General features: G+C 63.1%; 47 protein-coding genes, 1 tRNA gene and 3 pseudogenes (1 of these 51 running past the window's edge). 33 read left to right on the forward strand and 18 right to left on the reverse strand.

Annotated features, from left to right (window positions below; translation table 11 throughout):
• From ACFT1A_RS28955 to thyX, 4 genes are all read right to left on the reverse strand, one after another.
• Nucleotides 1-228, reverse strand: a 228-nt coding sequence (locus tag ACFT1A_RS28955) for a maleylpyruvate isomerase N-terminal domain-containing protein (protein ID WP_378449808.1), incomplete at its 3' end; no start/stop codon positions are given.
• A 58-nt stretch (nt 229-286) separates the two neighbouring features.
• On the reverse strand, nt 287-2,311 hold the full coding sequence (locus tag ACFT1A_RS28960) for a ribonuclease J (RefSeq protein WP_378449809.1): 2,025 nt from the start codon (nt 2,309-2,311) through the stop codon (nt 287-289).
• Nucleotides 2,312-3,217: a 4-hydroxy-tetrahydrodipicolinate synthase gene (dapA, locus tag ACFT1A_RS28965; RefSeq protein ID WP_003942142.1), complete on the reverse strand. Its 906-nt coding sequence runs from the start codon at nt 3,215-3,217 to the stop codon at nt 2,312-2,314.
• 43 nt (nt 3,218-3,260) lie between these two features.
• Nucleotides 3,261-4,013 (reverse strand): FAD-dependent thymidylate synthase, encoded by a 753-nt coding sequence (thyX, locus tag ACFT1A_RS28970; protein WP_095970584.1) that lies wholly within the window; start codon nt 4,011-4,013, stop codon nt 3,261-3,263.
• 155 nt (nt 4,014-4,168) lie between these two features.
• On the opposite strand from thyX, the gene ACFT1A_RS28975 reads away from it, so the two are divergent.
• From ACFT1A_RS28975 to ACFT1A_RS29085, 23 genes are all read left to right on the forward strand, one after another.
• Nucleotides 4,169-4,651: a toxin-antitoxin system HicB family antitoxin gene (locus ACFT1A_RS28975; RefSeq protein WP_378449810.1), complete on the forward strand. Its 483-nt coding sequence runs from the start codon at nt 4,169-4,171 to the stop codon at nt 4,649-4,651.
• An 87-nt stretch (nt 4,652-4,738) separates the two neighbouring features.
• A complete protein-coding gene (locus ACFT1A_RS28980) occupies nt 4,739-5,173 on the forward strand; it encodes an SRPBCC family protein (RefSeq protein WP_378449811.1) in 435 nt (144 codons plus the stop codon).
• 180 nt (nt 5,174-5,353) lie between these two features.
• Nucleotides 5,354-5,746 (forward strand): hypothetical protein, encoded by a 393-nt coding sequence (locus ACFT1A_RS28985; RefSeq protein WP_378449866.1) that lies wholly within the window; start codon nt 5,354-5,356, stop codon nt 5,744-5,746.
• A gap of 228 nt (nt 5,747-5,974) precedes the next feature.
• A complete protein-coding gene (locus tag ACFT1A_RS28990) occupies nt 5,975-6,334 on the forward strand; it encodes an NADH-quinone oxidoreductase subunit A (RefSeq protein WP_378449812.1) in 360 nt (119 codons plus the stop codon).
• A gap of 80 nt (nt 6,335-6,414) precedes the next feature.
• Complete coding sequence (locus ACFT1A_RS28995; RefSeq protein WP_095970587.1) at nt 6,415-6,969, forward strand: NADH-quinone oxidoreductase subunit B family protein; 555 nt, start codon at nt 6,415-6,417, stop codon at nt 6,967-6,969.
• Nucleotides 6,966-7,628, forward strand: coding sequence for an NADH-quinone oxidoreductase subunit C (locus tag ACFT1A_RS29000; RefSeq protein WP_378449813.1), 663 nt, complete (start codon nt 6,966-6,968; stop codon nt 7,626-7,628). The genes ACFT1A_RS28995 and ACFT1A_RS29000 overlap by 4 nt, the downstream gene beginning before the upstream one ends.
• A complete protein-coding gene (nuoD, locus tag ACFT1A_RS29005; protein WP_378449814.1) occupies nt 7,628-8,959 on the forward strand; it encodes an NADH dehydrogenase (quinone) subunit D in 1,332 nt (443 codons plus the stop codon). Before ACFT1A_RS29000 ends, nuoD begins: the two co-directional genes overlap by 1 nt.
• Complete coding sequence (nuoE, locus tag ACFT1A_RS29010) at nt 8,956-9,780, forward strand: NADH-quinone oxidoreductase subunit NuoE (RefSeq protein ID WP_378449815.1); 825 nt, start codon at nt 8,956-8,958, stop codon at nt 9,778-9,780. Before nuoD ends, nuoE begins: the two co-directional genes overlap by 4 nt.
• Nucleotide 9,781: 1 nt before the next feature.
• The gene (gene nuoF / locus ACFT1A_RS29015; protein WP_378449816.1) at nt 9,782-11,101 is read left to right on the forward strand and encodes an NADH-quinone oxidoreductase subunit NuoF; all 1,320 of its coding nucleotides are present in this window, start codon (nt 9,782-9,784) and stop codon (nt 11,099-11,101) included.
• The gene (locus tag ACFT1A_RS29020) at nt 11,098-13,512 is read left to right on the forward strand and encodes an NADH-quinone oxidoreductase subunit G (protein WP_378449817.1); all 2,415 of its coding nucleotides are present in this window, start codon (nt 11,098-11,100) and stop codon (nt 13,510-13,512) included. The genes nuoF and ACFT1A_RS29020 overlap by 4 nt, the downstream gene beginning before the upstream one ends.
• On the forward strand, nt 13,509-14,861 hold the full coding sequence (gene nuoH, locus ACFT1A_RS29025; RefSeq protein WP_378449818.1) for an NADH-quinone oxidoreductase subunit NuoH: 1,353 nt from the start codon (nt 13,509-13,511) through the stop codon (nt 14,859-14,861). Before ACFT1A_RS29020 ends, nuoH begins: the two co-directional genes overlap by 4 nt.
• On the forward strand, nt 14,854-15,426 hold the full coding sequence (gene nuoI / locus ACFT1A_RS29030; protein ID WP_378449819.1) for an NADH-quinone oxidoreductase subunit NuoI: 573 nt from the start codon (nt 14,854-14,856) through the stop codon (nt 15,424-15,426). Before nuoH ends, nuoI begins: the two co-directional genes overlap by 8 nt.
• On the forward strand, nt 15,423-16,220 hold the full coding sequence (locus ACFT1A_RS29035; protein WP_378449820.1) for an NADH-quinone oxidoreductase subunit J: 798 nt from the start codon (nt 15,423-15,425) through the stop codon (nt 16,218-16,220). The genes nuoI and ACFT1A_RS29035 overlap by 4 nt, the downstream gene beginning before the upstream one ends.
• Complete coding sequence (gene nuoK, locus ACFT1A_RS29040; RefSeq protein WP_378449821.1) at nt 16,217-16,516, forward strand: NADH-quinone oxidoreductase subunit NuoK; 300 nt, start codon at nt 16,217-16,219, stop codon at nt 16,514-16,516. The genes ACFT1A_RS29035 and nuoK overlap by 4 nt, the downstream gene beginning before the upstream one ends.
• 1 nt (nt 16,517) lies before the next feature.
• Nucleotides 16,518-18,410: an NADH-quinone oxidoreductase subunit L gene (gene nuoL / locus ACFT1A_RS29045; RefSeq protein ID WP_378449822.1), complete on the forward strand. Its 1,893-nt coding sequence runs from the start codon at nt 16,518-16,520 to the stop codon at nt 18,408-18,410.
• The gene (locus tag ACFT1A_RS29050; RefSeq protein WP_378449823.1) at nt 18,404-20,008 is read left to right on the forward strand and encodes an NADH-quinone oxidoreductase subunit M; all 1,605 of its coding nucleotides are present in this window, start codon (nt 18,404-18,406) and stop codon (nt 20,006-20,008) included. Before nuoL ends, ACFT1A_RS29050 begins: the two co-directional genes overlap by 7 nt.
• Entirely contained in the window at nt 20,005-21,600 is a 1,596-nt protein-coding gene (nuoN, locus tag ACFT1A_RS29055) for an NADH-quinone oxidoreductase subunit NuoN (protein WP_378449824.1), read from the forward strand. Before ACFT1A_RS29050 ends, nuoN begins: the two co-directional genes overlap by 4 nt.
• 4 nt (nt 21,601-21,604) lie before the next feature.
• A complete protein-coding gene (locus tag ACFT1A_RS29060) occupies nt 21,605-22,288 on the forward strand; it encodes a lysoplasmalogenase family protein (protein ID WP_378449825.1) in 684 nt (227 codons plus the stop codon).
• 30 nt (nt 22,289-22,318) lie between these two features.
• Nucleotides 22,319-22,903, forward strand: a complete 585-nt coding sequence (locus tag ACFT1A_RS29065) for an RNA polymerase sigma factor (protein ID WP_378449826.1) — start codon at nt 22,319-22,321, stop codon at nt 22,901-22,903.
• Nucleotides 22,900-23,640 carry a hypothetical protein gene (locus tag ACFT1A_RS29070; RefSeq protein ID WP_378449827.1) on the forward strand — a complete coding sequence of 247 codons (741 nt, stop codon included), beginning with the start codon at nt 22,900-22,902 and terminating at the stop codon, nt 23,638-23,640. Before ACFT1A_RS29065 ends, ACFT1A_RS29070 begins: the two co-directional genes overlap by 4 nt.
• 20 nt (nt 23,641-23,660) lie before the next feature.
• Nucleotides 23,661-24,287: a class I SAM-dependent methyltransferase gene (locus ACFT1A_RS29075; RefSeq protein WP_378449828.1), complete on the forward strand. Its 627-nt coding sequence runs from the start codon at nt 23,661-23,663 to the stop codon at nt 24,285-24,287.
• Nucleotides 24,288-24,389: 102 nt separating this feature from the next.
• Nucleotides 24,390-24,460 (forward strand) — tRNA-Cys (locus ACFT1A_RS29080).
• A gap of 929 nt (nt 24,461-25,389) precedes the next feature.
• Nucleotides 25,390-26,655: an MFS transporter gene (locus tag ACFT1A_RS29085; protein ID WP_378449829.1), complete on the forward strand. Its 1,266-nt coding sequence runs from the start codon at nt 25,390-25,392 to the stop codon at nt 26,653-26,655.
• A 136-nt stretch (nt 26,656-26,791) separates the two neighbouring features.
• Here the strand turns inward: ACFT1A_RS29085 and ACFT1A_RS29090 are convergent, their stop codons facing one another.
• The 5 genes and pseudogenes from ACFT1A_RS29090 to ACFT1A_RS29110 all read right to left on the reverse strand — a co-directional run.
• Entirely contained in the window at nt 26,792-27,634 is an 843-nt protein-coding gene (locus tag ACFT1A_RS29090) for a siderophore-interacting protein (RefSeq protein ID WP_378449830.1), read from the reverse strand.
• Complete coding sequence (gene entS, locus ACFT1A_RS29095) at nt 27,631-28,932, reverse strand: enterobactin transporter EntS (RefSeq protein ID WP_378449831.1); 1,302 nt, start codon at nt 28,930-28,932, stop codon at nt 27,631-27,633. The genes ACFT1A_RS29090 and entS overlap by 4 nt, the downstream gene beginning before the upstream one ends.
• Nucleotides 28,929-29,942 carry a Fe2+-enterobactin ABC transporter substrate-binding protein gene (locus ACFT1A_RS29100; RefSeq protein ID WP_378449832.1) on the reverse strand — a complete coding sequence of 338 codons (1,014 nt, stop codon included), beginning with the start codon at nt 29,940-29,942 and terminating at the stop codon, nt 28,929-28,931. The genes entS and ACFT1A_RS29100 overlap by 4 nt, the downstream gene beginning before the upstream one ends.
• Nucleotides 29,942-42,451, reverse strand: a complete 12,510-nt coding sequence (locus ACFT1A_RS29105; protein WP_378449833.1) for an amino acid adenylation domain-containing protein — start codon at nt 42,449-42,451, stop codon at nt 29,942-29,944. Before ACFT1A_RS29105 ends, ACFT1A_RS29100 begins: the two co-directional genes overlap by 1 nt.
• A gap of 217 nt (nt 42,452-42,668) precedes the next feature.
• Nucleotides 42,669-42,881, reverse strand: a pseudogene (locus ACFT1A_RS29110) (flavodoxin); the annotation flags it as partial.
• Between the two features lie 191 nt (nt 42,882-43,072).
• Here ACFT1A_RS29110 and ACFT1A_RS29115 point away from each other — a divergent pair.
• From ACFT1A_RS29115 to ACFT1A_RS29145, 7 genes and pseudogenes are all read left to right on the forward strand, one after another.
• A pseudogene (locus ACFT1A_RS29115) lies at nt 43,073-43,525 on the forward strand (recombinase family protein); the annotation flags it as partial.
• A 104-nt stretch (nt 43,526-43,629) separates the two neighbouring features.
• Complete coding sequence (locus ACFT1A_RS29120) at nt 43,630-43,764, forward strand: recombinase family protein (protein ID WP_372454394.1); 135 nt, start codon at nt 43,630-43,632, stop codon at nt 43,762-43,764.
• A gap of 52 nt (nt 43,765-43,816) precedes the next feature.
• Complete coding sequence (locus ACFT1A_RS29125; RefSeq protein ID WP_219467541.1) at nt 43,817-44,980, forward strand: hypothetical protein; 1,164 nt, start codon at nt 43,817-43,819, stop codon at nt 44,978-44,980.
• Nucleotides 44,977-45,483: an endo-1,4-beta-xylanase gene (locus ACFT1A_RS29130; RefSeq protein WP_378449834.1), complete on the forward strand. Its 507-nt coding sequence runs from the start codon at nt 44,977-44,979 to the stop codon at nt 45,481-45,483. Before ACFT1A_RS29125 ends, ACFT1A_RS29130 begins: the two co-directional genes overlap by 4 nt.
• Before the next feature lie 230 nt (nt 45,484-45,713).
• Entirely contained in the window at nt 45,714-45,959 is a 246-nt protein-coding gene (locus ACFT1A_RS29135) for a hypothetical protein (RefSeq protein ID WP_219467547.1), read from the forward strand.
• Between the two features lie 11 nt (nt 45,960-45,970).
• Entirely contained in the window at nt 45,971-47,242 is a 1,272-nt protein-coding gene (locus tag ACFT1A_RS29140) for a hypothetical protein (protein WP_378449835.1), read from the forward strand.
• A gap of 222 nt (nt 47,243-47,464) precedes the next feature.
• Nucleotides 47,465-48,184: a hypothetical protein gene (locus ACFT1A_RS29145; protein ID WP_378449836.1), complete on the forward strand. Its 720-nt coding sequence runs from the start codon at nt 47,465-47,467 to the stop codon at nt 48,182-48,184.
• Between the two features lie 13 nt (nt 48,185-48,197).
• On the opposite strand, the gene ACFT1A_RS29150 is transcribed toward ACFT1A_RS29145, so the two are convergent.
• The 6 genes and pseudogenes from ACFT1A_RS29150 to ACFT1A_RS29175 all read right to left on the reverse strand — a co-directional run bounded on the left by ACFT1A_RS29150 (nt 48,198) and on the right by ACFT1A_RS29175 (nt 53,208).
• The gene (locus ACFT1A_RS29150) at nt 48,198-48,653 is read right to left on the reverse strand and encodes a flavodoxin family protein (protein WP_378449837.1); all 456 of its coding nucleotides are present in this window, start codon (nt 48,651-48,653) and stop codon (nt 48,198-48,200) included.
• 883 nt (nt 48,654-49,536) lie between these two features.
• Nucleotides 49,537-49,752, reverse strand: a pseudogene (locus ACFT1A_RS29155) (flavodoxin family protein); the annotation flags it as partial.
• 47 nt (nt 49,753-49,799) lie between these two features.
• Nucleotides 49,800-50,447 (reverse strand): isochorismatase family protein, encoded by a 648-nt coding sequence (locus ACFT1A_RS29160; protein WP_378449838.1) that lies wholly within the window; start codon nt 50,445-50,447, stop codon nt 49,800-49,802.
• A gap of 36 nt (nt 50,448-50,483) precedes the next feature.
• Nucleotides 50,484-52,148 (reverse strand): (2,3-dihydroxybenzoyl)adenylate synthase, encoded by a 1,665-nt coding sequence (locus ACFT1A_RS29165; RefSeq protein ID WP_378449839.1) that lies wholly within the window; start codon nt 52,146-52,148, stop codon nt 50,484-50,486.
• Between the two features lie 41 nt (nt 52,149-52,189).
• Nucleotides 52,190-52,990, reverse strand: a complete 801-nt coding sequence (locus ACFT1A_RS29170) for a 2,3-dihydro-2,3-dihydroxybenzoate dehydrogenase (RefSeq protein WP_378449840.1) — start codon at nt 52,988-52,990, stop codon at nt 52,190-52,192.
• Entirely contained in the window at nt 52,978-53,208 is a 231-nt protein-coding gene (locus ACFT1A_RS29175; RefSeq protein ID WP_003942230.1) for a phosphopantetheine-binding protein, read from the reverse strand. Before ACFT1A_RS29175 ends, ACFT1A_RS29170 begins: the two co-directional genes overlap by 13 nt.
• Nucleotides 53,209-53,408: 200 nt before the next feature.
• On the opposite strand from ACFT1A_RS29175, the gene ACFT1A_RS29180 reads away from it, so the two are divergent.
• On the forward strand, nt 53,409-54,566 hold the full coding sequence (locus ACFT1A_RS29180; RefSeq protein ID WP_378449841.1) for an isochorismate synthase MenF: 1,158 nt from the start codon (nt 53,409-53,411) through the stop codon (nt 54,564-54,566).
• A gap of 7 nt (nt 54,567-54,573) precedes the next feature.
• Here the strand turns inward: ACFT1A_RS29180 and ACFT1A_RS29185 are convergent, their stop codons facing one another.
• Entirely contained in the window at nt 54,574-54,990 is a 417-nt protein-coding gene (locus ACFT1A_RS29185; protein WP_378449842.1) for a DUF1801 domain-containing protein, read from the reverse strand.
• 206 nt (nt 54,991-55,196) lie between these two features.
• Between ACFT1A_RS29185 and ACFT1A_RS29190 the strand changes: the two genes are divergently transcribed.
• On the forward strand, nt 55,197-56,156 hold the full coding sequence (locus ACFT1A_RS29190) for a hypothetical protein (RefSeq protein WP_378449843.1): 960 nt from the start codon (nt 55,197-55,199) through the stop codon (nt 56,154-56,156).
• 48 nt (nt 56,157-56,204) lie between these two features.
• Nucleotides 56,205-56,861: a DUF3105 domain-containing protein gene (locus ACFT1A_RS29195; protein WP_378449844.1), complete on the forward strand. Its 657-nt coding sequence runs from the start codon at nt 56,205-56,207 to the stop codon at nt 56,859-56,861.
• Between the two features lie 34 nt (nt 56,862-56,895).
• On the opposite strand, the gene ACFT1A_RS29200 is transcribed toward ACFT1A_RS29195, so the two are convergent.
• Together ACFT1A_RS29200 and dapB are read right to left on the reverse strand one after the other, a co-directional pair.
• Nucleotides 56,896-57,360 (reverse strand): hypothetical protein, encoded by a 465-nt coding sequence (locus tag ACFT1A_RS29200; RefSeq protein ID WP_283303888.1) that lies wholly within the window; start codon nt 57,358-57,360, stop codon nt 56,896-56,898.
• Nucleotides 57,357-57,671, reverse strand: partial view of a 4-hydroxy-tetrahydrodipicolinate reductase gene (gene dapB / locus ACFT1A_RS29205; protein WP_378449845.1) — the end only. Its footprint extends 450 nt past the window's final position; only the last 315 of its 765 coding nucleotides appear in the window; its start codon lies off the right edge, out of view — the gene reads right to left on this strand; the stop codon is at nt 57,357-57,359. Before dapB ends, ACFT1A_RS29200 begins: the two co-directional genes overlap by 4 nt.

The raw sequence follows: 57,671 nt of genomic DNA on the forward strand, positions 1-57,671 counted from the left end.
GAGGATGTCCTCCCACGGACGCGCCGCTGCGGCCTTTCGCACGCTCTCGGTGTGACCGGCCAGAGGGCTGAACATGATTCCGGGAGCGGCGTCGAGACGCCGCTCCCGGACGATCAGATGTGCTGCCAGGTCACGATTGGTCCACTCCCCACACAGCGTCGGAGCATCGGGGCCGAATTCGACCATGCTGTCCACCAGGGCGAGTCGTTCGTCATGAGCGAAGGTCACCTTCGCCAAAGTACTCGAACCGGACCGGGTTCGAGCGCAAGCGACCTGCTGTGCCGATCTACGGAACCGCGATGACCGTCGGAATGATCATCGGACGGCGGCGGTACTTGTCCGCGACCCAGCGTCCGACGACGCGGCGCACGGACTGCGCGATGCGATGAGCGTCGATGACGCCTTCGCTCGCCAACCGTGCCAGGTCCGATTCCACGAGATCCGCGGCGGCCTTGAGGGCTGTCGGATCGTCGGAGAAACCGCGGCCGGACACCTCGGGAGTGCTGACCGCGCGACCCGTCGACTCGTTGATGACGATGGTGATGGCGATGAAGCCGCCCTCACCGAGCACCAGGCGATCGGAAAGCGTCGGCTCACCGACGTCACCGACGGACAGACCGTCGACGTAGACGTGTCCGACCGGTACCCGTCCGACGATCTCGGCGAGTCCGTCGACCATGTCGACCACGACGCCGTCCTCGGCCAATACGATGCGCTCTTCCGGAACGCCGGTGGCCTTGGCAAGTGCGGCGTTGGCACGCAGGTGGCGCCATTCACCGTGAACAGGCATGGCATTGGTGGGCCGAACCGCGTTGTAGAGGTAGAGCAACTCACCGGCGGACGCGTGGCCCGAGACGTGAACCTTGGCGCTCTGCTGCGTCACGACGGTGGCACCGCGCTTGGCCAAACCGTTGACCACGGCGAAAACGGAGTTCTCGTTGCCCGGGATCAGCGAGGACGCGAGAACGACCAAGTCGTTGGCGCGAATGTTGATCTGGCGGTGTTCGCCTCGTGCCATCCGCGAGAGCGCTGCCAACGGCTCGCCCTGCGAACCCGTGGAGATCAGAACCAGACGATCGTCGGGAAGTGTCGCGGCGGTGTCGATGTCGACGACCAGGCCGTCGGGCACCGTGAGGTAGCCGAGATCCTGTGCGATCTGCATGTTGCGGACCATCGAGCGGCCGACGAAGACGATGCGGCGGTTGTACCGAGCGGCAACGTCGACGACTTGCTGGATGCGGTGCACGTGGCTGGCGAACGATGCGACGATGACGCGCTGCTTCGCCTTGCCGATGACGTTGTCGAGCACTCCCCCGATTTCACGCTCGGGCGTGACGAATCCCGGGACCTCGGCGTTGGTCGAGTCCACGAGGAACAAGTCGACACCCTCGTCGCCCAGGCGGGAGAAACCGGCGAGGTCGGTCAGGCGGCCGTCGAGAGGCAGCTGATCGAGCTTGATGTCACCGGTGTGCAGTACGACGCCGGCGTCGGTGCGAATCGCGATCGCGAGGGCGTCGGGAATCGAGTGGTTGACGGCGAAGTACTCGCAGTCGAACGGGCCGTGGGTGGTGGTGTTTCCTTCGACGACCTCGACGAGGTTCGGTCGCAGGCGATGCTCGCGGCACTTGGCGGCAACGAGGGCGAGAGTGAACTTCGCGCCGATGACCGGAATGTCCGCGCGCAGGCGCAGCAAGAACGGCAGAGCACCGATGTGGTCCTCGTGTCCGTGAGTCAAGATGACGGCTTCGACGTCGTCCATACGGTCTTCGATGTAGCGGAAGTCCGGGAGGATCAGGTCGACGCCAGGCTGCTGGTCCTCGGGAAACAGCACACCGCAGTCGACGATCAGCAGCTTGCCGCGGTGCTCGAACACAGTCATGTTGCGACCGATTTCACCGATGCCGCCGAGAGCGACGATGCGCAGACCTGATGCCGGCGCCTTCGGGGGTGTTCCGAGTCGACCCGTGGGATCGACGGCCGGACGGTTCTCGGGGCGCTTGTTTCCGCGCCCGTTGCCCGCCTTCGACGCTGCCGGACGGTTGCCGCCGGAAGACTTGCGCGGCGACCTGTCTTCGGTCGACTTCTTGGGTGCAGCAGATTTGGTGGCAGCGGACTTGGTCGCTGCAGACTTCGTCGCTGCGGATTTGGTTGCTGCGGCCTTCTTGGGCGGGGCGGCTGCGGCGGGGGCCGCTTCTGCCGCCGGCGCAGCTGGTGCCTCTACCGGTGCGGCCTTCGCGGCCGTTTCGGGAGCCGGAGGCGAAGGCGGACCGGCTTGACGACTGGCACTACGACGTCGGGGGGGACGGGTCATTTACAAAACTCCTGCCGCATGCAGATCGGCGGCAAGACCGTCGATCTGCTCTTTAGTGGGTGCAACCTGCGGAAGGCGTGGTTCTCCGACATCGATTCCGATGAGTCGCAGACCCGCCTTCGAAGCGCTGACACCGCCGAGGCGGGCAACGGAACGAATCACAGGGATCAAACTGAGGTTTATCTCGCGGGCGCGGGCGATGTCGCCGGACACGAACGCGGTGTGAAGGTCGCGGAGGCGACCCGGAACAAGATGGCCGATGACGCTGACGAAGCCGGTAGCACCGACAGCGAGCCACGGCAGGTTCAGCGGGTCGTCACCGGAGAAGAACTGAAGTTCGGTGGTGCCGATCAACTCTGCGCCGGCGTTGAGGTCGCCCTTGGCGTCCTTGACAGCCTTGATCCGCGGGTGCTCGGCGAGTCGACGGATCGTCTCGGTCTCGATGGGGACGACGGAGCGGGGCGGAATGTCGTACAACATGACGGGCAGGTCGGTCGCGTTGGCGACGGCGGTGAAGTGTGCAAAAAGTCCGGCCTGGGGCGGACGCGAGTAGTACGGGGTGACGACGAGCAGACCGTGCGCTCCGGCGCGAGCCGCGTCACGGGCGAGTTCGACACTGTGGGCGGTGTCGTTGCTGCCGGCGCCTGCGACGATCTTCGCGCGGTTGCCGACGGCGTCGATCACCGCGCGGAGCAGGTCGAGCTTCTCGGACTCGGTGGTGGTGGGAGATTCACCGGTGGTACCGGCAAGGACAAGGCCGTCGCAGCCGTTGTCGACGAGATGGGCTGCGAGGCGCACTCCCGCGTCGACGTCCAACTTCCCGTCGGCAGTGAACGGGGTCACCATCGCAACGGAAATGGTGCCGAACGGACGCTCGACAAGAGAAGCGGAATCACCGTAGGTCATGGTCAGAAGGTTACCCGGTTCAGCTCTTACTTCTGCACACGAGTCACGACTCGGCCGCAAATGCACTGACGGCGATTTCCGATCCGTCGCTTCCGCGGAGAATCTCGTAGTCCCCGAACACATTTGGCGCGACGTCGCGAAGCTGACGCAGGCACTCGACCGCGACTCGCCGGATCTCGACATCCGCATGTTCGGTGGCACGCATCTCGACGAAGTGCCGCCAGGCCCGATAGTTCCCGGTCACGACCAAGCGAGTCTCGGTGGCGTTGGGCAGCACCGAGCGCGCAGCTTGCCTGGCTTGCTTCCCTCGCATCGGGGCGCCGGGCACCGATTGCAGTTTCCCTTCGAGGGCGGTGAGCAGTTCACCGTAAGCGCGACGGCTTTCGTCGGTGGCCGACAGAAACAGTGCTTCGAGTTCGGGATCGCCTTCGACAGCCGGAGGTACGACGACGTTCGCATCGTTCTCGCGGACGAATCGCTGCGAGAGTTGCGAGTACGAGAAGTGCCGGTGACGAATCAATTCATGAGTGCACGAGCGCGAGATACCGGTGATGTAGAAGCTCACGGTTGCATGCTCGAGCACTGAAACGTGTCCGACCTCGAGCAGGTGCCTCAGGTAGCCGGCGTTGGTTGCCGTGCGCGGGTTCGGCTTGGACCAACTCTGATAGCAGGCTCGACCGGAGAACTCGACAAGTGCTTCGCCGCCGTCGGCGTCCGTCTCCCACGGAATGTCCTCGGGCGGGAAGAACTCGGACTTCGCCACCAACTGCACCTTCAGCGACACCGTGTTCGGCACAACCCACTCCTCGACAAGCACGAAACAACCAGCACGAAACCCGGACGCTGTTCGCCTCAGGTGCGGGGCAACTCTATAGCGGTCGACCGCCCTCCAGATCGAGTGACGTCACAAGTATCCTTGACTGACGTCACTTTTGACGCCACTCTGGTGTCATGGACATTTCGGAGTACACCGCAAAGCTGCAGAACGACCTCGTCACCGCAGCCGAACTCGGCGACGATCACACGCGCCGGATTGCGGCGTCGCTGTCCGCCGCCATCGAACCCTCGGTCCGCCTGGTCTTGCTGGCCGCGGCAACTGAGCTGGCCAAGGAGATCGGGGCGAAACTCGGCGATCGAGAGGTCAAGGTCAATCTCGACGGCAGCGAGTTGCTGGTCGATGTCGTTCGCCCGCCCGGTTCGACTGGCGGCGAGGCCGCAGACAACGAGAAGGCAGACGACGAGAAGAAGGACTCCACCTACTCGTTCGACGACGTCAGCGGGGATATCAGCCGAGTGACGTTGAGGATGATGGAGCAGATCAAAGCCCGCGCCGAGGAGGCAGCCAATCAGAACGGAGTCTCCCTCAACTCGTGGGTTTCACAGGCCGTACAGGGCGCACTACGGGACCAGATGCGCAAGAACGGCATGGACTAGTTCGACGCCACCCCGATCGCCGAATGATCTAATTGCGCAACTGCAGTAATCACGAACCGTTGCCGCAAGGCGAGAAGGAGCACGTTCATGGCCGTTTCGGGCGTCAAGGAATTCGAGATCAAGGCTGATCCGGCAACGGTGATGCAGGCCGTCGCCGCGGTCGATCGACTGCCGGAGTGGTCGTCTGCGCACAAGAAGATCACCATCGAGAGCACCCACGACGACGGTCGCCCCCATCGCGTTCGCATGGCCGTGTCCATTCTCGGAATCAACGACGAGCAGGTAGTCGACTACACCTTCGAGGGCGACGAGAAGGTGACCTGGACCCTCGTCGAGAGCGGCCAGCAGAACCAGCAGGACGGCTCGTACATCTTGACGCCCACCGACGGTGGAACCAAAGTCACCTTCGAATTGACCATCGATCCCAAGATCCCGCTGCCGGGTTTCCTGGTGAAGAAGGCACAGAAGACGGCCCTGGAAACGGCAAGTAAGGGCCTGACGAAGTTCGTCGAAAACTTCTGAGCGCACACGCAATTCAGGCGGCCCTTACTTCGGCGTTCATCGCCGGGTAGGGGCCGTTTGCTGTGAAGCCGAGCTGCGATTTCGCGGAAGTTCTTGCCGATGTTGAAGATTCGCCGGTAGCCGGGGACTGCCCGGAGTAACGTCGGCCGCGTGTCCGCCGAGACCGCAGAGCCCAACTCCATGGCACCCGTGCGCATCCTCGTCTACAGCGACGACGCGCACACGCGCGAGCAAGTCCGGCTCGCTCTCGGCGAGCGTCCACATCCCTCGATGCCCACCATCGATTACATCGAGGTCGCGACGGCGCCGATCGTCGTCGACAAGCTCGATGCCGGCGGAATCGATCTCGCCATCCTCGACGGCGAGGCCAGTCCGGCCGGCGGCATGGGCGTGGCGAAACAACTCAAGGACGAGATCGCCGACTGTCCACCGATCCTCGTACTGACCGGTCGACCCGACGATGCATGGCTGGCGTCGTGGTCGAGAGCGGAAGCCTCAGTGCCGCAGCCGATAGATCCGATCGAACTCGCTTCCACCGTCATCGCGCTTCTCCGTCGGCAACTGAGCCGGTGAGCACCCGTTGCAGCGGTGATTCGTTGCGGCGCCGACTACTTCGGACTTTCGAGAGCGAAACTCGGCACCCCGAAAATCAACCCAATGTCGGAGGCCTCCCCTAGTGTGGGTGTCGCAGGTCACATAAGTATCGAATTGCTGGCAGTATCGAAATCGAACGGCACCTTCGGGTTAACGGCACCTTCGGGCTAGGCGGACATCCGCACAGCAGAGAGGAGTTCGGGTGACATGAACGCTTACATCCCCATTCTCGTTCTCGGGGTCATCGCGATGGCCTTCGCCGTGGTGTCGGTTGTTCTCGCGTCCGTGGTCGGCCCGAAGCGGTACAACAGGGCAAAGCTCGAAGCTTACGAATGCGGAATCGAACCGGCACCCCGCGCCTCTGGTGGCGGCCGGTTTCCCGTCAAGTTCTATCTGACGGCGATGCTGTTCATCATCTTCGACATCGAGATCGTCTTCCTCTATCCGTGGGCCGTGCACTTCGATTCGCTCGGCTTGTTCGGTCTCGCGGCCATGGGCCTTTTCATAGTCAACGTCTCGGTGGCATACGCATACGAATGGCGACGAGGCGGTCTCGGTTGGGACTAGCTGGACGAAGACACGATCAACACAAAGAAATCAGACAAAACCGGTCATACCGAAGCTGTTACGACTGAAAAGAGTCGGATATGGGTCTCGAAGAAAAGCTCCCCAGCGGATTTCTACTGACAACGGTCGAAGGCCTTGCCGGGTACGTCCGCAAAGGATCACTGTGGCCTGCCACCTTCGGGCTCGCGTGCTGCGCCATCGAGATGATGGCAACCACCTCCGGCCGCTTCGATCTGGCACGGTTCGGCATGGAGGCCTTCCGTGCGTCGCCGCGCCAGGCAGACCTTCTGATCGTGGCCGGGAGGGTCAGTCAAAAGATGGGCCCGGTGCTTCGTCAGGTCTACGACCAGATGGCCGAGCCGAAATGGGTTCTGGCCATGGGTGTGTGCGCGTCTTCCGGCGGAATGTTCAACAACTACGCAGTGGTACAGGGCGTCGACCACATCGTTCCGGTCGACATCTACTTGCCCGGCTGTCCGCCGCGGCCGGAGATGCTCCTCAATGCGATCATCGAGCTGCACCGGAAGATTCAGGAGATGCCCCTCGGCGTCAACCGCGAAGAGGCTCGCGCGGCAGCCGAGCGCGCCGCACTGGCATCCACCCCCACCATCGACATGAAGGGGTTGCTGCGATGACCTCGGGCAACACCGGCGCGAGAGGGATGTTCGGGGTCCGCGGCAGTGGCGACACCTCGGGCTACAGTCGTCTTGCCCCTCCGATCTCTGTAGAAGACAAGGCTTCTCGACCGTTCGGTGGATACTTCGACGAGGTTGCAGACTCCTTGGACGCCACATTGCGCAGCGCGGGCGACACTTTCACTGACGCAATCGAGCGAGTAACGGTTTTTCGAGACGAGATGACGCTGCACGTCGAACGGTCTCACCTCCCGCAGGTTGCGCGCAGACTGCGCGACGAACCGGATCTTCGCTTCGAACTCTGCCTGGGTGTCGACGGAGTGCACTACCCGCAGGACACCGGTCGCGAACTCCACGCCGTGTATCCACTCGCCTCCATTACGCACAATCGCCGGATCAGGCTGGAAGTGTCTGTGCCGGATTCCGATCCGCACATTCCGTCGATCGTCGGGATCTACCCGACCAACGACTGGCACGAACGTGAGACCTACGACTTCTTCGGAATCGTCTTCGACGGTCACCCGGCACTGACCCGCATCGAGATGCCCGACGACTGGAAAGGCCACCCGCAGCGGAAGGACTATCCGCTCGGCGGTATTCCGGTCGAGTACAAGGGCGCCCAGACTCCGCCACCCGACGAGCGTAGGTCGTACAACTGATGAACAACACGACAGGAAGCAGCGCCGGCGCTACGAAGGAAACCATCGTGACGGCGTCCGGTCAGGACTGGGACGACATCGTCACCGCGGCCGCCCGGCAGCGAACCGGCGAGGCCGAACGGATCGTGGTCAACATGGGCCCGCAGCATCCGTCCACGCACGGCGTCTTGCGCCTCATTCTCGAAATCGAGGGTGAGACCGTCGTGGAAGCACGATGTGGAATCGGCTACCTGCACACCGGAATCGAAAAGAATCTCGAATACCGGAACTGGACGCAGGGCGTCACTTTCGTTACTCGGATGGACTACCTGTCACCGTTCTTCAACGAGACCGCCTACTGCCTCGGGGTCGAGAAACTTCTCGACATCACCGACGACATTCCCGAGCGAGCCACCGTCATTCGCGTGATGATGATGGAGCTCAATCGGATCTCTTCACATCTTGTCGCCCTGGCGACCGGCGGAATGGAACTGGGCGCCGTGACGGCGATGCTGTTCGGATTCCGCGAACGCGAACTGATTCTGGACGTGTTCGAGACGATCACCGGACTGCGGATGAATCACGCGTACATCAGGCCCGGCGGTCTCGCGCAAGATCTACCCGACGGCTCGGTGGCGAAGGTACGACAACTGTTGAAAGTCCTTCCGAAGCGGTTGCGCGACGTCGAACTGATGCTCAGCGACAACTCCATCTGGAAGGCCCGCACCCAGGGAATCGGATACCTCGATCTCACCGGTTGCATGGCGCTCGGAGTGACGGGACCGGTCCTGCGCGCCACAGGTCTCCCCCACGATCAGCGTCGAGCGCAGCCCTACTGCGGCTACGAGAATTACGAATTCGATGTCGTCACGCACGACGGATCCGATTGCTACGGAAGGTACGTCATCCGCGTCGAGGAGATGAAGGAGTCCCTCAAGATCGTCGAGCAGTGTCTCGACAAGCTGCAACCGGGGCCGGTCATGGTGGACGACAAGAAGATCGCCTGGCCTGCCGATCTCGCCGTCGGACCTGATGGCCTCGGCAACTCGCAGAAGCACATCGCCAAGATCATGGAGTCGTCCATGGAGGGTCTGATTCACCATTTCAAACTGGTCACCGAAGGCATCCGCGTGCCGCCCGGTCAGGTGTACGTCGCCGTGGAATCTCCGCGTGGCGAACTGGGGGTGCACATGGTCAGCGACGGGGGAACCCGGCCGTACCGCGTCCATTTCCGGGATCCGTCGTTCACAAACCTTCAAGCGGTAGCGGCGATGTGTGAGGGAGGCATGGTGTCCGACGTGATCGCTTCGGTCGCCAGTATCGATCCCGTCATGGGCGGAGTGGACCGATGACCGGCCCGAAGGGTTCGTCACGGGTGTTCGTCGAACTCGGACCGCGACCGGAGGAACCCACTCAATTGGTACGCCCAGGCGCACGGTCGAGCTATCCCCCCGACGTACTCGCCCGACTCGACGCCGATGCCGACACCGTCATCGCTCGTTATCGCGAGCCTGACGCCGCTGCGATAACCAGTCGATCGGCCCTCCTGCCGCTCCTTCATCTCGTGCAATCGGAGGACGGGTACATCACGCCGGCCGGGATCGATTTCTGCAGTGCCAAGCTAGGTTTGACGGGCGCTGAGGTCGCCGCCGTTTCCACTTTCTACTCCATGTATCGCCGTGGTCCGACGGGAGAGTATCTGGTCGGAGTCTGCACCAACACGCTGTGCGCGATCATGGGCGGTGACGACATCCTCGCGGCACTCGAAGAGCACCTGGGCTCGGCAGGCTCCAGGGACGAAGGCGGACACACCATCTCGACGTCCGACGGCAAGATCACCCTCGAACACATCGAGTGCAATGCGGCGTGCGACTACGCGCCCGTCGTGATGATCAACTGGGAGTTCTTCGACAATCAGACTCCGGAATCGGCGCGCTCACTTGTCGATGCGTTACGCGCCGGAGAGCGCGTGACGCCCAGTCGCGGTGCGACGCTGTGTTCGTTCCGACAGACCGCGCGCACCCTGGCCGGTTTCCCGGATACGCGAATCGAAGCGGCCGAAGCGCAGACCGTCGGCGGGGCAACTCTTGCCGGACTGCGTGTCAGCCGATCTCTCGACGACAACCGACCAGGCCCGGCTTCCGCGGTCGACGCTCCCGGCGAAGGGAAGTGACATGACACTCGCCCCCGTTCTGAGTCGTCACTGGGATCAACCGAACTCGTGGACCCTCGACAGCTACCTTCGTCACGACGGCTACCAGGCCCTACGCACAGCACTCGACGGCTCCCCCGATGCCGTGATCGAGACGGTCAAGGACGCGGGCCTTCGTGGGCGCGGTGGCGCCGGCTTCCCGACGGGCCTCAAGTGGAGCTTCATCCCGCAGGTCTCCGAAGACACGCCCGGAGACGGCAAACCTCATTACCTCGTCGTCAATGCCGACGAGTCCGAGCCTGGCACATGCAAGGACATGCCGTTGATGATGGCGACTCCCCACACGTTGGTGGAGGGAGTGATCATCGCGGCGTACGCAATTCGAGCAGCCAAGGCGTTCATCTACGTCAGGGGCGAGGTAGTCCCTGTCCTGCGACGCCTACAGACTGCTGTGGCCGAGGCCTACGCGGCCGGATATCTGGGCCGAAACATCCTCGGTTCGGGATTCGATCTGGATCTCGTCGTTCACGCCGGAGCCGGCGCGTATATCTGTGGGGAGGAGACAGCCCTTCTCGATTCCCTGGAGGGGCGGCGCGGTCAGCCTCGATTGCGGCCGCCGTTCCCCGCTGTCGCAGGCCTCTACGCCTGCCCGACCGTCGTCAACAACGTCGAGTCCATCGCGAGTGTTCCGTCGATCGTCCTCGGCGGTCCGGAGTGGTTCCGGTCGATGGGAAGTGAGAAGTCACCGGGATTCACGCTGTACTCGCTCTCGGGTCATGTCACCACTCCCGGCCAGTACGAGGCGCCGCTCGGCATCACCTTGCGAGAGCTTCTCGACTACGCGGGTGGCGTTCGGGCCGGACATACCCTCAAGTTCTGGACTCCCGGCGGATCCTCGACACCGATCTTCACCGAGGAACACCTCGATGTCCCACTCGACTACGAGGGCGTCGGCGCCGCGGGATCGATGCTGGGCACCAAGGCACTGCAGATATTCGACGACACAACCTGCATCGTGCGCGCGGTGTTGCGATGGACCGAGTTCTACGCCCACGAATCCTGCGGTAAGTGCACGCCGTGCCGGGAAGGCACGTACTGGCTGGTGCAGATCCTGCGGCGACTCGAAGGCGGAACAGGAACCGAAGCCGATCTCACCAAACTTCTCGACATCTCCGACACGATCCTCGGAAAGTCCTTCTGCGCGTTAGGTGATGGAGCGACCAGCCCGATCATGTCCTCACTGAAGTACTTCCGCGAGGAATACGTCGCGCATTTCGACGGCAACGGATGCCCGTTCGATCCTCGCCGGTCCGTTCTCGCGACAGGAGCGTTCGTCTCATGACTGCAGCCGACGCTACCAAGGCCGACACGGCACCGCCTACTGATCTGGTCACCCTCACTATCGACGGCCGAGAACTTCAGGTTCCCAAGGGCACGTTGATCATTCGCGCTGCAGAGATGATCGGCACCCAGATTCCGCGGTTCTGCGATCATCCCCTTCTGGATCCGGTCGGGGCGTGCCGCCAGTGCATCGTGGAGGTCGAAGGTCAACGCAAGCCGGTGGCGTCCTGCACGACACCGGTTGCGGACGGAATGGTCGTCACCACGCAACTCACGTCGCCGGTGGCCGAGAAGGCGCAGCGGGGGGTGATGGAACTCCTGCTCATCAACCACCCGTTGGACTGCCCCGTGTGCGACAAGGGCGGCGAGTGCCCGCTCCAGAACCAGGCGATGTCGACCGGTCGCACGGAATCGCGGTTCGGTGAGGAGAAACGGACCTACCCCAAACCCATCCCACTCTCGTCCGAGATCCTCCTCGACCGCGAGCGTTGTGTCCTCTGTGCCAGGTGCACAAGGTTTTCGGGCCAGATTGCCGGCGACCCGTTCATCGATCTCCTCGAGCGCGGTGCACTTCAACAGGTCGGGATCTACGCCAACGAGCCTTTCGAGTCCTACTTCTCGGGCAACACCATTCAGGTTTGCCCGGTCGGTGCACTCACCAGCACGGCATACCGATTCCGGGCGCGACCGTTCGATCTGGTGTCCAGCCCCAGCGTGTGCGAGCACTGCGCGGACGGATGTGCCCAGCGCACGGACCACCGTCGCGGCAAGGTTCTTCGTCGTCTCGCCGGGGACGACCCCGACGTCAACGAGGAGTGGAATTGCGACAAGGGACGTTTCGCTTTCACGTACACGACCCAAGGCGATCGGATCACCACCCCCCTGATCCGCAACGCTGACGGCGAATTGATTCCGGCGTCGTGGCCCATGGCACTCGACCTCGTTGCGCGAACCTTCGCACAGGCCCACGGCGACGCGGGCGTACTCGTCGGTGGACGCTCGACCTGGGAGGACGCATACGCCTACAGCAAGTTCGCGCGAGTTGCTCTCGCTACCAACAACATCGACTTCCGGATCCGCGCTCACTCAGCCGAAGAGACCAGCTTTCTCTCAGCTCACGTCGCGGGGCGCACACTCGAAGAGTCGGTGACGTACCAAGATCTCGAATCAGCTCCGGCCGCGTTGCTGGTCGCTCTCGAGCCGGAGGAGGAGTCACCGATCATTTTCCTGCGGCTACGCAAAGCCGCTCGTTTCGGCAAGACAACAGTGCTCGCCAGCGCGCCGTTCGCTACGCGAGGCCTGCAGAAGATGGGCGGCGGTCTGCTTCGGACCGTACCCGGAAGTGAAGCAGCTCTGATGGATTCGTTGGCAGGCCCTGGAAGTGTGGAGGGTCAGCTCCTCCGACAACCCGGCGCAGTGATCCTGCTGGGCGAACGACTCAGTGAGGTGGCGGGCGGCTTCTCGGCGGCGGTACGTCTCGCCGAAGCGACGGGAGCTTCCCTGGCTTGGGTCCCACGCCGCGCTGGTGATCGCGGCGCCGTCGAAGCCGGCGCGTTGCCGGGATTGCTTCCCGGTGGACGCCCCATTGCCGACCCGGTGGCACGTCAAGAGGTGGAATCGGTGTGGGACGCCTCCGTCCCGGCCTCCGACGGTCGCGATGTCTCCAGCCTCCTGGGTTCAGGACGGTCGACCGCGGCGCTTCTTGTCGGCGGCGTGGAGTTGGGTGATCTCCCGAACCCGGCAAAGGCACGAGCCGCGATCGAAGCCGCAGGGTTCGTGGTGAGTTTGGAGATCCGTCACAGCGAAATCACCGAACTCGCCGACGTCGTCTTCCCCGTGGCGCCGGTCGCCGAGAAGCCCGGAACCTTCCTCGACTGGGAAGGCCGCGAGCGCGTGTTCGACACCGCATTGAGAACGACAGGAGTAATGCCAGATCAGCGCGTCCTTCACGCGATCGCAGCCGAGATGGGTATCGACCTGGGCTTGCCCGACGCAGCGTCCGCGCGCGCAGAGATACGCCGCCTCGGACCATGGGCCGGATTGCGCACCACTTCACCTCAGGTACCCGCAGGCACCGTGCCCACACCGGCGCCAGGCGAGGCGGTGTTGTCGAGTTGGCGGATGTTGCTCGACAACGGCCGTTTGCAGGACGGCGAGCCCAACCTGGCCGGTACTGCACGGCCCCCGCTCGTACGTTTGTCGGCCGAAACCGCGGCCGAGATCGACGCCGTGAGCGGCGATCAGGTTGCCGTATCGACTGAATCCGGCGTCGTCACATTGCCGTTGGAGATCACCGAGCTACCGCCTCGAACAGTCTGGTTGCCGCTCAATTCACCGGGTAGCACCGTCTACGAAACGCTCTGCGCCTCCGTGGGGTCCGTGGTGAGGATCGCGAAGGTGACGGCGCAATGACTGGCTACGAGTACTTCGCGAACGCCGATACCGTCGCCGCTCCGGTCGACCTGTCGGCGTTCGGGCACGACCCGTGGTGGTTGGTGATCGGCAAGGCTCTCGCCATCTTCGTGTTCCTCGTACTCACTCCGCTGGTGGCGATCTACGCGGAACGAAAAGTTATGGCGCGTATGCAGATGCGTGTCGGACCGAACCGCGTCGGCCCCCGCGGAATGCTCCAGAGTCTCGCCGACGGAATCAAACTCGCCCTCAAGGAAGGCATCACTCCTACCGGAGCCGACAAACCGATTTACCTCCTCGCGCCCGTCATCGCAGTCGTGCCCGCGTTCATGGCTTTCGCCGTCATTCCGTTCGGTCCGCAGGTGTCGATCTTCGGAACCCTCTCACCCCTGCAACTGACCGATCTGCCGGTCGGAGTTCTCTACATCCTCGCCGTGACCTCGATCGGTGTGTACGGCATCGTGCTTGCCGGCTGGTCCTCGGGATCGACATATCCACTACTGGGCGCACTTCGATCGACCGCGCAGGTCATCTCCTACGAGGTAGCGATGGGACTGTCCTTCGCCGCAGTCTTCCTCTACGCCGGAACGATGTCCACGTCCGGAATCGTCAGTGCCCAACAAGGTGCCTGGTACGTCTTTCTCCTCCTGCCGTCTTTCCTGATCTACGTGACAGCGATGGTCGGCGAAACCAACAGAGCGCCCTTCGACCTTCCGGAGGCCGAGGGCGAACTGGTAGGTGGGTTCCACACCGAGTACTCCTCACTCAAGTTCGCGATGTTCATGCTCGCCGAGTACGTGAACATGGTGACGGTGTCCGCTCTGGCCACGACGCTGTTTCTGGGCGGGTGGCATGCACCATTCCCATTCAACCTGTGGGACGGAGCCAATTCCGGTTGGTGGCCCGTGCTGTGGTTTGTCGCCAAGGTGTGGGGCTTCCTCTTCGTATTCATCTGGTTGCGCAGCACCCTTCCGAGGTTGCGCTACGACCAGTTCATGAATCTCGGCTGGAAGATTCTCATCCCCGCAGCCTTGGCGTGGGTGATGGTGATCGCGACTGTTCGCGCCTTCCGCAACGAGGGTTACAACACGTGGCTCGTACTGCTCTGCGTCGCACTGGTTCTCGGAGCTGCGCTGCTCATGGTGTTGGCCGGAACCTACCGGGGCCGTCGCCGAACCGCGGCGTTGGTGCCCGATCCGGGGACTCGGCCTTTCGATGCGATGTCGGGCGGCTTCCCGGTTCCACCCCTACCTGGTCAAACGCTGCCGACCCGAAAACTACCGGGGCAGAACGTGCCACCGCCGCGGCGGACAGATGTTTCCGACACATCGGAGGACTCCCATGCCTGATTTCCTCGGACCTATCGCGGGTTTCGGAGTGACGCTCTCGACAATGTTCAAGAAGCCCGAGACAGAGTTCTATCCGGAGGAAAAGCGCCCCACCGCGCCCGGATATCACGGTCGCCACCAACTCAACCGGTATGCGGACGGACTCGAGAAGTGCATCGGGTGCGAACTGTGCGCGTGGGCCTGCCCCGCCGACGCAATCTACGTCGAAGGTGCTGACAACACCGAAGAAGAACGGTTCTCCCCCGGTGAGCGTTACGGGCGGGTGTATCAGATCAACTACCTGCGGTGCATCGGCTGTGGCCTCTGCGTCGAGGCTTGCCCCACTCGGGCCCTCACGATGACCAACGAGTACGAGATGACCGACGACAACCGAGCCGGGTTGATCTACGAGAAGGACCGCCTCCTCGCACCATTGAAGCCCGACATGACAGCACCACCACACGCGCTGCGTCCCGGCACAACTCAGGACGACTACTACCGCGGCGACATCGCAGCAGCTGCCGAGCAAGCAGCACCCGAGCAAGCAGCACCCGAACCGGAGCCGAGCCAGGAGACCGAGAAATGATCGCGGCGGTCACGACCACGATCCTGGCGGAGGGAACGATGACTTCGACCTCCACCGGCGAAGCGGTGCAGTTCTGGATCCTCGGAACCTTGGCGGTGATCAGCGCTTTGGGTGTCGTCGCCGCTCCCAAAGCCGTCTATTCTGCACTCTTCCTTGCAATGACGATGATCATCCTGGCCGTGTTCTACATCGTGCAGGGCGCACTGTTCCTGGGCGTCGTCCAGATCGTCGTCTACACCGGCGCAGTGATGATGTTGTTCTTGTTCGTCTTGATGCTGGTGGGCGTGGATTCTTCGGATTCCTTGATCGAAACTCTACGGGGACAACGGGTCAGCGCGATCGTGATCGGCGTCGGATTCGGGCTGCTGCTCATCGGTGGCCTCGGTAATGCGTCGATCTCGGGCTTCACCGGCTTCACCGGACTCGAGCAGGGCAACATCGACGAACTCGCCGATCTCATTTTCATCCGCTACGTCTGGGCCTTCGAACTGACGGGCGCACTACTGATCACGGCGACACTCGGCGCCATGATGCTCGCGCATCGGGAGAAGATCGGAGCCACACTCAGCCAACGCGAACTCTCTCAGCAGCGGTTCGCGTACCTGGGTAGCGACGAGAACAATCCCGAAAAAGGCTCGGCCACTCCACTCCCGAGCCCCGGTGTGTACGCACGACACAACGCGGTGGACATGCCGGCTCTGTTGCCGGACGGATCGTACTCGACACTCTCCGTCAGCAGCGCGCTCACTCCGCGATCCCCGGATCCGAGTACCGGTGAGGAGTCTGCGCGATGAATCCCGAGAATTACCTGTATCTGTCGGTCCTGTTGTTCACCATCGGGGCTGCGGGAGTCCTCCTGCGACGCAACGCCATCGTGGTGTTCATGTGCATCGAGCTGATGCTCAACGCCGCCAATCTGGCGTTCGTGACTTTCGCGCGTATGCACGGCAATCTCGACGGCCAGATTTTCGCTTTCTTCACGATGGTGGTCGCTGCAGCCGAAGTTGTCGTCGGCCTGGCAATCATCATGATCATCTTCCGATCTCGGCATTCTGTATCCGTCGACGACGCAGACCTGCTGAAGTACTGACATGTCAGGAGGAATCACGTCCGCCATCTGGTTGCTCCCCGCCCTGCCGCTGTGCGGCGCCGCTGTTCTTTTGCTGGCCGGTCGCCGCACGAACGTGTGGGGTCACCTGCTCGCCTGCGTCATGGCTCTCGCGTCGTTCGTCGTGGCAGTAGTATTTTTCATCGCGATGCTCGGCCGCGACACCGCCGACCGCACCGTTACCGAGCACCTGTTCAGTTGGGTCCCGGTCGACAGTCTTCAAGTCGAGTTCGGACTACAGCTGGACCAACTGTCGATGTGTTTCGTCCTGCTCATCACGGGTGTGGGTTCGCTGATCCACATCTACTCCGTCGGCTACATGGCGCACGACCCCGAGCGTCGTAAGTTCTTCGCGTACCTCAATCTATTCCTGGCAGCGATGCTGCTCCTGGTGCTCGCCGACAATTTCCTCGGACTCTACGTCGGCTGGGAAGGCGTCGGTCTGGCGTCGTACCTGCTCATCGGATTCTGGCAGCACAAGCCATCGGCGGCGACCGCGGCGAAGAAAGCATTTGTCGTCAATCGTGTCGGCGACATCGGCTTGATGATCGCAATGATGTTGATGTTCAGCACATTCGGATCGCTCTCGTTCAGCAATGTCTTCGGCGACGCATCGGGCGCAAGCGAATGTGTCCTGACGGCGATCGGTCTGATGCTCCTCCTCGCTGCGTGCGCGAAGTCGGCGCAGGTGCCGCTGCAGTCGTGGCTCGGCGACGCGATGGAGGGCCCCACCCCTGTATCGGCGCTGATCCACGCCGCCACGATGGTCACTGCCGGTGTGTACCTGATCGTGCGCTCGAATCCGATCTTCGATCTCGCACCCGACGCTCAGCTCGTGGTTGTCATCGTCGGTGCAGTGACGCTCTTGTTCGGTGCGATCATCGGCTGCGCGAAAGACGACATCAAGAAAGCGCTCGCCGCATCGACCATGAGTCAGATCGGATACATGGTCCTGGCCGCGGGTCTCGGGCCGGCCGGGTATGCCTTCGCGATTTTGCACCTCGTCACCCACGGATTCTTCAAGGCGGGTCTGTTCCTCGGCGCAGGTTCGGTGATGCACGCGATGAACGACGAAACCGACATGCGGCGCTACGGCGGACTCCGAGCGTTCATGCCACTGACTTTTGTCACCTTCGGACTCGGTTACCTTGCCATCATCGGTGTTCCGCCGTTCGCAGGGTTCTTCTCCAAGGACAAGATCATCGAAGTTGCGATCGGCGAGGGCGGCGTGAAGGGTGTCGTGCTGGGCCTTGTCACCCTGTTGGGCGCAGCGCTCACTGCCTTCTACATGAGCCGTGTGATGCTGATGACCTTCTTCGGGAAGGCCCGCTGGGAAGACCAGAAACCTCACGAATCTCCCGCGGTGATGACATCTCCGATGATCATCTTGGCGGTGGGGTCCGTCGGGGCCGGCATGCTCCTGACCATCGGGTCCAGCTTGCAGAACTGGCTCGAACCAGTAGTCGGCTCCCATCACGTCGAACCGCCCATACCAGCATGGTCCATCACCGCGCTGGCGCTGCTCGCAGTTGCCGCGGGCGTCGCGATTGCTTACCGCGAGTACGCCACCCGTGAGATTCCACTGGCGCCGCCGACTCCGGCCTCCCCGTTGACCGTTGCGGCTCGCCACGATCTCTACGGCGATGCCTTCAACGAGGCGGTGTTCATGAAGCCCGGTCGACAACTCACCAAGTCGTTGGAAGTGGTCGACACCAAGGGAATAGGCGGCGTGGTGGGCAGCTTTGCGGTGGTAGTCACCGGGTTGTCTGCGCTCACGCGGAAGCTGCAGACCGGGTTTGTTCGCTCGTACGCGCTGGTGATGTTTGTCGGAGCAACACTCGTGGTCGCGACAATGATGGCGGTGACACTGTGGTGATCGAAGCGGCGGTGAGCGACTCTGTGACAAATGCCGGCTTCCCTGCGCTGACGGTGCTCTGGCTGCTTCCGCTCATCGGAGCGGGTGTAGTCCTCGCCTTACCGGCACGGTCGTACCAATTTGCCAAGTCTCTCGCGTTGACTGTGTCCGTGGCGGTCCTGGTGGTCGCCGCCGTTCTCGGAGTTGCGTTCGACCGCGGCGGCGAACAATTTCAGTTTGTCGAAAGCCACAGCTGGATACCGGCTTTCGGTACCAGCTACACACTTGGACTCGACGGGATCGCTCTCGTTCTGGTTCTTCTCACCGCCGTGCTGGTTCCATTACTTCTGATCGCGGGCTGGAATGACGTCCCGGCAGACCCGGCATCACCCAAGAGAATGCCGCACACCTACTTCGCCCTGATCCTTGTTGTCGAGTCCATGGTGATGATTTCGTTCAGCGCCTTGGACATTCTCTTGTTCTACATTTTCTTCGAGGCGATGCTGATACCGATGTATTTCCTCATCGGCGGGTTCGGTGGAGTGGGTAGATCGCGCGCCGCCGTGAAGTTTCTGCTCTACAACCTCCTCGGTGGCCTGGTCATGCTCGCTGCCGTCATCGGTCTGTACGTGGTCACCACTCGCGACGAGAGTCCCTTCACCAGCGGTACTTTCGACTTCCGGGCGATCGCCTCAGCGGCAAGCAGCGGTGAACTCGGCGTGGGCCCCGGGGTGCTCAACGCCTTGTTCCTCGGATTCATGTTCGCGTTCGCGGTGAAAGCACCTCTCTGGCCGTTGCACAGTTGGTTGCCCGACTCCGCGGTGGAATCGACTCCGTCGACAGCGGTGTTGATGATGGCGGTCGTGGACAAGGTGGGCACCTTCGCGATGATTCGGTACTGCCTTCAACTGTTCCCGGAGTCGTCGTCGACTTTTGCACCGTGGATCATCACGCTCGCCGTGATCGGGATCGTCTACGGGGCGATACTGGCGATCGCGCAAACAGACGTGATGAGACTGATCGCCTACACGTCGATCTCACACTTCGGCTTCATCATTCTCGGAATCTTCGCGATGACCAGCCAGAGCCAGGCGGGTTCCGCGCTGTACATGGTCAATCACGGAGTCTCCACTGCGGCACTGTTCTTGATCGCGGGATTCCTCGTCTCACAGCGAGGTACTCGATCGATCGCAGCGTACGGCGGCGTCCAGAAAGTCGCACCCGTCCTGGCAGGCACATTCCTCGTAGCGGGGTTGGCAACGCTGTCGCTGCCGGGTCTGGCTCCGTTCATCAGTGAGTTCCTGGTGCTGATCGGAACGTACTCGCGCTACCACGTGGCCGCTATCGCAGCCACCGCCGCGCTCGTGCTGTCCGCGATCTACATCCTCTGGCTCTATCAGCGCATGATGGGCGGACCCGTGAAGGAAGGGCAGGGAACGATCCGCGACCTCGCTCGACGCGAACTCGTGGTGGTCGCCCCTCTGATCGCTCTCCTGCTGCTACTGGGCATCTACCCCAAGCCTGCCTTGGACGTCATCACTCCTGCAGTGAGTCACACAGCGGTCGACGAGGCGCCGCCCCCACTCGTCGCCGACCACGAAGGAGGTGCCCACAAATGAGTTCCTTCAACGACGTGACCGTCCTCGGCTCAACCGGCACGGCGTCACCCAGTGTCGAATACAGCCTGCTCTCGCCGATGTTGATCGTGTTCGGTGTTGCGATTGTGGGCGTACTCATCGAGGCATTTGCACCCCGGCGTTTTCGATACCCCGTGCAACTCGTCCTCGGTGTCGCAGGATTGGCGGCCGCATTCGTGGCAGTGCTTCTGCTCGCCGGCACGCGGTCGACGGCGATGATGGGTTCTGTAGCGGTCGACGGTCCGACGCTCTTCCTGCAGGCGACGATCCTTCTCGTGTCGATCCCCGCAGTACTGCTGATCGCCGAGCGAGGCTCGGGCAACACCGCCGAGGTGATCGCGCAACACGACGCGCTCGGCAGTTTCACCCCTCAAGCGTCGAGCGTCCCGGGAAGTGTTGCGGAACAAGAAGCGGTCAAGGTCGGTATCGCCCAGACCGAGGTCTTTCCACTCACGCTGTTTGCAGTCGGCGGCATGCTCCTCTTTCCCGCTTCGAACGATCTCTTGACGATGTTCGTTGCGCTCGAGGTGTTCTCACTGCCTCTGTATCTCCTGTGCGGTCTGGCGCGTCGACGTCGTCTGCTCTCCCAGGAAGCCGCGCTCAAGTACTTTCTCCTCGGGGCATTTTCGTCGGCGTTCTTCGTTTTCGGAATCGCGTTGCTGTACGGCTATGCCGGGACGGTCACACTCTCCGGTATCGCCGACGCAGCACGCATCGGGTCGGGTACCGACGCCTTCCTGTGGCTCGGGACAGCACTCGTGGCCGTGGGACTACTGTTCAAAGTCGGTGCGGTGCCGTTCCATTCGTGGATTCCCGACGTCTATCAAGGGGCACCGACGCCGATCACCAGTTTCATGGCGACTGCGACCAAGATCGCCGCCTTCGGTGCCATCCTTCGTGTCTTCTATGTGGCTCTGCCCAACGAATACGTGAACTGGCGTCCACTGATGTGGGCGGTCGCGATACTCACGATGGTTGTCGGATCGATCGTCGCTGTGACGCAAACCGACATGAAGCGGATGCTCGCGTATTCGGCCATCGCGCACACCGGATTCATTCTGACCGCTGTGGTTGCGGATTCGGACGCCGGCCTGGCCTCGGCGATGTTCTACCTTCTGGCTTACGGATTCAGCACCGTGGGCGCGTTCGCCGTCGTGAGCCTGGTTCGGGACGCAGACGGTGAGGTCGCGACGCTCTCGCGCTGGGCCGGATTGGGCCGGCGCTCACCACTGGTCGGGGTTGTGTTTGCAATGTTCCTGTTGGCTTTCGCCGGGATCCCGTTGACCAGTGGGTTCATCGGAAAGTTCGCCGTGTTCAGCGCGGCCGCCGAGGGTGGCGCCGCACCTCTCGTGATCGTCGGCGTCCTGTGCAGCGCGATCGCCGCGTACTTCTACGTGCGAGTGATCGTGTTGATGTTCTTCACCGAATCGGCCGCAGACGCTCCGACCGTCGTGGTGCCGAGTGCACTGACCAGCAGTGTGATCGGCCTCGGCGCCGGTGTCACGCTCATCCTCGGCATACTCCCCCAGCCGGCGCTCGACCTCGCCGAGCGTGCAGCGGACTTCCTACACTGAGCCGATGCGTGAATCTGATTGCGACGCCGGACTGCCGAGCACCATCCGGTCGCCATGGTTCGTGGGGTTTTCAGCGGTAGCGATTGTCCATCTGATCCTCAATGCCGCTGATGCTGCGCCCTGGGACGGGATCACCAAGGTCATGCTCGCTCCGATTCTGGCTGCCTGGGTTGTCGCCCGACGCGGACCTCGAATTGTGGCTGCGGCACTGATTGCCTGTGCTTTCGGAGATTTGTTCCTGATCTGGGAGACCACGTTTGTCATCGGGATGGCAGCCTTCGCGATCGGTCACCTCTGCTTCATCCGATTCTTTCTCTCACACGGTGCTCTTCGGGAGATACGAAGGCGGCCATGGTTTCTGTGCGCTTACACCGTCGCTGGAATCGCTCTTGTGTCGTACACCTGGACCGGTCTCGAACCTGAACTTCGAATTGCCGTCCCCGTGTACGCCGCAATCCTGGTGGGAACTGCATCAACCGCACTGGCGTACAACACGATCACCGGTATCGGCGGCGCTCTCTTCCTCGTCTCCGACGCCTTGATCCTGCTCGGTCAGGCGAACAAGTGGCAGCCCGCCGCTGCGGGCATCTGGATCATGACGCTGTACATCCTCGCTCTGTTGCTTCTGACAGTCGGAGTTCTCGGCCGGAGTAATACGACAAACCGTCCATTAGCTCAGAGACTGTAAGGATCAGCAACCAGCTGGACATCTCTTCATATGACCCCGAAATCCGAGGAACAGCCGCCGCCGAGAGACGAAGAGCGGTTCAATGCCCTGTGGGACGCCTACGCCGATCGTGTGTTCGCGTACACCTACCGCCACGTCGATCATCACAGCGCGCAGGAAGTTGTCGCCGAGACTTTCCTCGTAGCCTGGCGACGCTTGGACGAAGTGCCCGAGCAGGCACTGCCGTGGCTGTTGGTGGTGGCTCGAAACACCGTGAACAACAACCGTCGCAGCGTTCGGCGCCTTGACGCGCTCACCGAGAAGATGGGACGCATCGAGCAGATTGCGGCATCGACGCCGGGCGCCGACGTCACTGTCACCGAACGCACGGAACTGCTCGAAGCACTGGCAACACTCACCGTCACCGAACGTGAAGCCCTGCTCCTAACTGCCTGGGACGGATTGACCGCCACCGAAGCCGCGCGGGTCTCCGGGTGTTCGGTTCCGGCCATGCATGTTCGTCTCTTTCGCGCTCGGCGTCGATTGCGCGCCGGGTTGACTTCAGAATCCGTCACCGTAATCCCGATGAACACCGCCCGACCTTGCGCTGCCGCCGAACACGGGAGTACCCCATGAGCAAAGATCTGCTGACCACGCTCGAGAAGCTGCGGCCGAGCGATTCGGTATCCGTCGAACTCTGGCCCGCGAACGTCCAAAATGCCGTCCGAACCCGAATCATGGCTACCGAAAACAACATTGGGGCAACCAAAGCTCCGCGCCGCCGAGTCAGTGTCATCGTTCTCGTCGCAGCGATCTGCGCTGCGGGAGTGGCGGGCTGCACTGCTGCCACGGTGATGATGCCGAAACCGTTCACCGACATGTACTCGGGTTGGCAGACCATGCCGGGAACCTACGGCGGAATCGATCCGTCCACCGCCGAGCGGGTCGGGTCCATCCCCGGACCTGACGGATCTCTGTTCAGCGTCTTCGTTGCCCACGGCGCCAATGGCTGGAGGTGCGTCGCCCCGGTCTTCGAATCTGCCGAAGATCTCGATCAGCGAGCACCCTCCGATTTCAGCCACCTTGGAGACAGTTGCTTTCCTGCTGCAGATCCCGATATGTACCCGGAGGAGGCGTCACCATTCGCACTAGGAGGCGGAGCCGGCATCATGGTTGCCGGTCCACACGAGGCAACCTACGACGCAGGGGCGGGAGGTGCTGTCCGAGCCGAACTCCACACCGCTGACGGCAAGATCTATCCGACTGTTCTTGCCGAAGACCGCTTCTACGGTTGGATTCCCTTGTCGCTCATTTCCCCGCGACCAACCATCGTCGGATATGCCGCAGACGGGACGGTCGTCGGCACCAGGTGAGCTGTCGGTACCCTCGGAAGATGACTGCACAGGCCCCGAACGAGCGCACCCCCAGCCAGTGGGAAGAGATCACTGCAGCCGACTCGACGCATTCCACACGATATGTCGAGCGTTTCCGTTCCATGAGGGCGGACGGCAAGGACATTGTCGGGGAAGCACGTTTGATCGACGCGATGCTCGGACGCGGGGGTCGGGTTCTCGATGCAGGGTGCGGGCCGGGCCGACTCGGCGGTTACCTGCACGACGTCGGTCACGTGGTTGTCGGAGTCGATGTCGACCCGGTTCTCATCGCTGCCGCGGAGGAGGACCATCCCGGCCCGACGTGGCTTGTCGGCGATCTCGCCGAACTCGATCTGCCGGCCCGCGGTGTCGAGGCAGATTTCGACGTCATCGTGTCGGCAGGCAACGTGGTGGCGTTTCTCGCGCCGTCCACCAGGCAAGCAGTATTGTCAGGATTTGCTCGTCATCTCGCTCCGAGCGGCCGAGTGGTCATCGGATTCGGTGCCGGCCGTGGCTACGAGTTCCCCGAGTTTCTCGCCGACGCGGCCGCGAGTGGCCTCGAGGCTGATCTGCTGCTCTCCACGTGGGATCTGCGCCCGTTCAAGGACAATTCCGGATTCCTCGTCGCGGTGTTCTCGCGCTTCTAGCCCGGCAATTGCCTTCCGGCCTGCAACCCGTCACGCTGCGATCAACTCACCTTGATCGCAATCATGGCGATTGTTGTTCACTACGAACACAATTGGATCAATGCGGGTGTGGCCGAGCGGCAAGGCAGCGGTCTGCAAAACCGTCCACGCAGGTTCGACTCCTGCCATCCGCTCCCATTGAGATTCCGCCTTTCGTTACGGAGCCACCACGGTATCGCCGCCGCGCTTTCGTGACATTGCTTCCGCTCGAGCGGAACCATTGTCCTCGAAACCTCACACCACCAAGATGCTTGCATGCCCCCGGAGCACCATGGTTCCGTTCGCGTCGCAGAACGTCCCGGTCGATGCACGAACTGCACGCATCCCGCACCGTCGCTGGAGCGTGGGTGGATCGAGCGCTGCCTCAGGTTCGCACCGCAGCCCGCTCGGTGCGCAGAATTACTGGCAATGGACCACTACACCGGAGCGATGGAATTCTGCCGGTGCCGACATCCGTTCCACGGATCCTGATCGCTGCCGGATCGTCGAGGTCCGCTGTCGAGCCGAGTCCCTCGGCGCCCCGGCTCGACAGCGGATCTCACACCTGAATCAGCTCAGCGAGCTCAGCAGCGGCTCGAGAAGCTTGTAGAGCTCGAAGATGCCGATGATCGTCGAAATGGAACCCATGGTGATCCTCCGTAATTCGTGAACTTTCCGTGACGTCGCGTCACAGGCAGAAAGCTAACAAACCCGGCATTCAAACGGGGGCCTTGGATGTGTCCGGCAGATGAACTCCCTGCTCGCAGAATCATTTTGGTGACCAGCGTCATGCTTGTCGAGAAATGAGCCCGATCGTCACATCACCTGACACCGACCGACCGCGACAGCGAACTTCGCCCGTCGTGGTCTCGCGATACCTGGCGCCACTTCCGCCCCATTCGACTCTTGCTTTGTGCGCTGACTCCGACTACATTTCTCAACAATAACGATACGCGTAACGAAATACCAAGACGCTCTACTGCACTGCCCGATATAACCAGTGCCACAACCCTTCCGGACTCTTGGTGGGGTGGCGCTTCGTCGCGTCCAGATGCTCCTCACTCCCCGATCGAAAGAGAGCCCGATGACCACTGAGAGCAACTCCGGAAATCGGCAGCGACCGGTAGCAACAATTGCCAGCCTGACATTGCTGATCGCTGCGGTCGCCGCTCTCGAAAGCATCATCGTCCCCGCACTCCCCCTGGTACAGAGGGACTTCGGGGTGAGTGCCGACGTCGGGGCGTTGGCATCCGTCGCTCTGACGTTGAGCACCGTTCTCGTCACGCCGATGGCCGGCCGAATAGCCGACGTGTACGGCGCCCGTCCCACGTTGCTCGCGATCACGACAATCGTCGTCCTCGGCGGCACCGTGTCCGCTCTCGCAACGATCTTCCCGCTATTTGTCCTCGGCCTGTTTCTCCAGGGATTCGGGCTCGGGTTGTTGCCCGTGAGCTTCGTGGTCCTGCGACGCACTCTGTCCTCGGAACAACTGAAGACTGCCACCGGATTGCTCGGTGCCGTCGTCGTCGCGGGCGGCGCTCTGGGAGTCGTGCTGGCGGGACCGGTGGCCGAAAACATCTCCCGCACGGCGATGTACGCAGTGCCGACCGCCTTCGTCCTCCTCGGCGCACTTGCTTTTACCGTGAGCACACCACGGGATCGCAACTCGAACATCGGCGGCCGACTCGATTGGCCGGGAGCGGGCGGATTGGCTCTGGGGCTGCTGACGCTGACAGCATGGCTGGCGAGCGCGTCGAGCAACGGGTGGGGCGCACCGACGTCGATGCTGCTTGTTCTCGCTGCCGCTGCGGTGTTCTCGATCTGGGCCAGGCATCAGAGCCGGACACACGAGCCGATGGTCGACCTGACGATGATGCGGCATCGTTCGATGTGGAGCGCTGTGGTCGTCGGCGTGGTTTTCGGATTTACCTACGGCGCAGTCGTCTATCTACTTCCGCAACAACTCGCCGTACCGGCGGAGAGCGGATTCGGCCGCGGCGCGTCGACCAGTGCCATCGGATTCCTGCTGTGCATCGGCTACGGCGCAGCGGTGATCGCCTCGGTGATCTCCGGAAAGTTGGCACAACGTGTGGGTACGAAAGCCGTTGCAGTAGCGGGAGTTGCCTTCCTCGGCCTCAGCGGCGCGGTCGGCGTCTTTGCCACGACAATGTGGCAGATCGTTGTCGTCCTGATCTTGGGGGTACCGGCGTCGCCGCTGCGTCGACTGCAGTATTCGTCATCTCCGCCGACAGCGCAGCGGCAGACCGAGTGGGTGTCACCACGGCGATCATCACTATCGCCAGGTCGTTGGGTTCCGCCGTCGGGACCCAGATTGCTGCCGGGATCATAGCGGGCGCGACATCGTCAGGCGGCCTTCCCCAGCACTCGGCATTCGCCACAGCTTTCGGTGTAGCGGCAATCGTTGCGATTGTCGGACTCGTTGTCGCGGTGACGATGCCGAAGGCTGGGGCTGGGGCTACCGACGTTCAGTGGTCGTCGTCCTCGTCGAAGTCCGCGACTCCGCGCTTCCAGTAACCGGTGATCAGGTGATCGCCCGAGCTCAATCCGAGTTCGTCGCGCACGAATCTGCGAATCGGCTTGAGGCTGGTGGCCTCACCGGAGATCCAGGCGTAGACGCGTTCGCCCTCGGGGACGGTGACCGTCCGCACTGCCTGCTCGAGCAGATCCGAGTGACCGGCTGGGACGTCGCCGCGGTGCAGCCATCGCACCTCGACGCCTTCCGGAACGGTGAGTTCGATTTCCTGCGAAGGGTCGGTGATCTCGACGAACACCCATCCTGCCGCAGCAGCGGGCATCATCTCGAGCCAACGAGCAATGGCAGGAAGGGCGGTGATGTCGCCGGCGAGCAGGTAGCGGTCGTACGTCCACGGAACCACGACGCCGCCGGGCGGCCCGGCCACGTGCACCCGAGTGCCGATCGTTGCGGCCTGAGCCCAGTCAGAGGCGTACCCACCTTCGTGGAGCGCGAAGTCGAGGTCCAACTCTCCTGCTTCGGCGTCGTAGCGACGGACGGTGTACTCACGCGAAATCGGCAGCGGACGAGGCCACTTCAGGCTGAATCCGTCTCGTTCGGGCAGTCGCAAAGTGCCGTCGGCATCCGGGTAGACGAGGCGGACATGCTCGTCGGGAGCGTGCGATTCGAAGCCCGCCAACTCGGGTCCACCCAAGGTCAGACGCAGCAGTCCTGATCCGACCATTTCGCTGCGAACAACTTCGAGTTCGCGAATACCGATGGGGTACGGCACTTTTGCACCGGTGTTGCCCGCCAGCACTTCGGCGATGGTCGCGAGGTGGTCTCCTCGGTTCATGAACTACCTTCCTTTTCCGGCGGAGCATTCCCCACCGGCACAGTGATGTCGGAGTGATCTACTTCGGTGATCTCCGAAGTTACCCGGCGCACCGAACCCAAGGTTGCCAGGAGCACCAGGCCCAGTGTCAGACCGGCGAGACCCAAGGCCAGCAGCGCGGCGCCAGGCTCGAGCCACTGCCCGAGGAACCCGGCTGCCATCGAACCGATCGCCGTGCCCGTCACGGCCTGCACCATCCACAGACTCGACACGCGTCCGCGCAATTCGTCCGGCGTGTTCTGTTGAAGGACGGCAAATCTCAAAATGTCGTTGAGGGCGCGTCCGAGGCCGAATCCGGCGAGACCGAGGAACGCGAGGATCGCTGCTCCCGACGCACCCAGGACCACGAGGCCGAGCGGCATCAACGCTACCGAGATCAGCATCGCGGCACCGTTGCGGCGTACTCGTCCGGTCCAACCGCTGGTGAGCGAACCGATCACGGCGCCGACGGCCGGTGCGCCGTAGAGCAGACCGAGCATGGTGGGTCCGCCGCCGAGGACCTGGTCGACGAAGGCAGGCAGCAACACCATCGGCCCGCTGACGAACATGACCAACAGACCGCTGATCAGGATGCCGCGAATGACGGTGTGCGTGCCGGCGAATTTCACTCCGGTCACGAGCGCGCGCATCGGGCTTTCGTGATTCGTACCCGGTGCAGGCGACGGGCCTATGGCTTGGAACAACGTGACCGTTGCCGCGGTGGCCACGGCGGCAACAAAATATGTCGCGGGGATGCCGCCGGAGGCGATGATCACACCGGCGATTGCCGGCGAGATCATCGTCCCGATGTCCGTGGTCAGCGCTACCAACGCGCCGGCCGCTGCCATCTTGTTGCGCGGCAACAACGTCGGCATCAAAGCCATCAGGGCCGAGCTGCTGACACCGCCCGCCATGCCGTCGACAGCGGCCGCGACGTAGATGACCCACATCGACGGGTGCGGCATAAGCGCATTGCACCCGAGAATGACAAAGCCGAGACCCGCAGCACTGCGGGCCAACTGGATGGTGCGTCGCCGGTCGTAACGATCAGCGAGCACGCCGCCGAACAGGCTGCCGAAGAACATGGCGATGGCCATCGCCGTGGACACTCCGGCAACCTGCAAAGTCGACCCGGTGAGCTGGTACGTCTGCGCGGGAACGGCTACGACGAGCAGTCCGATCCCGAGCAGCGAGATCAATCGCGCGGAAAAGGCGTACCTGAAGGGACGGCTGGTCCGCAAGGGTGAAACATCGATCACCAGCCCACCGAATCGAGTCATGCGAAGGTCTGGCCGATCAGGTCGAGAGTAGCCATTGCGCCGTCGTAGTCAGGACGGTAGCTGCTGGCGGGGAGCTCGAACGTCGTGCCTGCCTTGAAGGACGGCAACTGCGAGTAGAGCGGATCCGTGGCAAGCTCGGCCATCGGGCGACCGGACACCGGAATGACAAAGGCGACAGGCGCATCGGCGACCTGCGAGAGCAGTTCCGGGCTGACCTCGAACGAGTCACCTGAGCCGAAGAGCTGCGGGTTGCCTGCCTTGGCCATGACGTCGTCGGCCTTGAAGCCGAGCTCGGCGAGCATCGCGGGCAGCGCGGCCGTCGGCGGAACGAGGTACGGCTTGTTGCTCGAGACCGAGAGGAAGTAGACGACGTTGCCCTCGGGAACCTTGATCTTGCCCTTGATCTCTTTGACCTTGTCCTCGTATGCGCTCATCAGTGCCGGAACCTGGTCGGAACGGCCCGCCGCGTCGGCGACGATTTCGAGCTGCTTGTCCCACGCGGCGACCGTCTTGGGGACCAAGACGGTGGGTGCGATAGCAGTGAGCTGATCGTAGAGTTCCTCGGCCTGAACCGAGGTGATGCCCTGTCCACCGCCGATGATCAGGTCGGGTTCAGCCGCCGCGACGGCTTCGATGTTGAGCTGCTCGCCGGCCGGCAATTCCTTGGTGCCCTGCGCCTTTGCGGCGTCCGACCATGCCGGCGGGAATCCACCGTCGAGGTTCGTGACACCGAGGACGCGGGTATCGGTGGCAACCACCGGTGCGTCCAGGGCGTACAGGTATCCGGCGAGACCGCCGCTCAGAACCACGATGCGCTCCGCTGACGCGGGCACGGTGACCGAACCCTTCTCGGTTTCGATCACGCGGGTCGTGGGCTCTGCAGCCTTGGTCGGTTCGTCGTTCGAATCGCTACTGCAACCGATCATCGCCACGAGTGCGACGATCAGCAGCCCTGCGATGGCGACGAATCGTCGCCAACTCCGTATCGCGAGGGGCGGTGTGGACTTCATCATTGAGCTCCCATTGTGTTTCCAACTGTGTGGTTTTCGACTGTGCGGTTTCGAACTCTGTGGCCTGTGCGTTTCGACAGACGACTGTCGAGCAGCGGGGCAATTGCCGCCCACCCGGCTGGGGTCACCAATCCGGCGTGGTCGTAGGGCAGATGATGTACTGCCATGTCCCGGTCTCCGCGGACTCTGCGCCAGCGATCGGCCAGCACTTGTCCGGACGCCTCGGCGTCGGCGGTGATCAGAGTAACCGGTCCGTCGTACGTTGTGTCAGTCGAGCGGGCCGCGAGCAAACGAGTGGCATCAAATCCAGCGCGAACTGCTTCGACCAGTGCCGGTGCCTGAGTGAGGATCTCGGGTGGCAGCGCGGCGGCAAGATCGCGGTCGTCGACGTCGTCGCGGTCGCGCTCGTCGCGATCTCCCAGTGGATGAGTATCGATCAGACCCGCGAACTCCACCGTCTCGCCGATATCGACCAGCTGAGCCGCCATCGCGGCAACGACGTTGCCACCGAACGAGTATCCGAGCAGGTGGTACGGCCCGCTCGGTTGCACGCCCCGAATCGTGTCGACGTACATCGCTGCCAGTTGATCCACGTTCGTCGGTTCGAGTGGCTCTCCGGCGACAGTGGGCAATTGAAGGCCGAACAGAGGACGGTCCGCCTCGAGTACGCCGGTCAAAGGTGCGAAGGGCCAAGCGAATCCACCTGCCGGGTGCACGCAGAACAGTGGCTCACCGCTGCCTTCGGCTCGCAGCGTCAGGAGGTGATCGCGGCTCAGGTCGACCTCGGACCCCGATTCGTCAAGGTGTGCTGCGAGCTCGGCAACTGTAGGACGGGCCATCAGCGTTCCCACACCGACGCTCACCGACAGGTCGTGCTCCACCTCCCCCACCAGTCGCATGGCTCGAAGCGAGTCGCCGCCGAGATCGAAGAAGCTCTCTTCGGGATCCACGACCTCGACGCCGAGAACCCGCGCAAAGACCTGGCACAGTTGCCTTTCCATCTCGGTGCGCGGTGCTCGGGCCGCCGCTCGGGCGGGGGGTGCCGGAAGCGCACCCCGGTCCAGTTTCCCGTTGGGCGTCAGGGGGATCGAATCCACGACAACGATGTCCGACGGAACCAGGTGCGCCGGTACCCGTTCCCGCAGCGCAGCTCGTAGATCGGTTGAATCGGCCCCGGGTTCCTCGATGACGTAGCCGACCAGTCGAGGCGGCGCACCGTCTTCGCTACGGACGGAAGCGGCCGCTCTCAACACTCCCGGCAACGACGCGAGCGCAGATTCCACTTCACCCAATTCGATCCGAATGCCTCGGATCTTGACCTGGTGGTCCGCGCGACCCAGGTATTCGAGTTCACCGTCGCGGCGACGCAGCACGACGTCACCCGTGCGGTACATGCGCCTGCCGACGGAGAAGGGATCAGCGACGAACACGGCGGAGGTCAGCGCGGTCCGGCGAAGGTAGCCCATCGCCGTTCCGTCTCCGGACATGTAAAGCTCGCCCGCCGCACCGATCGGAACCTCACGCAGACCCGAATCGAGTACCCGCGCAGACGCGTTCAGAATCGGACGACCCAAGCACGGCGTCTCGCTGCCTTGAACCGGGGATCCCATCGCGTTGATCGTGAATTCGGTAGGCCCGTAAAGGTCGTACCCGTCGACACCGTCCTGATCGCGTAGCCGCGACCACAGTTCGGCCGGCACCGCTTCGCCGCCGAGCATCACCAACACCGGCGTCCGCTCACCGTCGAGGAGACCGGCAGCCATCAGTTCCCGTGCATACGAGGGGGTTACGTTCACGACGTCGATCCCGACTTCGCGGTAGTGCTTCACCAGCGACGCGGGGTCGAGTCGCGCCTGCTCGTCGATCACGTGAACTTCATGCCCGGCGAGCAACCAGAACAGTTCCTCCCACGACATGTCGAACGAGAACGAGACTGTGTGCGCGATGCGCAGACGTCGACCACCCACGCTGTTTTCGGTAGGGGTGAAGATCTCGGCCTTGTGGTTGTGATACATCGTCGTCAGCCCGCGGTGCCCCACGACGACACCCTTCGGTTTCCCGGTGCTGCCCGAGGTGTAGATGACGTAGGCAGGCTGATCCGGTGAGGTCGGCCCGCACACCGCGGCCTCGTCGACAACAGGTGCCGGAGACTGCCCGTCGAGTACCCCGACCACGTCCGGGTCGTCGAGGACGACGCACGCCTGTCCGGCGAGAACAACGAGGTCACGCGTCTGCGTCGTGGTGACCACCAGCGCCGCGTCGGAGTCGAGGATCAGTTCGCGCAATCGTGCCGGTGGGTGAGCCAGATCCAAGGGGAGGTAGGCCGCTCCGGTTCTCATGACAGCGAAGATCGCGACGACGTGATCGGCGGTACGCGGAAGTGCGAGCGCCACAACGCGGGAAGGTCCTGAACTCCCTTCGCCCGACGCCGACCCCTCGAGCGCCGACACGAGTATCCGAGCCAGCCTGTCCACCCGAGCGTTCATCTCGGCGGCACTGAGTGTGACGTCACCGAAGACCAGTGCCGTCTCGTCCGGTGTGGCCGCCGCCCTTTCGCGTAGCAGTGCGTCCACGCTGCCGCCGGCCTGATCCGGCCGCGGCATCACGATGTGCTGTGAGGCGAATTCCGCGGGAGTGTACGAAAGCGGAATCGTCGTGTCCGCCACCGTAGCCGTATCGGCATTCGCCATCACTTCGAGGATCGTGACGGTCCGTGAGAGGACGTCCCGAGCCACGTCGTGGGGAATCAGGTCGGGACGATTTTCGAGAGTCAGTGCCATCGCCGCATCCCCGACGCCGGGATCCACGTCGAGCGTGAGCGCATAGTGAGTGCCGTCCACCGCATCGAATCCGACGATCCCACTGCGCCCGAACGTGTCTCGACGTGCCTGTTCGTCGCGAGGGGTGTTGCGGAAAACGTAGAGCGTGTCGAAGAGCGTGGCGAACCCTGCACTTCGCTGCACGTCGCCGAGCCCGAGATGGTGATGCTCCAGCAGCGAACCCTGTTCGCGGAACAGGCGTCCGAGCAACGCCGAGATCTCCTCCCCTGGCCGTACCCGGACACGCACCGGAATGGTGTTGAGCGCCAAGCCCACCATTCGGTCAGCGCCCTCGACCTCTGGTGAACGTCCCGAAACCGTCGATCCGAAGACCACGTCGTCTCGGCCCGTCACGGCGCGCAATGCCAGGCCCCACGCCGCAGAAACCACGGTGGACAGCGTCACACCGCTGCGCCTGGCCAATTCGCGAACTCGCTCGGTGATGTTCTGCTCGAGCTGAACTCGGGTGAACACCGGCAACGGAGCACGCCCACCTGATCCCGAACCTCCCACAAGTGTGGGCTGCTCGAGATCTGCGAGGTAGTTCTTCCAAGACGAGAGTGCGTCCGTGCGATCCGCTTCGGCGATCCATCGCAGGTGATCACGGAAGTCCGCGGGCGCGGCGAGCGCGCCGTCGAGTGCAACCGGGTCCGTGCCGTGCGAGCGGGCGAACTCGTAGAGCGCGAACAGCTCCGCGTACATCAAGGTCTGCGACCAACCGTCGGTCAGCAGGTGGTGTTGGGTGAAGACGAGGTGCGCTCCCCCACCTGGCAACCAGACCAACACCATTCGGATGAGTGGCGGCGCAGTCAAGTCGAACAGCCTGCCGAATTCGGCCTCGTCGACGGCGCGAACCTCGCGATCGATGTCCTCGGTTGCGACTGCGCTCAGATCGATCTCTCGAAACGGCATGTCGGCTGCCCTGGGCACGAACTGCACCGGGGCATCGAACCCGGCGTGCGTGAAGCCCGCCCGCAAGTTCGGGTAACGCCGCAAGAGCGCATCCCCTGCTGCGCGGAGTGAGCGAACGTCGATGTCGGCGTCGGCAGAGAACTCGAATCTCGGCTGCATGTGATAGGCATCCGTACCGCCCGCGCCGTCGAGAACCGACTGGAAGTACATGCCTTCCTGCAGAGGTCCGAGCGGTAGCACGTCCTGCCAGCCGGGGCTGAGCGACTCGAGCCGCGTCCGACGATCTGTGTCGACGGCTACGAGCGGAGTCGGCGCACGATCCGGCGCGGTGTCGGGCAATGCCTTTCGGTCGACCTTCCCGTTGAGAGTGAGCGGGAGCGCTTCGAGCACCGTGATGGTCTGCGGCACCATGTGTTCGGGGAGCAGTCGCGCAATCTCCTTGCGCACCAGTACCGAATCGAGCGTGGTTCCACCTTCGGGGACCACGTATCCGTGCAGACTTCCGGTACCCGCCGCATCGACACGGACGGTGGCTGCAGCGCGGAACACACCGGCTACGGTTCCGAGCGCGCCCTCGACCTCGCCGAGTTCGATGCGGAAACCGCGAACCTTCACCTGATCGTCTGCACGACGAAGGAAATGCAAAACCCCTCGCCGGCGTCGAACCAGATCTCCGGTGCGGTAGAGGCGTGCCCCCGGCAGAGAAGGATCGGCGACGAACCGGGCGACGGTCAGATCGGGGCGGTTCAGGTATCCGCGAACCACCTGCGCGCCGCCCAGATACAGCTCACCCGCAACCCCTTCGGGAACCTCGCGCAGGTCGTCGTCGAGGATTCGTACGTGTACATCGGTCCAGGGCCGACCGATCGTGACTCGGTCACCAGTCGTGATGACCGAAGACGTCGCCCAGACCGTGGCCTCGGTGGGTCCGTACACATTCCGGACCGAAGCAGCGTTGGCAACCAGTTCGTCGGCCAGATCCTGAGGGAGGGCTTCCCCTCCCACCAAGGCGCGCACCGCGGCGAGGTGGGCTGCATTCTCGTGTTCGGTGACCACTCGCCACAGCGCCGGCGTTGCCTGCATCACTGTCGCGTCACTCGCGATGATCAACGCCAACAACGCATCCGGGTCGCGAACCGTCGAACGGTCGGCGATCACGACCGTAGCGCCCGCAGCGAGCGGGCACAGAAGCTCGAGTGCGGCAATGTCGAACGACACCGTTGTCACCGCGACAATGCGATCACCCGGCCTGATCCAGCGATCCTCGACGACGGTGTCCGCGAAGGCCGCGAGGTTGGCAGTCGAGACCATCACGCCCTTGGGGCGACCGGTCGAGCCGGAGGTGTGGATCATGTATGCCAGGTGATCACCCGCAGCCGGCGGAGGAGGAAGCACGACATCGACGTTGGTGAACTCACCGTCCACGAACACACTCGTGGGCACTGCCGACGGAAGCTGTCCCGCGCTGTGGATACTGGTCAGGACACACACCGGCGCCGCATCGTCGATCATGAACTCGAGTCGCTCACTCGGGTAGTCGACGTCGAGCGGCAGGTACACCGCGCCGATGCGCAGTACCGCGAGCAGTCCCGCCACCAGATCGGCACCTCGATCGAGCGCGACGGCGACTACCTTCTCGGGTCCTGCGCCGACCGCGAGCAGTTCACGGGCCAGTTCGTCGACGCGTGCCGACAGCTCTCCGTAGGTGATTCCGGCCTCACCGCAGACCACCGCAATGTCGTCGGGATGACGGCTGACCTGTCGAGCGAACAACTGCGAGATACCCGCCGGTGGCGTCGTGCGTCGGCCCGGGTCACGATCCGACTTGTTCTCCGGCAGCCGCAGATCTGCGACGACAGTGGTGTTTTCGTGACCCAGGACCGCGATCACACCGTCGAGCAATGCGTCCGCGGTGGAGGCGTCGAACAGCCCGGCATCGACCGTCAATCGAAGTTCTGTTGCGGTTCGGACGAATTCGAGGTCGGCGCTCGCTTCGAGAGAGTGACCGACACGCGCAGCGAACAGGCTGCCACTGGGGCGCCCGAGTAGTTCGGCGATACGGTCGAGGCTGACATCGGAATGCGCCCGCGCCTCCGACAGCGCGTTTTCGACTCGTCGAACGACATCGGCAATTCTGGGCCGCCCGGACAGGTCGACCCGAATGAGGGTGTCCGCCTCTTCCGAGGACAGTCCGACAGCAAGGTCTCGACCACCTCCGAAGCCGTTCAGCGTCGCTGCGACCGCAGCCAACAGCACCGTGTCGAATCCCGAGCCGTCACGGAACCGAGCATCGCGAAGCTGACGGACGTAGGTGTGCGGACGGTATTCCGCGCCTCGCGGGCGGTCGTAGGGAAGGTCCGTTTCGAGGGGCAAGCCCGCAAGTGTGCGAACCCAGTACCGCTCGTGATCAGGATTTCCAGCCACTGCCGAGGGGCGGACCGTTCGCGCGTGCACGGTGGGTCGATCAACGACAGCAACCGAATCCGGCGAGAACTTCTTGTAATCGATGTGGGCAGTCGCGGCAAGGCCGAGGGGGGTCGGGGTGTCGAAGACATCCGAGACGACGACGCGGATGCCCAACTTCCGCAGACTTCCCACCAACCGCATCGCAGTGAGCGAGTGGCCGCCGAGAGTGAAGAAGTTTTCGCCCGGATCGACGTCGGAAATTTCCAACACCGTTGCGACACAAGCGCACACTGCATCGACGACAGCGGGATCGGCATCGACTACCTGATCCGGCGCGACTGCCTTTTCGGTGACAGCCACCGCATCGACAGCGGGGCGTGACTGAGGGACAACCTTCAGCACAGCGGATGCCGGAGCTGTCGGCTCTGTCAGCAACCCACGCAAGATCTCGGCGAGCCGGGTAGCCATTTGCTGCGCCGTGGCTTCGGAAACGACTGCCGGATCGTGGTACAGAACCAGATCCAGACCGGTGCTCGGCGGCGCCATCAACGTCATCGGATAGTGCGTGACCCCGCGATTGGTGAATCCCTCGACCCGAAGGGTGTGCGACGCGGGCTGTCCCGCACCGGAGTTCGGGAAGTTCTCGAACACCAGGAGTGTGTCGAACAGTTGCCCGATCCCGGCTATGCGCTCGATCTCGGCCAAACTGGTGTGCTCGACGTCCACGATGTCGAACTGCGCGTTCTGCAGCCCGGCGAACTGATCCAGCAAAGGCTCATCAGTGTCGATGTCGAGGCGGGCCGGAATCGTGTTGCTGAACAACCCGACCATTCCCTCCACCCCGGAGAGTTCGGCAGGTCGGCCAGACACGGTGGCCCCGAACACGACGTCCCACGCTCCCGTTGCCTCGGCGAGCGCTGCCGCCCACGCTCCCTGGACCAGCGTGTTGATCGTCAGCGCCCGCGCACGGCCGAGTTCGATCAACGCGTCGGCATCCGATGCCGCGAGCGGAACCTCGAGCGCCACGGGCACACTCCGCGGCGCCCCTACCTCGGCAACGAGGGTCGGCGCGGTGAGCCCACGCAAACGCTCACTCCACGCTGCTCGAGCTGAGTCCTGATCACGGCCGGCGATCCACGCCAGGTAGTCGCGGTACGGTGTCGGCGTGGGGAGGTGCGCATCGCCGTCGTGGTAGACGTTCATCAACTCGCGCAAGACGATCGGCGTCGACCACCCGTCGGTGAGCAGGTGGTGCGCGTTGAGGATCAGTCGGTGCACCCCACCGGGCAGCCTGATGAGTAGTGCGCGCAGTAGCGGCGGTGTGCTGACGTCGAAGACACGCTCGGCGGCATCGTCCTCGAGCTGATCTGCAGAGCGCAATGCAGTGGACTCTGGAACCGACGTCAGGTCGACCGAACGCCATGCAACCTTTGCACCGCGCGGAATGACCTGAACGGGACGTTCGAACTGCTCGTAGTGGAAGGCTGCGCGCAGGTTCGGGTGCCTGTCGATCACGGTCTCGAACGCGTCGGCCAACTTCACCTCGTCCAACGAGCCGGAGAGATCAAAACGCGCCGTGAGCGTGTAGACGTCTGCGGCGCCGTCACGGACCGCGTGGAACAAGAGACCTTCTTGTAGCGGCGAGAGCGGAAGCACATCGGCAAGTGGTCCGTGGACGGCTTCGAGTTCGTTGATCCCGGCCTGATCGACCACGGCGCCTTGGCCGAAGAGCGTGGCGGAGCAATCGGAAGGCGTCAAACCACCGGCGAAGAGCGCGGCATGCGCTGTCAGCGCAGCAAGCGCCCGTTCCCAATGTGCTTGCAGCTCGACGATTGTCGCTTCGTCGAGCACCGCACCGGCCGCAGTCCATTCGACTGCCAGCGTCGGCGCGCCGTCCTCACGGACAAATGCGTTGAGCGCCAACACTTCCGACATTGCCTTGGTGGCCGGTTCGATTACCGCGAATGCATCCTCTTCCGGCAATCGCCATCCGGTTCCTGGCAGGGACGGGAAGCGGCCGAGATAGTTGAGCAGCAGTTCGGGAGCAGCACACTCGGAAAGATCAGAGGCAGCGTCGGGATCCAGATGCCGGAGAACTCCGTAACCGACTCCACCTGCAGGCACAGCTCGTTTTGCCTCCTTCACCGCACGCAGCAGATGCCCGGCGGTTGCTCCGCCACTGAGCGCGTCGGCAAGATCCTCGGCGGTCATCAGTGCGTCGGTGGGCACTCGAACTGGGAATTCACTGGTGAACCACCCGATGGTTCCGGCGAAGTCGGTGTCGCTGGTGAGCGCGTCGCGTCCATGGCCCTCGACGGTGACGGTCTGCGCGGGCAGCCCGATTCGGCCCCGGCGGTGCTGCCACGAGCGCAATGCAAGCATCAATCCCGCGAGAAGCACTTCGTCGGCCTTGGCTCGATACGCCGCCGGAAGTGTGGTCAACAACGCGTCGGTGACGGCCGGGGGCGCAACAGTTGTCGTGCGGGAGGCGGTTGCGCTCACGTCGACTTTCGGGTCGAGACGACGGCTGCCGATAGGCACGTCATTCACCTGCACCGATGAAGACTTCCAGTGCCCGAGCTCTGATGCCTTGCTGCCCGAGGTCCCGAATTCTGCGAGCAACCCCGCGTATCGGCGCCACGAACTGCCGCCTGTAGCCAACCGGGCCGACCTACGCTCGCGTGCAGCGTCGGTAGCTTCGTGGAGATCGGGAAGCAGAATTCGCCAGGACACGCCGTCGACGATCAGATGGTGAGCCACCACGATCAATTGGTCGGGTCGACCGGCCTCGGTATTGACCAGCACAACTCGCAGGAGTTCACCGGCGCGAGGGTCGAGACTCGCCGCCGACGCCTCGGCGAGCTCTCTGATCCGGGGCGGCTCGGAGCTGTCGGACACTTCGCGAACGAGTCCCTCGCTGCGTACTGCGCCCGCGTCCCGGACGATCAATTCGGTAGTACCGCTCTCGTTGTCACGCCGCAGCAGCAGACGCAGCGCGTCGTGGTGATCGAGGACCGTCTGTATGCCGGTCTGCAGGTCGCCGAGCGAGAGTCCGTCGTCGATGCGCACTGCGGTCCACTGCGCGTAGCCCGCAATTGCCTCGTCAGTCGAATTCTTGTCGATCAGTGCCCGAACGATCGGCGGAGCGATCACGGTGCCGGTCGCCACGTCCACGACCGCTGCAGCGACGTCGGCCTGATCGTCAATTTCACGCGCCGCAGCGGCAATGGTTCCCAGATCTCGCTGTGCAAGTAACTCTTTCGGAGCAACGACCAGCCCGCGCACCCGCAGGCGACTGCTGACGCTGATTGCCGTGATGCTGTCACCACCGAGGCCGAAGAAGTCCTCGTCCACGCCGACGCGTTCGCGGCCGAGCACCTCGGCCACCACGTCACAGAGAATTTCTTCGTGAGGTGTGGAGGCCGCCCGACCTTCCGACTCGACAGCCGGAGCGGGTAGTGCCGCACGATCGAGCTTTCCGTTCACCGTGACCGGCAGTTCGTCCAGAACGACGATTGCGGCGGGAACCAGATGATCCGGTACGCGACCGGCGAGGTCACGGCGCAACTCTTCCTGCGGCCCAAGCACCGCGCCGACAGCGGCGACCACGTAGCCGACCAGGCTGGGCCGTCCCCCATCCGTGCGGATCAGCGCGGCAGCCGCGCCGATTCCGGGAACCGATCCGAGAACAGCCTCGACCTCGCTCAATTCGACTCGATGTCCGCGGATCTTGACCTGCTTGTCGCTGCGACCGATGAAGTCGTATCCCCGCCCCGGCACCCAGCGCGCCACGTCCCCGGCGCGGTACATGAGATCTCCCGGAGCCCCGAAGGGATCCGCGACGAAACGCTCGGAAGTCGCGCCGGCTCGACCGAGGTACCCCCTGGCCAATTGCGGTCCGGCCAGGTAGAGCTCACCTCGTTCACCGTCGGCGACCGGTTCGAGCGCGCTGTCGAGCAGGTATGCCCGGGTGCCCGCGAGCGGGTACCCGATACGCGGTCCGGCACCGACGACCGTGGTCGCGATCGCGTCGACCGTCGTTTCCGTGGGGCCGTACAGATTTCGAGCCGGCACTCCGGATTCGATGATCGCGTCCCACAGTGCCGGCGGTGCCGCCTCGCCGCCCACGACGAGGAGCTGCAACCGCTGCGTGCTCAGCAATCCGTTGTCCACCATCGCTGCCGCCATCGACGGCGTCGTGTCGACCACGTCGACACGATCTCGCTCGAACGCCGCGACCAGGGCAACGGCGTCCTTCTGCAGTTCCTCGTCGTACACGTGCACCCGATGACCAGACAGCATCCACAACAGCTGATCGAGAGACGCGTCGAAGGCGAACGACGCCGTGTGCGCGGTGTGCAGTTGGCGGTTTCCGACGCGCTCGGCGGTGTCCCGGTAGATGGTGGCGCGATGGTGGTGAAGCAGGTGCGCCAATCCACCGCTTCTGACCAACACGCCCTTGGGCTTGCCTGTCGATCCTGAGGTGTAGATGACGTACGCCAGGTGGTCACCATGCCGCACCGCCGCCAGTTCACCGAGTTCGAGTGGAAGCCCGGAATTGGCACGGAGTTCTTCGCGCACCGCGTCGGAATCGAGGACGAGCGGCTCGGGCCGAGAATCCCCGGCGAGTTGCTCAGCCAGGGCGGAAGTGGTGAGCACGACCTTCGGCTGTGCGTCGTCGATCAGATCCCGCAACCGCTCGGCCGGGTGCTGCGGATCCAGGGCCACGTACGCTGCGCCCGCGTCCAATGTCGCGAGCAGCGCCACCACCATCTCGGACGTACGCGGAAGCGCAAGTCCGACAATGTCGTCCGGGCCGACATCGCGGGCCCGAAGCAACCGGGCGAGCTTGCGGACGCGGGCACCGAGTTCTGCGCCTGTCAAAGGCTCCTCACCGCACACGAGGACTGTGTCATCCGCGTGCTCGACGACGATGCGATCGAAGACGTCGGGGACGAGGTCGACAGAGCCGGGCACAGGTTCGGTCTCGCGGCCGGCAAGAATCCGGGCAGCTTCGGGCGCCGTCATCATCTCCACCTGACCGACGGCAGGATCTCCCTCCCCGACCATCGCGTTGACGATGCTGACAAAACCGGCGAGGCGACGCTGAACCGAATCCCGAGTATTGGTACGTGCGTCCACTTCGAATCCGAGTAGAACTTCGCCGTCCGCAATGGGGGTCACCGTCAAACCCAGGTCCTCCGGCGGCCCCCCGGCGACGTTACGCAGTACACCCACAGCGCCGGCGAAATCGAGGGCGAAGTCGAAAGCCTTGAGATTGATTCCGATCCCGTGAAGCAGTGCGCCGGTGCCGGCGACGCCCAGGTCCCGAGCAAGATTCTCACCGCGGTATCGCTGGTGCGCGCGCAGGCTTTTCATCGTGGCGGCCACCTGCTTACTCAGATCACCGAGTCGATCGTGGCTGCGAATTGTCATCCGGAGTGGCAGGACGTTAACTGCCATGGCCGGCGTCTTGAGTGCCGTGCGCCCCACGCGCGCCATCAGTGGCATCGCGATGACAACATCCGTCTCGCCGAGCAGCCGGTGGAGAAACGCGCCGTAGCAGGCGATCAGGGCCTCGGCCCACGTTGTTCCCGTCGCGTCTGCCACCTCTTTGAGGCGGTGGAGAGCGTCGGCGGTAATGACTTCGCGAACCTGGATCGTTCGTTCCGCCGGACCGGTGACCTGCTGGCCGCGTCCGTCCAACGCGGGCAACGGCGTCAGGACATCACGCCAGTAGTCACGATCTTCCACGAACTGCTCGCCGGACCGGTATGCCTCGTCCTCGGTCACCAGGTCGGTCATCGAACCGAATCGCGTTGGCGCTACGTCGGTTCCCTTCTTCGCGGCCGTGTAGTGCGCGGCGACTCGGCGCGAAATCATGGCCGCGCTGTATCCGTCGACGATCAGGTGGTGATAGAGCTGGATGCACCAGATCTCGCGATCGGAGAGCCTGATCAGCGAGTACGTGTACAGCGGACGCTCCACCATCAATCGGCAGTACTCGGAAGCCCGGCTGCGCTCGGCGTCGACCAGTGCGTGCGCCACGGCCACCGGATCGCGCTCGTCACGGACGTCGGTGACGGGAATGACGCCAACCGGCTCGCCGGAGATGTACTGACGCGGTCCGTCCGCTGTCTCGATCATCCGCAGCCGCATGGTTTCGGCTTCACCGATCGTCGCCGTGATGGCGGCTGTCAGAAGTTCGGTGTCGATCGGTTCGTCGCCCGAGATTTCGAGCACCTCGCCGACGAGGTAGCTCCGGGATTCGGGATCAAGCCTCTGTGCGTTCCAAATCCCGAGTTGAGCTCCTGTGAGAGCAAACGTAGCTTCGCTCGCCGCTCCGGAGTTCGAACCTGGAAGAACGCTCACACTGATCCCCTCGTCTGTGGACACACGTCACCCAAGGGTGACCTAACGTCATTTTGGGTAGCCTAAACTAAATGTCGATGAATCGGGGAATCCGCCCCGCCCTCGACCTGAAAATCTGCCGAACCGACAGCACCCGACGAATTCGCGGGTCGACACGCACAGCCACAACAAATTGTGGGGCAGGTTCTTTCGTGAATCGAAACGACGAACGTGAGGGCTAGTCCATCAACGTTGCCGCGACGGTCCCGCCCAGTTCGTAACAACGATCGCGCACCGATTTGTCCACGCTCACAGTCACTTCGAGCGGATCCGCCACCGCGACCAATCCGAGCCCGGTGGCGAGCTTGCGCACCGACGACACAGCACCAGCGGTGTCGTTGTTTCCGTGAACCCACAGTCCGTACGGCCGATCCGAAACCGCACCGAGGCACAACTACGACCCGAGCGGGTTTAGAAACCCGCGCTGGCCCGCTCGATCTCGGGTCGCCGCCAACCCATCATCGAGATCGGTGGCGCGGCGGCGGATTGGTGACGGGCCGAGACCCCAACGGACACAACACCGCGATAGATACTTAATAGTAAGTATCGCATTGCTGGTCAAAGCCAAATAGAGTAGATCACGTGAAGGTCGTCGCATACATTCGCACCTCGACCCGTGACCAGCTCGCCGCGTACGGTCCCGCCCGACAATGCGAGGCAATCACCGACTGGGCCAAGCGGAACCGGCACCGCATTGTCGCCGAGGTCGTCGAAGATGTGTCCGGCACCGTTGCCCCGTCGGGTCGCGAGGCATGGGTCGACGTGGTCACCCGTGTGTGCGGCGGTGAGGCCGACGGTGTGGCCGTCTCCGATCTCTCCCGGCTCACTCGCGACCAGGTCCACCTAGAGCTGACCATCCACGAGATGAGTGCCTGCGGTGCCCGGCTGTTCTCGACCTCGGGCGAGGACCAGTCGATGCTCGACGACCCCGACGACCCCCAACGCAAGCTCATCCGCACGATCATCGCCGCGATCAACGAGTACGACAGGTCGATGATCGTGCAGCGAATGCAGGCAGGGCGTCGGATCAAGAAGGCCAGCGGCGGCTACGCGGGCGGACAACCGCCGTTCGGGTACCGGGCGGCGACACCTCGGGGGAGCTGGTGCCCGACGAGACCGAACATTCTGTGCTCACCCGTATGCGCTCGCTCCGCGCGGACGGCCTCGCAACCCGAGCTATCGCCGATGCCGTCAACGACGAGGGGCTGACGACCCGCAAGGGCGGCCGCTGGTCGTCGGCGTCGGTGGCTCGGCTGCTCCGGCGGGCGGCGTGATCCCCGGGGGTTCGAGTCGGCGAGGTCGGTGGCCTCGGATAACCTGCTGACCATGACCGAGCCCACCTCCAGCCAGGACACCCGCGTCGTCGCGGCGATGCGCCTGAGTGGAGCACGGTTCAATGCACCCGGAATACCAGCCGAATCACTCGTCGAGATTTCCGCCCTCGAAGACATCATGCGATCCCTCGTCAAGCTCTACTGGCACGACAGTTACCCGAACAAGAAGCGAATGCCGAAAGGCTACGACGACCGGATCGCCTTACGCTTGGTCCAGAAGATCGGCGAAGGATCGTGCCGCGCCACGCTGGAATACGATCTCGGCCCAGGCAAGATTGCAATCGACGAAGAGGACGAGATCGAGCAGTACTATGACCGCGCCCTCAACACCGTCGATGAGTTCATCGCGTTCGCGTTGAGCGATGAGGGGCAGCTCCCCGTCGATATGCGCCGCCTCCCGCCGAACAAGGTCAAGAGGCTCGGCCACACGTTGCACACCGGCGACACGATCCAGGTGGCACCCACCGACGTCGTCGAATGGAAGGGTCGCCCCGAGTACACGACGACCGCCCGCAGCAACGCCATCGACAGCCTCGACGTCGAGACCCGCAAGCCCGCCACCGTCAAGGGGCAGGTCATCGACTTCCATGTTCTATCCGGGAAGCTGACAGTCCGCGATCGAGACCACAAGCGCGACATCACCGTCCCCTATCGCGAGTCGGGCGTCACCGTCGAGATCGCCTCCGCTCAGCAGCTATTCGAGTGCGAAGCCGAGGGCATCGGCGAGTTCAACGCTGACGGCCGACTGACCAAGCTCGCCACTGTCACCACGCTCAACGTCGTCGATGTCACCGAGGATGCCCGCGCCGCCCGGGCTGCGGTCGACTCGCTCGCCGACCTCGACGAAGGCTGGCTCGATGGGGAGTGTGGAGAACCGATCACGGCGGCGGTGATCGAGCGGGGCCGAGCGGTGATCGACGCGATGATCTCACTGAGCAACATCACCCGGGTAGTGTTCCCCACCGAGCCCGGCGGCATCCGATTCTTCTGGCCTGAGGTCGAGAACCAACTTTCCATTGAGGTTGAGCCGTCCGGCGCGCTCTACGTCCATGCGACCGACCTGCGCGCCGGGACCTTTGCCGAAGACAACGTCGCTCCCGACGTCGTCGATCTCGTTGCCGCCCTCGACTCCTGGCTCTCGGAGGCGTCCTCGTGAGTGAAGGTGCCGACAAGTCCCGTGAGCGCATCACCCAACCCGATCAGGTGCTCTACAGGCCGATTGCGCAAGCGTTCGTTGCCGACGGCGTGGTCGCACCCGATGCATTCTTGCTGAACTCTGCCGACGTCAAGGATCACAACCGGCTCTCGATCACGCGCGGGTCGGTTGCGACAGCCGAAGACGCCTATAACGAGCGCGCCGCCACCCTCAAAGCAGGTTGTGAGAAGCGAAGTTCAACCTACCGGCCGCCCGTGGGCGTGCTGGGTGTGACGGTCGAAGAAGTCGAGGCCGTCGAGATCAAGTCCCCCGAAGGTTCCGAGGCGCGGCGGCCGCTGACCGCGTGGGATGACTCGATGAACGAGGGCGTACCCGACGCCCACGGGCACATCGACTACAGCGATGTTCCGTTCTCCGAGAAGGGCGCGCATCTCAACACCGCGAAGGCACTGCTTGCCCGCGCCGTTGACCACGGCTGGAAGTACGGTCCGATCGACGAGTGAGCTGTGCCGAACTTCATCGCGTGATGACCACGGACAGAACGAAATCTCGTAATACCTTCCGGTGTGACCATCCCGCACGGAATCGTGCTATCTCCGGTTAGCACACGCGCTACATCGCTGCCACCACTCGAACGGCTAATTACGGAGCGGTGCAGCACTTTTCGCAACCATCGTCGTCGCCCCTACGGTCGAGCGCCGAAGCGCTGCACCCCGTTTGATCGACTAATTGCATGACAGCAGCAGTGATCGGTACCGCGTCCGGCGACATGTCGGCGTTGAGCCGGAGCGCCAGGTTCGCCGCCTTCGTGAGCCGTGGCGCACCAGACGACGGTCCCCGCGTCGTCGAGGCACGGCAGGCCGTCGCCTATCACCGGGTGAAGCGCGCCGTCGATCCTGACCGCGACGCCCTAGCGCCTGCTGACGTGACCGCGCTGCACCGTGCCCTCGTCGGAACGGGGGCAGCCATGTCCACCTGACCCTCACCACCGTGCGTGCCACAACCGAGGAGAACACCCCGCAGCACGGACACCACGAGGAGACCCGCACGACCACCACGATCGAAGACCAGCTACTCGAAATCTTGACCCGGCTCACTCCCGACGCCGACGACCCCGACGTCATCGCCTGGAGCCGAATCCGGCGCGAGCTACCCGAGGCCGCCGGCTACTGGGCGGCCGTGAGCGCATCGGTCGCTCTCGCCGGCGCTGGAGAAGTCGTCGCCCTCAAAGATCGGCGGCAAGACCTACCTCCGGCTACCCGACCCGCTCGATACCCCGAGTGTCGGACCCCGACTGATGAGGGTCGTCTGATGACCTCCTCCACCGTTGAGCCCGACGAAATTCGGCCGGCAGATTTGGGCCACAGCCCCATCGGCAGAAGCGATCGACCCCGCCTGGATCGGCGAGGTATTCCGCCACGCCGGTTCCGGCAGGCCCGATCTCGCTCTCGAAGCCGCTACCGGCGGCCCCAACAACATCAACAAGGAGCATTCCTCACGACCACCCGAAGCGTCCCGAATAGCGATATTGCCCATGTCGCGCCACGGCTGATCGTCGACACCCCCGCCGGTCCTGCACCGGCCGATCTCGTTGCCGCCGCCGGCCACCTGGAGGCCGAACTCGCCAAGACCACGGGCTTCATCCATACGTCCGCCGGTGTCACGGCGGCTGCCTCGGCCGCAAGCCTGATCGTGCCCTCGGGCTCGACCCTCAGGACACCCCTCGGTTACACGTGGGTGTTCGACTGCGGCTACGTCGATTGTCTCGGCAAGGCGCGGGCTGTGACCTTTCGTCCCTTCACCACCACCCCACCGGCACCGACGAGGGTCTGGCTGAGTGTCGCCTCGTCGGTGCCGGCATCACCACCTCCAACAGATAGGACATCCGCGATGGGCAAGCTCCGGCTCCGCGACATCACCCCAGAAGAGAAGCAGCGCTTCGCGATCTGCGCACATGAAGCTGGGCACGCCATCACCGCACGGTGTTCGGCGACACCGTGCGGCACGGTGCCCCTCACGCCTGACGACCCCAAGATCGTCGGTCGCTGCACCCTCGACGCCGCGCAATCCACAGGTATTAACAGCGCCCGTATCGCCTACGCCAGCCCGTACGCCGAAGCGTATTGGCGGCATGGCGGCCCGCCGACGTCGAGCATGTTGCGCCGGGTGCTCACCGCGTCCGGCCGTGAGGATGAGAAGGTCGTCCGCGGGTTCGGTGACACCCGACCCGAGGACTTCCCTCGCCTGATCTCGAGCTGCTAGGGCTCGATCTCCGGACTCGCTCGACACCTATTCATGCATGGCACCGCCATGCAGGGCGACATCGACAAGGCGTTTGTTCCAACCCGAAGACGAGCCCGACCTGCGAGCGTTCGCCCTCTCGTCGATTCGCTCGGGCCGCGTGCCGGGAAGCTTCAAGGTGACGCCCGCCGCCCTCGCCTGAAAAGATGGATTCGTCGCCTTACGCGGAGCTACTGTATCTCTGTGCCATCAGTCGACGACCCAGCGATAGAACTTCGATCATGCCCACTTGTCTTGACCCATGATCGCGTGTTCGAGTGTCATTTTCAGCTCCACCAGATGATCGCGGCCTACCATCACCCTGCCCCGTTTAGGTACTCAGCCAACGCCTTTCTCGCCAGCTCAAAATCTGTGCTTGAGATGGTTCGGCTGGACATGGAAAAGGAAGGAGAGAACGCGTGGCGGCGCGAGCGGGTCGGCCAGGTGTTAGCCGACGATCTGTTCACTCAGTTCAACACTGCCCGCAACTTCGTAATCCACCGGGGAAGTCTGATTCGCTCCAGCCAGGTCGAATTTGGAATGTTCAGTCATCGACGTCTAAAGCTCGCTCTCGCGACCGAACTCAAAACCGACGAGCCCAGCCACCTTTTGATTGATCGAATCGCAAACAGCAATTCCGCATCAATGTTCGTCCATCCCGACCGGCCGTTCATTGGAGAACAGCTTGGAGTTCGGCGTGAGTACCACGAACCTCTGCTGAGTACCGACCATGACGTTCTTACAGCCTGCGATATGATCCTTCGCCAACTGTGCACCCTCGTCGACGACTGCCACACGCACCTTGAGGTGCCCTTCGACGACGATGCGCACGACTGTTGCACGGCCCACGATCGGGAAGAGCACGCGACCTTGCTGGAAACGGATATTGACCCGTCACTCGCCGAAAAGTGGGGCTGGGACTGAGCGGAGACCCCGCCTACTCCACCAACTGCGCGGCGACCGTCGCACCCAGCTCCCAACACCGCTCCAGGTCCGCCTTCTCGGGCTTGCCCGACACGGTGACGTAGTCGGCCGCCTTCGCCCAACCGAGACCCGTGGTGATTGAATCCACGGCGCGTTCGGCTCCCTCAGTGCCCTCGTTGCCGTGCAGGTAGAGCCCGAACAGGCGGCCCCGCGTCGAGTCGAGAATCTGGTAGTAACTCTGATCGAACGCGTGCTTGAGGGCACCTGAAATCGACCCGAGGTTCGCCGGGCTGCCTAATAGGTACCCGTCGGCCTCCAAGAAGTCGCTCGCCGACACCGACAACGCCGCCCGGCGGACGACCTCCACGCCCTCGATCTCGGGGTCGGTCGCACCGCTGAGTACCGCCTCGAACATCGCCTGGCAGTACGGCGATGGCGTGTGGTGCACGATCAGCAGACGTGTTGACATTACGCTCCTTTATTCTAAGGACGGAGCATTCCGGGCGGCTCAACGGACCAAGTTCCGTCGTCACGACGACCGATAACACGGAGATCAACATTCTCAGCATATGGCAGGACGGGTCGCCCCGAAATAGACAGACCATCACCCTTCCGAGTAGCGAAATGTTCAACTCGAATCGACCGATAAACCTTCGCAACCTGGACAGGGCCCCCGACGCTGTGCAATTCAGGATCGAGAGTTTGCTGGTATAGCGCTTCGAGGGGGTGATAGTCAACGGGCCCAGAAATGTCGCCAACGCCATACTGTTTGGCCACTTGACCAGTGAGATTCCGACCACCGTCTCCGATTGCGCCGTACAGACGGACACCCCCGGGCTTACGGATCGACGGGGGCGGCGTACGCATCTTGTCGGCCTTGAACTCTGATGCAAGCCTGTCGAACCGGTATCGGTACAACAAGAAGCGCCCTTCCGACCAGGACCAACCACCCAGAAGGAACTCACACTCAGGCGGCGCTGCAGCAGCGGGCCCCTTCGCCTGCTCAAGCACAACGTTCAACACTCGCACTAGATGCCCTGCGTACTTCGGCAAATCCAGGGTACGGAGCAGAGAACCCTCGTATGCCCGAGTAGTTGCCAAAACCTGGAAAATAAGCGGAAGTGCACGCCACGTGTTGCCCGCGAAACCTAACAGTGCGTCAGACCTCCCGATGTCAAAGATTTTGGCACAGGCGTCCCACTCTTCGCCACCCCCCAGACGGCTGTCGCTGGCCATAACCAGTTCGGACAGCACGCCAACATCCCGCTCCCAGGCGACCACACTTGTCATGTCGCACTCCGAAGCAAGGCTGACCTGCGCCGGAACGCAATAGCAGGGTATACGTGACTTACGTGTTTCAGCGCCCCAGACATGTAACCGAAATTGGCGGTGGTACCGAAAAGATATCCGTCAGCAGCAAGTACGTCGGGCACTGTCGCAGCCAACGCCGGCATCACCTTCACCTCGACGCCCTCGATCTCGGGATCGCGGGCCCCGGCAAGGACCGCATCCAACAATTCGTGGGTTGTCGGCGAGGGCGAGTGGTGAACCACCAACAAAGTCTTCACACACCTGACAATACGGCGACGGGTGGCGAACCCGTCGCCGTTCACTCCTACGCCGAAACCGTTTCCGAGCTCATCGCCTTGACCAGGTCATCGGTTCGGGTGACCGAGGCGCAGCGTCCGGCCGCGTACTCGAGTGCACCGACATGCTCGTCCAGGGAGAAGTCGGCGACCGCGTCGCCCACGAAGAAGATCTGCACGTCTTGCATGAACCCGTCCAAAGCGGTAGTCAGGCAACCGATGTGGGCATAGATTCCCGTGATGATCAGCTGGTCACGCCCACTCTCGCGCAGTCGCTCACGCAAGTCTGTCTTGATGAAGGCGCTGTAGCGCCATTTAGTGAGCATGACGTCCTCCGGATGCGGAGCCAACTCGGCAATCACGTCGGTGTGAGCAGGATCTGCCTTCAGCCCCGGTCCCCAGAAATCCGACAGCAACGCGCGCTCCTCGGGGTCTTGATCACCGGGTTGGGCGGTGTAGACGATCGGGATCCCGGCAGCTCGCGCCGACGAACGAAGGCGGTCGATGTTCGGAACCACGGTTTGGAGCGGGTCGACGCTTCGGTCGTACGCGTTCACGAAATACTCCTGCATGTCGTGCAGAAGCAGCACCGCCCGGGAAGGATCGAGTGTCCAGTCGACCCGATTCTGCGGAAACTCGGTGGGCATCTCGTATCGGACTGCGGTGGGTAGCGCCATGAAAAATCTCCTCGAGAGAGTGGGAGTGAGAACCGATCAACTCGACAGCGTCTGCGCCGCAATCGATTCACTGAGAACACGGCGCAAGGCCGCCTTACTGGTCTTTCCGACGCCGGTGACGGGGAACTCGGTCACGAATTCCACTCGATCCGGAACCTTGTACGCCGCAACGCCTCGGCCTCGTATGTATCGCTTGATCTCGCCGACAGTCGGTGCTTCTCCCGAAATCACCAGGACTGCACACGTTCGCTCGCCCAGGTACTCGTCGGGAACAGCCACGACGGCCGCGTCGTGGACCGCAGGATGCGAGAGCAGGTGGTTTTCGATCTCCTCCGCTGCAACCTTCTCACCGCCGCGGTTGATCTGGTCCTTTGCACGCCCCTCGACTATCAGGTGACCAGTGGCGGTGACGCTGACCAGATCGCCGGTGCGGTAGAAACCTTCGGCATCGAAGACCTCGGCATTGTGCGCATCCGCACGGTAGTAGCCACGGATCGTGTACGGCCCCCGCGTCAGCAGGTGCCCCGTGGTTCCGGGCTCGACGAGCGCGCCCTCGTCGTCGACCACACGAACTTCGTCGTCGGGTGAAATGGGCCGACCCTGCGTGCTGACGATCAATTCTTGTGTGTCGTCGAGGCGGGTGTAGTTGACCAGCCCCTCGGCCATCCCGAACACCTGTTGGAGGGTGCAGCCCAGCTCCGTGGGCACCCGCGCGGCGGCTTCGGCGCTGAACTTCGCTCCGCCGACGCCGAGAACCCGCAAGCTCGACAGATCGTGATCTGCCTTGCTGGGGGCGGCCATCCAGGCCAACGCGATCGGTGGCACCAAAGACGCGTGCGTGATTCGCTCTGATTCGATCAGACCGAAAGCTGTGGAGGGCATGGTGTCCGGCGCCAGAACGACGGAGCCGCCCGCGTGGAAAACACCCAGGATGCCTGGCGAACTCATCGGAAAATTATGCGCTGCAGGAAGAACCACCAACATGCGCGTCGAGTCGTCGACGCCGCAGATCGGGTTGGATGCTCGCACCGAGTAGAGGTAGTCGGCGTGCGTTCGCGGAATCAGCTTCGGAACACCGGTCGTGCCACCGGAAAGCTGAAGAAAGGCGACCGACAACGGATCGACGTCGGCAAGAACGGGAACCTCGTATCCGCGCAGCGAATCGAAACCGACAAACTCTTCGGGATCACCAGCCACGATCACAACAGGCGAAGTCTCGAGGCCTTCGTTCACCTCGCGCGCCAGTGCGCGGTAGTCGAACCCGCCATGACGGTCGGCCACGATATAGGCAGCGACATCAGCGAACTGGCAGAAGTAGCCGATTTCGGTTCGGCGATGCGCCGGCAACCCGAAAACCGGCAGTGCACCGAGCTTCAGCACACCGAACAATGCTTCGACGTATTCCACGATGTTCGGTAGCTGCAGGAGCACACGATCACCGGCGCGAACACCCAACGCGAACAGGCCTCCGGCCACTGCCGAACTGCGACGATCGAGCTCGGAATACGTCAACCGTGTTTTTGCTCCAGCGGCATCGCTACCGACCACAGCTTCGTTGTCGGGATGTCGTGCGGCCGCATCCGTGATGAATCCGGCCAGCGTCTCGTCCGTCCAGTAGCCTCGTTCCCGATAGTGCGTCACCAATTCGGGTGGATACTGTGCGACGGGTGCCAAGGGCTCGCGAGCGATCCTCGAGGTCATGCAAGTGACTCCTCTTCGAAAGTGCTGTCAGCAAATACGTCTCACGCTTTGAGCGTCGCTCCACCATCGACGTACAGCGCCTGCATGGTGATGTGGGCCGCCCGGTCGGACAGCAGGAAGTGCACCGAGTCGGCGATATCGTCTGCGGTGGCCAGTTTTCCGAGCGGAATGCCCAGGCGATAGCTCGCCAGATTGCCTTCGATGACCGCGTCGGCACCCGAATCGTCGGAGGGGTCCGACCACAACGAACGCTGCATTGCGGTGTCGGTGGATCCCGGAGCGACCACGTTGACACGAATCCCGTCGGCGGCCAACTCCAGTCCAGCGGTTCGAACCAACATCGTCGCAGCAGCTTTGGACGAACCGTAAGCACCCATCCCGATACGTGGCACACCGGCTGCGTTGGACGAGACCACCACGATCGACCCGGTCCGCTGACGACGCATTTCCAGTCCCACACTTTGCAGCACGTTGAGCAAACCGAAGACGTTGACGCCGAAGATCTTCCGCCACTGATCGGGATCAGAGTCCAGCACCGATCCGGTGTCGAGCATTCCGGCGACGTGCGCGAGCGCGTCGATCCGGCCGTACGTGTCCATCGTGGAGGTCACTGCTGCATCGACTGCTTGCCGGTCGGTCACGTCCACGACGTGGGACTCGATCGAGGCGCCATCGGTGATGGTTTCTGCCAATTCCGCGGCTACCCGCTTCAATTCGACGTCGTCGCGATCGAGAAGCGCCAGCGAATACCCGTCGCGCGCAAGAGTCCGGGCAACTGCAGCGCCGATACCCGCCGCCGCACCGGTGACCACGGCGACTCGGTGCCCGCTCACTGCGGGCACAGGACCTGAACCCAGGCATTGATCGTGGGTTCTTCTGCCAACTCGGCGAAGTCGGCATCCGCGCCCGCTCCTCGCCACCGTTCGACGAGCGTCATCAAACGAACCGAGTCCAGGCCCTCGTCACCCAAGTCCGCGTCGTCGCCGAGTTGTTCTGCCCTCATCGACAGAACCTCGGCGACGTCGCGCACGATCTGGTCACGGTCCACGGTGTTGCTCATCGGTCTCCTCGAGTAGTGGTCGACGCGCTCCGATCGAGCCAACCCACCCTCGTGTCGACCCCGTCCGCACGCCTTGACTTTAGGCCAGCCTAACCATAACGGTACGGAAGTACACAACCCAGACGCTCGCGACACAAATTCGTCCGAACTAAGGCTAGCCTCAACATAGCAAGCAATCCTGTCGAACTGGAAGGGTGTCCATGTCAGCACTCGCCGAAGTCTCCGAATTCCCGTTGCGCAACAACCGGACTGACGATGGAACGGACTCCGTTTTCCTGCTCTCACGTAGGGAAACGTCGATCCGCACTTCGGGAGTAGTCGAAGAATTCGACTCGGCCTTCGACGCGGCTGAAGCCCTCAAAACGGGGCGTATCGACTCGGTCGTCGGCGCCTTGCCATTCTCCCCGGAGACACCGTCCGCCCTCACTGCGCCGCTGAGTTTCACGCGAGTCCGCGGTGATCTATATCACTCTAACGTTCCGGCACTCCCCTCTTCGCGGGTAGCAGGATTCGAACCGAGTCCACAGATCCACACCGACAGGGTCCGCAGCGCCATCGCCCGTCTTCGAGCAGGCGAACTCGACAAAGTTGTCCTCGCACGCTCGCTGACCATCGAAGCCGAGTCCGCGATCTCCCCCTCCGCTCTGGCCGAGAAATTGATTGCACTCGACCACGCGCACAACGGCTTCTGCGTCGACCTGTCCCCCGCCGGTGGCGGGTACCGCGGACGTTCGCTGGTCGGCTCGACACCAGAGGTTCTGATCGAACGGCGAGGCGACATCGTCACCTGCCACCCGTTGGCGGGCTCGATTGCACGGCATCCGAATGCGGATCAGGACGAGGCGAACGCCGAGCAACTCCGCGCTTCGACCAAAGATCTCACCGAACACGCTTTTGTCGTCGATTCCATCAGCGCGATACTCGGACCGCTGTGCACGTCATTCAGTGCACCCAGTGCTCCGGAACTGCTTCGGACACCGCAACTGTGGCACCTCGGGACCAAGATCGAAGGCGTCCTGACCGACCCGAGCCTGACCTCTCTCGAACTGGCAATGGCGCTGCACCCGACTCCCGCTGTCTGCGGAACACCGACAAACGCTGCGCGCGAGCACATCACCGCAACCGAGGGCGATCGCGGGTTCTACGCCGGCGCGATCGGCTGGTGCGACCGCACCGGAGACGGCGAGTGGATGGTAGCCATTCGTTGCGCCGAGATCGCCGCAGACGGTCTGTCCGCGCGGGCGTACGCCGGCGGCGGCATCGTCGCTTCTTCCGATCCTGAAACCGAACTGCGAGAGACCAGTACAAAATTCCGCACGTTACTCAGCGCGTTCGACCTCGCTGAACATCAGCTCTGACTGGGAGTCACTTTTTCGAGGTGTTCAGGGCAATAGCGGCGTGAACGAGTGCCTTGAACGCCTTTTCGTTGACGGCTTCGCCCTCGTGAAAGTCGATCGCCCGCCTCGTGTTGCCCTCGAGGCTGGAGTTGAAGAGACCTGAGGCGTCCTCGAGTGATGCGCCTTTGGCAAAAGTCACCTTGACTGCACTCTTGTAAGTCTCACCGGTACAGATCATTCCGGCGTGGTACCACACCGGGACTCCTCGCCACTTCCATTCCTCCACTACATCCGGATCCGCCTCTTTGATCAGAGTGCGTATCCGCGAGAGCGTCTCGCCCCGCCAATCTCCGAGTTCCTCGATTCGCTTGTCGATCAACTGAGACGGGGAGTCTGCGCCTTGCTTTTCGGGATCACTCTGCTTTTCGGGATCACTCTTCGCCATCGCTTCGTCACTTCCTGCTCGTTGTCGCCGATCGCCAGTGAATCGAGTATCCCCTCCGGCACCCACATTCATTCGGCGAACCACTGACGCATCACGACGTCGAGGCGTAGACCATTTCTTGCTCTTTTCGGACAATCCGAGACGGACGTCCAGTATTCTCTGGGTACTAAGTCCCGATTTTTCGGCCCGGAGGACTCCATTGTGATGTGGAAATTGTGATGTGGAATCGCGCGCTTGCCCATTCGATCTCCGCGGCTGCCGGCTCGGTTGTTCTCGCCGCCGCAGTCGCTGGTGTCAACGCTGCTCCGGCGGCGGCGCACCAGGCCTCGCGCGTCTTCGACGTTCTGTGCACACCCATCGATGCGGGGCTTTCCGAGCTGTCCGGACTCACCGCCACCGCGGCCGAGATGTACGCAATCAGCGACAGTGGCTCTGACGATCGCGTCGCCGAACTCGATTCGAACTGCCACGTTCAGCGCTGGATCAATGTGGGCACTCCTCGCGTCGATGTCGAGGATCTCTCGTCGACTCCTGACGGCCATCTGTGGCTGGCAGACATCGGCGACAACAACGCGGTACGAACGTCGATCGGGCTGATCGAACTCGATCCGACTTCAGGTACCGCTACCTCCTACCCCCTTGTTTATCCGGACGGGGCGCACGACGCCGAGACACTGTTGATCCAGAGCGACGGGCTTCCTGTCATCGTCACCAAGGACTATTTCGGTGCAAGCGTCGTCTACACAACCGCTGAGCGACAGCATGTTCAAGATTTGAGTACGTCGTCGCCGACCATATTGGCCGAAGTGGGCCAGCTGAGGATGACACCCACCCTCACTTCCGGTGGGCCTGTTCCTCATGCCGGCACGATGGCCGTCACGGGCGGCGCTGTGAGCAAGGACGGCACGGTGGTAGCGCTTCGCACGTACACGGACGTCTACCTGTATTCAGCTCCCGATGGTGATGTCGTGAAAGCGTTGACCACCAAACCGATTCGTGTTCCCCTTCCCGACGAGCCACAAGGTGAAGCGATCGCGTTCGACGCTGCCGGTGATCTGATCAGCGGTTCCGAGGCATACCAAGGGCCGTTGCCGCCGCTGCGAATTCTTCGCGGTGCCAGTGACATCGCACTGTCGGGCGGTGTGAGCGGCTCTCTCGGCTCGTAGTCGATTCACGTCCCGGGGAAAGCGAACGGGCGCCGCTATCATGACCGAGTGAACAAACAACTTCGAGCGACAGTGGCGATCTCGGCAGTTCTCGCGCTGGCTTCGTGCGCGAATTCCGTCGAAGGAACACCTCGTTCGGATGCGTTCGTTCCGAGCGTCGACAACCCGGATCCGTCCGAAGCCATCGACGGAGTCGTCGCGGTCGATTACCCAGCCGCTCAACACGTACGCCCGAACGAACGTGTGGCGTACACACATTCACCGCCTTTCGGCGGCCGTCATGATTCAGTCTGGGCAAACTGCACCGGAATTGTTTATCCGCAAGCGATTCGGACCGAGAATGCGGTCCATTCTCTCGAGCACGGAGCCGTGTGGATCACGTACAACCCCGACCTCGTCTCAGGCGAGGATCAGGCCCGCTTGGCGCAGCGAGTCGAGGGCATGAGCTACACACTGATGTCGCCGTACCCGACCCTGGATTCGCCGATCTCGCTGCAGTCATGGGGCCGTCAACTCAAGCTCGACAACGCCGAGGACGCTCGCATCGATCAATTCGTCTCGGCATTGCGGGTCAATCCGAACACGTATCCCGAAGTGGGCGCGACGTGTTCGGTGCCGGTAACGAGCTTCGACCCGAACAACCCGCCGCCATTCGACCCCACCCCTCCGGACCCGTCTTCTCCCGCAACGGTTCCGGAGCGCTAGCACCTCACCGATCCCCTGGTCTCAGCAGAGGAAACTACTTGCCTCGCGAACGACGTTCCAGTTCCACTGCCCGGCGCATGGTTTCCCGCGCCCGGCTTCGATCACCGGCGTAGTCGTAAGCGCGAGCGAGTCGGAAGTTCTGCTTCCAGTTGTCCGGATCTGCTTCCCAGTCGACCTTGATCTGAGCGAACAACTCGTCGGCGGCCGCTCGCTCGATCCGACCCGAAGGCAATTTCGGAAGCGAAGAGGCGTCGACCGTGAGGCCTTCGTCGTGGATCTGCTGCGCGAGACGCTGGTGCGTGAACCCCGCACGGAGGGTGGCGATGACGAGCCACAGCCCCAGGAACGGCAGGATCAGCACTCCGATCCCGAGACCGATCGCGGCGCCACCGCCGTCCTGGATGAGCTGGATTCCGCGCTGACCGAGCAGCACGAAGTACACCGCGAGCGCGATACAGATCGCAACGATCAGCGCGAGAGTGCGGGTGGTCTTGTTCATAGATCGAGGAAGGAATCGATACCGACCGTCAGGCCTGGACGCGAACCGATCTGGCGGACTCCGAGCAGAACGCCCGGCGCAAACGAATTCCGATCGATGGAGTCGTGCCGAATGGTCAGCGTCTCGCCCTGCGTTCCGAGAATCACTTCCTGATGCGCAACCAGGCCGGCCATGCGCACGGAGTGAACCCGAACGCCGTCGACGTCGGCTCCGCGCGCACCCTCGAGTTCGGTCGTGGTGGCGTCAGGACTGCGTCCGACGCCTGCTTCCGCGCGAGCCTCGGCAATCATCGCGGCCGTTCGGTATGCGGT

This window comes from Rhodococcus sp. NPDC057135 (assembly GCF_042670865.1).
Lineage (GTDB): Bacteria > Actinomycetota > Actinomycetes > Mycobacteriales > Mycobacteriaceae > Rhodococcus_F.

Coding starts and splice junctions, on each gene's coding strand:
- nuoL (WP_378449822.1), top strand. CDS start 16,518: ATGTCAGGAGGAATCACGTCCGCCATCTGGTTGCTCCCCGCCCTGCCG.
- ACFT1A_RS29060 (WP_378449825.1), top strand. CDS start 21,605: ATGCGTGAATCTGATTGCGACGCCGGACTGCCGAGCACCATCCGGTCG.
- ACFT1A_RS29150 (WP_378449837.1), bottom strand. CDS start 48,653: ATGTCAACACGTCTGCTGATCGTGCACCACACGCCATCGCCGTACTGC.
- nuoI (WP_378449819.1), top strand. CDS start 14,854: ATGCCTGATTTCCTCGGACCTATCGCGGGTTTCGGAGTGACGCTCTCG.
- ACFT1A_RS29120 (WP_372454394.1), top strand. CDS start 43,630: ATGCGCTCGCTCCGCGCGGACGGCCTCGCAACCCGAGCTATCGCCGAT.
- entS (WP_378449831.1), bottom strand. CDS start 28,932: ATGACTCGATTCGGTGGGCTGGTGATCGATGTTTCACCCTTGCGGACC.
- nuoK (WP_378449821.1), top strand. CDS start 16,217: ATGAATCCCGAGAATTACCTGTATCTGTCGGTCCTGTTGTTCACCATC.
- ACFT1A_RS29035 (WP_378449820.1), top strand. CDS start 15,423: ATGATCGCGGCGGTCACGACCACGATCCTGGCGGAGGGAACGATGACT.
- nuoH (WP_378449818.1), top strand. CDS start 13,509: ATGACTGGCTACGAGTACTTCGCGAACGCCGATACCGTCGCCGCTCCG.
- nuoN (WP_378449824.1), top strand. CDS start 20,005: ATGAGTTCCTTCAACGACGTGACCGTCCTCGGCTCAACCGGCACGGCG.
- ACFT1A_RS29165 (WP_378449839.1), bottom strand. CDS start 52,148: ATGACCTCGAGGATCGCTCGCGAGCCCTTGGCACCCGTCGCACAGTAT.
- ACFT1A_RS28995 (WP_095970587.1), top strand. CDS start 6,415: ATGGGTCTCGAAGAAAAGCTCCCCAGCGGATTTCTACTGACAACGGTC.
- ACFT1A_RS29000 (WP_378449813.1), top strand. CDS start 6,966: ATGACCTCGGGCAACACCGGCGCGAGAGGGATGTTCGGGGTCCGCGGC.
- ACFT1A_RS29175 (WP_003942230.1), bottom strand. CDS start 53,208: ATGAGCAACACCGTGGACCGTGACCAGATCGTGCGCGACGTCGCCGAG.
- ACFT1A_RS29075 (WP_378449828.1), top strand. CDS start 23,661: ATGACTGCACAGGCCCCGAACGAGCGCACCCCCAGCCAGTGGGAAGAG.
- ACFT1A_RS29065 (WP_378449826.1), top strand. CDS start 22,319: ATGACCCCGAAATCCGAGGAACAGCCGCCGCCGAGAGACGAAGAGCGG.
- ACFT1A_RS29160 (WP_378449838.1), bottom strand. CDS start 50,447: ATGGCGCTACCCACCGCAGTCCGATACGAGATGCCCACCGAGTTTCCG.
- ACFT1A_RS29180 (WP_378449841.1), top strand. CDS start 53,409: ATGTCAGCACTCGCCGAAGTCTCCGAATTCCCGTTGCGCAACAACCGG.
- ACFT1A_RS29090 (WP_378449830.1), bottom strand. CDS start 27,634: ATGAACCGAGGAGACCACCTCGCGACCATCGCCGAAGTGCTGGCGGGC.
- ACFT1A_RS28960 (WP_378449809.1), bottom strand. CDS start 2,311: ATGACCCGTCCCCCCCGACGTCGTAGTGCCAGTCGTCAAGCCGGTCCG.
- nuoD (WP_378449814.1), top strand. CDS start 7,628: ATGAACAACACGACAGGAAGCAGCGCCGGCGCTACGAAGGAAACCATC.
- ACFT1A_RS29125 (WP_219467541.1), top strand. CDS start 43,817: ATGACCGAGCCCACCTCCAGCCAGGACACCCGCGTCGTCGCGGCGATG.
- ACFT1A_RS29020 (WP_378449817.1), top strand. CDS start 11,098: ATGACTGCAGCCGACGCTACCAAGGCCGACACGGCACCGCCTACTGAT.
- nuoE (WP_378449815.1), top strand. CDS start 8,956: ATGACCGGCCCGAAGGGTTCGTCACGGGTGTTCGTCGAACTCGGACCG.
- ACFT1A_RS29100 (WP_378449832.1), bottom strand. CDS start 29,942: ATGAAGTCCACACCGCCCCTCGCGATACGGAGTTGGCGACGATTCGTC.
- ACFT1A_RS29135 (WP_219467547.1), top strand. CDS start 45,714: ATGACAGCAGCAGTGATCGGTACCGCGTCCGGCGACATGTCGGCGTTG.
- ACFT1A_RS29070 (WP_378449827.1), top strand. CDS start 22,900: ATGAGCAAAGATCTGCTGACCACGCTCGAGAAGCTGCGGCCGAGCGAT.
- ACFT1A_RS28990 (WP_378449812.1), top strand. CDS start 5,975: ATGAACGCTTACATCCCCATTCTCGTTCTCGGGGTCATCGCGATGGCC.
- ACFT1A_RS29200 (WP_283303888.1), bottom strand. CDS start 57,360: ATGAACAAGACCACCCGCACTCTCGCGCTGATCGTTGCGATCTGTATC.
- ACFT1A_RS28975 (WP_378449810.1), top strand. CDS start 4,169: ATGGACATTTCGGAGTACACCGCAAAGCTGCAGAACGACCTCGTCACC.
- ACFT1A_RS28980 (WP_378449811.1), top strand. CDS start 4,739: ATGGCCGTTTCGGGCGTCAAGGAATTCGAGATCAAGGCTGATCCGGCA.
- ACFT1A_RS28985 (WP_378449866.1), top strand. CDS start 5,354: ATGGCACCCGTGCGCATCCTCGTCTACAGCGACGACGCGCACACGCGC.
- nuoF (WP_378449816.1), top strand. CDS start 9,782: ATGACACTCGCCCCCGTTCTGAGTCGTCACTGGGATCAACCGAACTCG.
- ACFT1A_RS29085 (WP_378449829.1), top strand. CDS start 25,390: ATGACCACTGAGAGCAACTCCGGAAATCGGCAGCGACCGGTAGCAACA.
- ACFT1A_RS29185 (WP_378449842.1), bottom strand. CDS start 54,990: ATGGCGAAGAGTGATCCCGAAAAGCAGAGTGATCCCGAAAAGCAAGGC.
- dapA (WP_003942142.1), bottom strand. CDS start 3,217: ATGACCTACGGTGATTCCGCTTCTCTTGTCGAGCGTCCGTTCGGCACC.